A 56,387-nucleotide genomic window follows, 5' to 3' on the forward strand; every position below is an offset into this window, starting at 1 on the left:
GGCAGGTCGATGCCCTTGAGCATGGCCTGGCGGACGAAATCCCGGCGTTCCTGGCTGGCCATGCCACGGAAAGTGTCCGGGTAGGCCTGCTGGATGGTGGCCGAGTAGCGGCCGATATCTTCTTCCCGGGCTTGGGCGTACATCGCATCCTTGCTGGTGACCTGGCCCAACAACTGGTTGTAGTGCTGCTCGGCGGCCAGCAGTTGCTCGGGGCTCAGGCGTGCCTTGAGTGCTTCGCGCTCACCGCTGGCATTGCGGTCGTCGATGATCTTCGACCAGGCATAGGCGCTTGCCAGGTCACCTTGTTCCTCGTGGATCTGGACCAGGGCCTGTTGCGACACCGGATAGCCGTGCTGGGCCGAGCGTTCCAGCCAGCGCTGGGCCAGGGCCCGGTCCGCGGTCATGCCCTTGCGGCCGAAACGGTACACCTGGTACAGCCCGTATTCGGCGCACCAATCGTTCTGGCTGGCGGCGTAGGCCAGGTAGTCGAACGACTGGCGGTTGGGCGTGGCATCGCTGGCGTCGCTTTCCTGTTCGGCGATCATCGACAAATAGCAGAACGCCCGGTGCTGCTCGGGGGCGGCCAGTACCAGGCAGCTCTTGGCCGCCGGATAGTCGTTGTCGTTGAAGTGCGCCATGCCGATGCCGTAGAGCACATCGCTGTCCATCTGGCGGTTGCAGTCCTGGGTGTCGGGTACCTGCGGCAGCAGGGTCTGCAAGCTCAGCTTGGGCAGGCTGTCATTCAGGTCCGGGACCTTGGGCGCGGCAGGTTGCGGGGTTTCGGGAGAGCATGCGGCCAGTACGGCGAGCAAGATCAGTGGCAATGCCTTGAGCAATTTCAAAGGATGTTCCCTGGTCGGTGATGGAGAAAAGACAATGGCGCCGTGCAGCCTATGAGCCGCTTGGCGCAAGGATCGCCAGGGCCTGGGTCACGGTCGGTTCCAGGTCCAGGTCGGGGTTCTGCAACAGGGCCAGGACCTGGGGGTTTTGCAGGATGTCCAGTTGCGGGTCCCGCAGCTGCGCCTGGCGGGCGATGATCGCGTAGGTATAGAGCTGCAGCCGGTTGGTGAACGCAGGGAGCGCGCTGACCCGGCTCAGGGCCCGGTCCATGAAGGCATGGCGCTCGGCTGCCGGCATGCCCTCGAAGGCCGTGGGGCGCAGTTGATAGACGCCCGCTGTATACAGCGCGATGTTCTGTTCGCGGTTTTGCTGGCGCACGCTGTCCTGGCTGGTCAGCTGTGGGCTCAGCCGCTGGTACTCCTGCTCGCCTTCGCCCAGTTGCTGCGCGCTCATCTTCTGCTTCAGGGCCAGGATCTTCTGCTGGTCGTCCAGGGCCCTGGCCCAGCTGTAGGCCAGGGCCAGGTTGCCCTTGTTGGTATGCAGGCGCACCAGGGTCTGCTGGGCGTCGGTGTCGCCATGGCGCGCCGAGCGCTCCAGCCAGCGCAGGCCCAGGGCGGTGTCCGGGGTTTGCCCGCGCATCCCGAAGGTGAAGTTCTGGAACATGCCGAATTCGGCGCAGGAGTCGTTCTTGCGTGCCGAGTAGGCCATGTAGCCAAAGGCCTCGCGATCACGCTCGGCACTGTCCTTGGTGCTGTCTTGCTCCGCGATCTTCGCCAGGTAGCACAACGCCCGGTCGTAGCTGGGCGCGGCCATGATCAGGCAACTGCGCGCCAGCTCGGGTTGGTCGTGGTCGTACAGCTGGTAGCCGAGGCCGAACAGCAGCTCGCTGTCCAGCTGGGTGGTGCAGTACTGGTTGGGCGTGGCTTGGGGCAGCAACTGGTCGAGGCCGACCTTGGGCAGGGTCGCGTTCAGCGCTTCGTCCGGCGACGGTTCGCCACAGCCGATGAGCAAGGTGGCCAGGGCCAGTGGCAGCAAGTGTTGGGGCTTCAATGACGGATTCCTGGTCTGCTTTGGGCGAAGTAGCGCATGGGCGGGCAGGAAAGGGCGGGAGGGGCAGCTTCAGCAGTTCCGTGCTTGAGACGCCAGCGATTCCATGCGGCTTGATCGAGGCCCGGGGCCTTGAGTGCGCGCATTCTACTAAGATTGCGCCGGGCTACAACCTGGACCGTCGCACTCGGAGTTTGCGTGCGGCCTGAAGGGCATGGGGCATTTGCCTCGCCATGAGGCGGATCTATATATTCGCCACCCTTTGGTGCCGGTTCTTGAGTGGAAAGAGGGCCGGCAGATCGAACGAGCAAGGAGTGCGCGGGTGCGTTATGTCGGCAAGGTGTTGATCTTCCTGGTGATGCTGGCCTGTGGGGCGGGTGCCTATGATTCGGGCTGGGATTATTTTGCCCTCAGGGTGACCGGTGTCTATGCCCCTGCCCAGGTAGTCGGCGTCAGCCGGTCACGGATGGTCGGGGTGCAGAGCGGTCACAGCTATCACTCGACCCGAACGGTGTCCTATGTGGTCGCCGATGGTAGTGTGCTGACCCACACGTTCGGCAGTGAATTTTCCGACTCCCAGGTGGGCGATACGGTGGGGGTGTTCTATAACCCCGCCAACCCCGCCGAGGTCATCCCCGATACCTGGACCCAGCTGTACTTTGCCTCGTTGCTGAGCATTGGGACCCTGGTGGCGCTGGGCATGTTATTTGGCCTCTGAATGGCCTGCGGCCGCGGCGTTGTCGGGGTTGCGCTTGGCCAGGATGGCCAGGCCCCGGGCCACGGTGTCCTCCAGGCCGAGTTTTTCGTTGACCAGCAGGGTGTGCAGCGCCGGGTCTTGCCACAGGTTCACGGCGGGGCCCGTGAGGTTGGCTTGCCGGGCAATCAGTACGTAGGCGTAGAGCTGGCGGCGCTTCTGGAAGTCCGGATTGGGCTCCAGGGCATCCACCACGTTGGCCATGAACTGCCGACGCTGCAAGGGCGACAGGCCCTCGAATGCCTGGGGGTGGTTCATGTAGACGTCGGCCATGTGCAGGGCGATCAGCTCCTTGCGATCGGCCTTTTTGCGCAGCTCCAGTGGTGGCAACTGAGCGAGTAGCTGCTGGTAGTGCTGCTCGCCTTCGGCGATTTGTGCCGGGCTCATGGCCTGCTTCAGCGGCTCGAGGTTCTCGGCATCGCCCAGCACCCTGGCCCAGGCATAGGCCAACGCCAGCTTGTTCTGCTTCTTGCTCTGGCTGAGCATTTCCTCCTGCGCCTCGAGTGCGCCGTGCCGCGCCGAGCGTTCGAGCCAGGCCATGGCCAGGGCCTTGTCGGGTGGCTGCTTCAATTTGCCGATGCTGTAGATGTCGTACAGCGCCCACTGCGCGCAGCCTTCGTTTCTCTTGGCGGCATAGGCGATGTAGTTGAACGCCTCGCTTTTGGCATAGACGTTGGGGCGCTCGGCGGTGACCATGGCCAAGCTGCAAAGGCTGCGGGTGTAGCGGGGGGCGGCCATGGCCAGGCAGCTCCTGGCCATTTGCACTTCTTCGCTGGCGAACTGGGTGCGCAGCACGCCATGGCTTTCCTGGTCTTCATCGATCAGCAGGCGGCCGATGCCGAACAGCAATTCGCTGTCCATGTCCGCCGTGCAATACGCATTGGCCTCGGCCTTGGGCAGGATCTGCTCCAGGCCGAGATCGGGCAGGCTCTGGTCCAGTTTTTCGTCTGGCGAGGAGAGTTCGCAGCCGGTCAGCAAGGTGAACAGGGCCAGCGGCAGGGCACTACGACAGTTCAATGGCTAGTCTCTGGGGGATCGATCAAGGGCATGGCGTGTCCTGGCGCGTGGCTGGTACGCACAAGCGCCGGGTGAGTTGTTAAGACTCGGCAGCGTCAGAGCTTGGCGGCCAGGCCGAAGCGCTTCATCAGCCCCTTCTCCAGCAAGCCCTTGGGCAAAAGGTTGGCCAGTAGCGGCAGGGCGCGGCTGCCGTTGCCCAGGCGGACCAGGCGCGGCGGGTTGGGCTGTTGCACGGCCTTGAGCAGGCCGGCGGCGAACTCGCTGGCCGGGGTCGGCTTGTCCTGAGAGGCCTTGGCCCGGGAGCGGATGCCCTCGCGCAGCGGCCACCAGGGCGATTGTTCGTTGAGCAGTTGTTCGGCTTCATGCCCGGCGTTCTTGGCAAAGCTGGAGGCGATGGCCCCGGGCTGCACTTCCATGACCTTGATGCCGAACGGTGCCAGCTCCATGCGCAGGGCATCGCTCAAGGCGTGCACCGCGGCTTTCGAGGCGCAATAGGCGCCGGCAAATGGCGTGACCAGCACCCCGGACACACTGCCGATATTCACCACCAGGCCACGGCTGCGGCGCAGCACCGGGAACAGCGCGCGGGTCACCCCGACCACTGCGAACACGTTGGTTTCGAACTGGCGCTGCATGGCCTCCACGCCGCCATCGAGCAGCGGGCCCATGGCGCCGTAGCCGGCGTTGTTGATCAGCACATCGAGGCCGCCGTGCTGTTGGTTGATGTCCTCGGCCAGGGCGGCCAGGGCCGCGCCGTCATTCACGTCCAGCTGCACCGCGTGGAAGCCGGCGGCTTGCAGGGCGGCGACGTCCTCGGCCTTGCGGGCGCTGGGCAGGACGGTGTAGCCGGCCTGTTTGAAGGCATCTGCCAGGGCGCGGCCGATGCCGCTGGAACAACCGGTGATCAACGCTACGGGCATGGCGCGGTCCTTGTGCTGGGCGATGGGAAGGGGATCAGCGAGAGAAACTACCCTGTAAACGCTCGGCGCGAAACTCCAGGGTTTGCGGGCGATAGCCCGGGCGTAGCGGTGGCAGGGGCAGGCAGTCCTGCCAGCTAGCGCCGGCCTGCAATTCTCCGGGGCCGCGATAGCGTGGGGCGCTGTACTGGTTGTCGGCGAGGTTCACCGTGTCGCCCGGGGCGTAAGCGGCGACGCGCCAGCGCAGTTCGGTCAGGGGGACTTTGTTGCCGTTGTTGAGCTTGACCTGTAGCGGGCGGTCGGCGGGGCAGTGTTCGGGGGCGTAGGTCAGGCGCAGTTCCAGGCGCGCCAGCTGCTGGGCTTCGCGGTTGTCCAGCCAGACCACCCAGCCGGCCACCAGGGCCAGGCCGCAGGCGGCGGCCAGGGACACCGGGACGGCCTTGGCGGGGTAGCGCAGGAGCAGGACCAGCCAGGTGATGATCAGCAGAACGCCGATGAACATGACGCGAACCTCTGGGGAATGTGGGTGCATCCTACCTAAGCGTAGGTGGGGTTGGCGATGGTGGGGGTTGTGGGGCGGGGCGGCCTGATAGCCGGCCCGGGCTCTTTGGGTTTTGTGTACATATCCGTTGCTGCGGGTGTGGCGGCTGGCGGTTTCGCCCTTACGGCGAGTCCCTTTTGTCAGTCGCCCGGGGTGCCGGCCCAGACAAAAGGAACCAAAAGGTCTTGCCCCCACGTCCGGCCGCTCGCTGCGCTCGGGTTCCCTCGTTCCGGTACTTCTCAGGGGGCATCGCTTCCAGCGATGTCCTCGACTGCGTCGAGGGGCGCTGCGCGCCATTCCCCTGATAAGCACCTGCACTCGGCCTCCCCAGGGGGCGGGTGAATCAAGATCACAAGCGTACGGCGCGCCCTACCGGGCGGCGCATCGCGGGTGGGGTGTGCGTGTTTGGCATCGCTTCGTGTAGCCGCTGCCGAAGGCTGCGCATGGGCGCGCAGCGGCCGCTGGGTCTTGAATGCGCTGAAGGTCCTTCGGCCCTTGTCGCAGCCTCGCGGGCTCGGCAGCGGCTACACGAGGTGATGTGCTTTCCAGGTCAATGGCATGGACATAAACTGCGACGCCTTTGTCGTTGCTCCGTGTCGAACCCGGACTAGCCTTTGAGCGTCGCTGCCCATTCAGCGACTGGGCTTGGTAACCCATTTCGATACAGGCGCAACAGCGCCACATATCACTATTGCAGGCGCTTTTTTGTATCTGCACATTCGTGCAATGGCAGCTGTGCGTGGGAGGGCTCGCCCCTGCCGGGTTCCTGTATCTCCGGTTTACCAACCTGCGCGCAGCTGCCCCTCTTCGCTTGGCAGCCCGTTTTGATACAGCTGCCGCAGTGCCCCCTTTCGCTATTGCAAGCTCGTTGTGCGCCTGTGTATTCGTGCAATGGCAGCTGTGCGTGGAAGGGCTTCAGCCCTGCCGGGTTCTTGTATCTCCGGTCGACCAATCCACGCACGGTTGCCCCCCATAGCAGGGCTGTGCATTTTCTGGTGCAGAGGGGCACGGCAGTGATCAATGAGATGGGTTGGAGATGAAGGAGAGGGGATAGGCCTGCAGATCGTTCCCCCCGCATTTGAAGGAGAGAACGATCACGGGGCGTTTTAGTTCAGGTACTGACTATCACGAATCCGCCGACCCAACACATCCAGCAGATCACAACCATCGCGCAGCAGAATGGCGCTGGCGTGGGCGATCTGTGTCAGGTCGGTGGCATCGGCGTGGCGGCTGTCCATGTGCACGATGCTTTCCATCAGTTGAGTCACCGCGAGGATGCGGTAGGCGGCGCTGGCATGGAGTTCGTCCAAGGGCGCTCGGGTGTCGATAAACAGGGTGGGAGTGGAGGATTCGTTGCTAGTTAGCGCGATACGGTCGGTCATGCTGTGCTCCAAAGAAACAGTGCTGGAAAACTGCGTTCCTGAGAAAACAACCGAGCCGTCAACCTCGATCACGAATGAGTCGTGACAGGCGCGAGGATAGGGAGCGAGAAGAGGGCGGTCAACCCGATATGTGTAGCCTTGAACGACCTTTTGCATCCACAGGTGGCTGCTGATCTGGCTTGCCGCTTGAGGCTTGCCCCTTGGCACTGCTTCTGAAAAAAATCCCCCTGTCCAACCGCCTGCGGATAGGGGACGCAGGCGCCTGGAAAGGGGGAGCACAAAGGTCTTGCTAGCACGACTCCCTGCTTTTACTTGCAGCTTGCCGCTTGAAGCTCACGGCTGCGTCTCTTGCCGCTTGCCGCTTGAAACTTGCCGCTGCTCTTACTGAGCGATGGTCTTGACCGAGATGCCGCGCTCCAGCGGGGTCGAGCGGCCGTAGATGTCTTCGAAGCGTTCGATGTCGTCTTCGCCCAGGTAGCTGCCCGATTGCACTTCGATGATCTCCAGGGGAATCTTGCCGGGGTTGCGCAGGCGGTGTACCGAGGCGATGGGGATGTAGGTGGACTGGTTCTCGGTGAGCAGGAACACGTTCTCGTCACAGGTGACTTCGGCGGTGCCGCTGACCACGATCCAGTGTTCGGCGCGGTGGTGGTGCATCTGCAGGGACAGGCACGCGCCCGGCTTGACCGAGATGTGCTTGACCTGGAAGCGCCCGCCCATGTCCACCGAGTCGTAGGAGCCCCACGGACGGTAGACCTCGCAGTGGTTCTGGGTTTCGCTGCGGCCTTGTTCGTTGAGGGTGTTGACCATCTGCTTCACGCCTTGGACCTTGTCCTTGTGGGCGATCATCATGGCGTCCTTGGTCTCGACCACGACGATGTTCTCCAGGCCGATCACCGACACCAGCTTGCCGTTGCCGTGGATCATGCAGTTCTTGCTGTCCTGGATCACCACATCGCCCTTGCTGACGTTGCCGTCGGCGTCCTTTTCATGCACGTCCCACAGCGACGACCAGCAGCCCACGTCGCTCCAGCCGGCACTGAGCGGCACCACGCAGGCGCGCTGGGTCTTTTCCATCACTGCGTAGTCGATGGAGTTGTCCGGGCAGCAGGCGAAGGTGGCTTCGTCGATCATCACGTTGTCCGGGTCCTGCTGGCTGCGCTCCAGGGTCAGCAGGCAGGTGTCGTAGATGTCCGGATCATGTTTTTTCAGCTCTTCGAGGAAGCGGCTGGCGCGGAACAGGAACATGCCGCTGTTCCAGAAGTAGCCACCGGCCTGGACGAACTCGGTGGCGCGTTTTTCATCGGGCTTCTCGACAAAGTGCGAGACCCGGCTGACGCCCTCCGGCAGCAGCGCATCGTGGGTCGACTTGATGTAGCCGTAGCCGGTTTCCGGCTTGGTCGCCGGTACGCCGAACAGCACCATCTCGCCGCGCTCGGCGGCCACGGTGGCCAGGGCCAGGGCCCGCTGCAGGGCTTTCTGGTCGTCCATCACGTGGTCGGCCGGCAGCACCAGCATCAGTTCGTCGCGACCTTCGTTGACCAGCATCATCGCGGTCAGGGCCACGGCCGGCGCGGTGTTGCGGCCGAAGGGCTCCATCAGGATGCGCTGGGATTCGAGGCTGCGGTTGCTCAATTGCTCGTTGACGATGAAGCGGTGGTCCTTGTTGCAGACCACGATGGGGGTGTCCATGCCTTCGAACACCAGGCGCTCCAGGGTCTGCTGGAACAGCGTGTGTTCGCCGGTCAGGGCGAGGAATTGCTTGGGGAATTGCTTGCGCGAAAGCGGCCAAAGACGTGAGCCGCTACCACCTGACAAGATCACCGGAATCATGTTGTTACTCCTTCAAATATCGTATGGGTCAGAGCTACTGCGTTCTGTCGTTTCACTCTCTTGTTTTTGTCTCGTTGTAGGCGTTGCCGAGGTTCTGGTTAGCGAGTGGAGACCGGGCGTTTCACCCACACCGGCGACAGGTTGCTGCCGTTGCCGGTGACGTAGAGCACCGCCGCTTCGCCACGCTCCAGGGCCACGGGCTTGAGGTCGCTGACTTTCTTCTGGCCGTCGTACAGGGCGAAGCTGACCTTCACCGGGTTGATTTCGCGTTCGCCGCGGCCCTTGGCGGCCACGGCCTGGACCACGTCGGTCTTGCCGTCGGCGGTCTTGAGCGTCAGGGCCTGGTCGCTGAGGTTCTGCACTCGCACCAGGGATTTCTGCTTGTTCTTGAACGGCGGCTCCTCGATCAGTTGCGGTTGGCCGCTGGCGTTGTTGACCAGGGTGTAATAGTGGTCGGCGGCCAGTTTCACCGGCACGCTCTGGCTGCCCAGCTTGGCGGTGTAGTCGCCGCCGGGCATGAAGCTGAAGTCGCTGCTGGCCAGGGGCGCGACGTCGTTGACGTTGGTGCTGCCGATGGTGGCGCTGACTTCGCTGTTGCTGGCGTTGTAGATGCGTACGAAGGTCGAGCCCTTGGGCGCGGTGGGGCCGTACAGCGCGGCGTCGCCCCCGGCGAAGGCGGGCAGGGACAGGACGCTCATGCCGGCAGCCAGGGTGATGGCCTTGGCGAGACGACGCGGATTGATAGTGAAAGTCATGGGTGTCACCTCTCTTTTCAGTTTTGTGCCCGGTCGGGCGTCTCGGATTTGTTCAGTGCCACAGTTTGTTGGCGGGCACCGGTTTGCTTGAGCTCTGCGACCCACTGCGGGTCGGCGTCGCCAATTTCGTTGTTCACCGGCAGGTAGCGTTCAGGGAATTCCCAGATCAGCACCTGGGGCGGGTGGTTCTTGAAGTCGTCGCTTTTGAGGTAGCTGAGCATCGGCAGGATCGGGCCGTGGCCGTCCTCGGCGTAGCTCAGCACGTCGCTGTGCAGGGCCTGCTTGAGGGCGCCGACGAAGTTCCAGTTGGGGTTGGCGCTGTAGCTGGTGCCCACCAGGGTCACGGGCACTTCGTGGTCGGCGAACAGGTTGTCTGTGGCGCCGGCCTGTTCCCCTGCGGCGTGGGTCTCGCGTTTTTGCAGGGGCTCCTGGGCCGGCATCAGGTTCTCGAACAACGGGTCCAGGGGCAGGAAACGCCGCAGGTCGCCCTTGTGCTTGACGGTCTCCTGGGTCTGGGTGACGAAGCGTTGTGGCTGGCCACTGAGCGGGGTCTTGGCGGCGATGGCCTGGGCCAGTTGGCGGGCGACGACTTCGGCGCCCGCCGGCGTCCAGTGGGTGTCGGTGCGCAGGAACACTTGCTGGCCCTGTTGCTTGGCCTGTTGCAGGGGCCCCAGCAGGTCGGGGGCGAGGATCTTGTCGGCGGCCACCCGGGCATGGAAGTCCTGGTAGAGGTTGGCGTGGATGCGCGCCGGGCGCACGGTGTCCAGGTGTTCCGGATACAACCGCACCTTGGCCGGGACGATCGCCATCACCAGTTTCACCCCGTGCTGCTTCAAGGTCTGGCGCACACCCTCGACCAGGGCGTAGTTGCCCTGCAGGTTGAGTTCCTCGTTGACCACCGGATGGAATTCTTCATCGCTGTACAGCCACTGGTCGCGGCCGAGGATCACCCCCGGACGACCCTCGTTGAACAGCTTGAAGTCCAGCGCGGCCCAGAGGTTGGTACCCAGGCGCTTGATCGGGAACTGGTCGTCGTAGTGGGTTTCCACCGCCTTGGTCCAGCGCCCATTGAGCACGGTGGCGTCACTGTTGGTGCTGAAGCCGAAGAAGCTGCGCGCCGACCACAGACCCAGGACCAGCAGGGTCACCAGGAACAGTGCGACGTAGAACAGGCGTAATGAGCGGGTCATGAGCGGCCTCCTCAGAACTGGAAGTACAGGAACGGCGAAAAGCTTTGCGCCGAGAGTTTGAGAATCGAGGCGATGAACAGCAGCAGCACCAGGGCGCGCATGGCATAGCGCGACCAGTCGGCGCTCCAGTAGGCCGGCTGCACCTGGGCCTCGCGGCCGACGATGTAGCCCGGCTGGTGGATGCTGCCGGGGTTGTCGCCGGGTGCTGCCTTGATCAGGCCAGGTTGGGCGGTGGCCGGGCCATCGGCCTGGGTGTCCAGGACCGGGCCGGCTTCGGGCTTGCTTTTGGCCGGTGCTGGGTTGCGATACAGGTCGCGCAGGCCGAAGAACGCCAGGGTCAGGTAGGCCACGACCAGGGTCGCCACTTGCAGGCCGGTGAGGCTGGCGCGGTTGAGTTCCGACAGCGACCAGTCGCCGAAGCTGAACATGGCGCCGTACATGCGCCCGGCCACGTGCAGGTTCTCGGCGCGGAAGATCACCCAGCCCATCACCACCAGCAGGAAGGTCAGGGCCCAGCGGATCGGGTTGAGGCTGCGTGGGCTGGTGTTGATGCCCAGGGCCTTCTCGATGGCCAACCACATGCCGTGCCAGGCGCCCCAGACGATGTAGGTGAAGTTGGCACCGTGCCACAGGCCGCCCAGGAGCATGGTCAAGAACAGGTTGCGATAGGTGATCAGGGTGCCTTTGCGATTGCCGCCCAGGGTGATGTACAGGTAGTCGCGCAGCCAGGTGGACAGGCTGATGTGCCAGCGCCGCCAGAACTCGGTGATCGACTGGCTGATGTAGGGCTGCTTGAAGTTCTCCATGAAGCGAAAGCCCATCATCAACCCCAGGCCGATGGCCATGTCGCTGTAGCCGGAGAAGTCGAAGTACAGCTGCGCGGTGTAGGCCAGGGCGCCCAGCCAGGCGTCACCCGTGGTGGGGTGTTGCAGGGCGAAGCAATGGTCGGCGACCACCGCCAGGGTGTCGGCGATGAACACCTTCTTGATGAAGCCCTGCATGAAGCGCGTGCAGCCTTCGGAGAACTTGTCCAGGGTGTGGGTGCGATGGTTGAACTGGTCCGCCAGGTCGCGAAAGCGCAATACGGGGCCGGCGATCAGGTGCGGGAAGATCGCCACGAACGCCGCGAAGTCGATCAGGTTGCGGGTCGCCGGGGTGTCGCCGCGATAGACGTCGATGATGTAGCTGATGGACTCGAAGATGTAGAACGAGATACCGATCGGCAACAGCACGTGGGTCAGGATGAACGGCTCCAGGCCCATGGAGGTCATGATCGCGTTGAGGCTCTCGACGCCGAAGTTGGCGTACTTGAAGTAGCCGAGGATGCACAGGTCAACCGCCACTCCCAACAGCAGCCAGCGCTGGGCGGGCCTGGTCCTGACGCCGGCGGCGCCGACCTTCAGGCCGATCCAGTAGTTCCACAAGGTGACCGCGGCGAACAGCGCGAGGAAGTCCACCCGCCACCAGGCGTAGAACACGTAGCTGGCGATCAGCAGCAACAGGTTGCGATAGCGTTGCCCGCTCAAGTAGTACAAGCCGAGGAACACCGGCAAGAACAGGAACAGGAACACATTGGATGAGAAAACCATCCCGAGCTCTCCATGTTTAACCAATAGTCAGGGGCCGCAGCCCCCCCAAACCCCCCCGTGGAAAACCATGGGAGGCGTATTGCATTCATCTCGCCCTGTAGCCACTGCCGGGGCGCCGCTCTTGAGGGCCCTGGAAGGCTCTTCGAGCCTTGGCGCAGCCTCGCTGGAGTTCGGCAGCGGCTACAGGTATTGCGTCTTGAGGTCCAGGTATCACGAGCCCTTCTTGCCCTTCTCGAAGGCCGGGTCGTAGACCTTGGTCAGGTCACCGCCCAGCCGGAAGGTCTTGAACGGCTGCATCTGGTGCTTGCGTTCCAGCACATCCGGGGCGCAGGTGTAGAGGCTGCAGAAGGGCTCGAGCCAGGCGAATTTCGCGTCGACCTTGAGATCGGTCATGTCCTGCTGCTTGCCGTTCTTGCGCTCGAAGGTGTCCGGGTCCTTGACCCCGGCCAGCACCCGCTCGCCCAGGCGCTTGAGCGCGCCGTGGTTTTCCTGGCGCAGATCGACGCCGTTGACCTGGGCGAAGCTGGCGATCATCGCCAGCGGCGGCAGGGCGTAGTTGTGGTAGGCCAGGGCCCGTTGCTGGCGCTTGAGTTCGTTGGGCAGGTAGCCATCGGCGTCGACCTGGCCTGCGCCGACCTTGTACTCCTTGACGGCCCAGTCGAACAGGTCGCGGCGGTTGGTGGCCACGGCGGTGGCCATCACCGACCAGGCGGCCCAGTAGGAATGGTTGTTGGTCTTGTCCAGGGGCAGGTTGTCCCAGTCGCTGACCACCTGGTCGGCCATCTTGCCGAACCAGGCCTCGATCTTCTGCGCCTGCTCCTGGTGAGTGGCCAGGGGATGGGAATCGGAGAACTTCAGCCGCAGGTAGGCCGAGGCCATGCTGCCCAGGGCCCATTTGCGCATGGACTTGCCGGTGTGGTTGAAGTCCCTGGACATCAGCGCGTCGGCCTGGGCCCAGGCACTGAGCCAGTTCAGGGTGCAGTCCAGCTGTTGCGGACGACCGTCGCGCATGAACTGCATGACCTGCTTGCTGGTGCCGCGCTCGATCTTGGTGATGTCTGCGGTGCTGTCATGGAAGGCCTGCTGCGATTGCACGTTGAGGGTCGCGCGCGCCTTGTCCGAGCCTTCGTACTTGCTGCGAAACTGCAGGGCGCCGGTGTAGGGCGCCGGCATCGCATCGCAGCCGTCGCTGTTGTCGCTGGTCTTGAACTTGTCTACCGGGGCGTAGTAGCCCTGGGGCGGACGCAGCGGCGCGGCGGCCTGGGCACTGCCGGCGACCATCGCCAGGCCCAGCAGGCCCGGTATCAGTAGTTGTGTCACGCGTGTGCTTTGCATGGATAACCTCACTGCCCGATCTGCGCGGTACGTTGCTCGGCGCTCGGGAACACGTTGCGTTTGCAGATTTTCGCTTCGACCTTCTGCCCGGCGGTGCCGGCCTCGGGGCCCTGGATTTCCACCGCCAGCAGGTTTTGCGCGGCCCAGTCCTCGTCGGTACGCAGTTCGAAGGCGAAGCGCCCGTCGGTGTCGGATGTCTCCGGTTTTTCGATCTTGATGTCCTCGTGCCGGCCGTTCATGTACCAGAGGGTGGCCTGCAGGGTTTTCACCGAGGTGTCGGCGAAGCGGATGTCCACCTGGTGGGCGCTGTTGCGCAGGTCCTTGTTCTGGCTGTTGACCAGCAGTTCGTTCTTGCCGGGCTTCAAGGTGGTGCTGGCGCTCATCTGCGCCGGCTTGCCTTCGCAGCCGTTGTCCAACAGCGCCATCATCTGCCGGTAGATGGTCTCCTGGTCCAGGCGGTACAGCGGCGAGAACTCCCAGATCAGGATCTTCGGCGGGTTCTTCTGGAACTCCTCGCTGCCCAGGTATTGCAGCATCGAGCCTTCCAGGCCGCCGCCGGGGAAGGCGACGTTGAGGATGTCGGCACCGATGGCCTCTTCCAGGAAACCGGCGAAGTTGTAGTTCTTGCCGCTGTGGCTGGTGCCCACCAGGGTGATCTGCGGGTTGCCGGAGTCGCCGAACAGATCGCCATCGCTGGCCTCGCCCTTGGGTTCGGTGGTGAACTGGTCCATGTACTGGATCGCATAGCTGGTGCCGCACAGCTGCCCGGCCATGTTGTGCAGGGTGCCGGTCTTGCCCATGCGCCCGGACTTGTGGGTCTCGAACTCGCGCCGGGGAATGTCGGCGAACGCCGGCAGGTGCTTGACCTTGTCGGCGACGATCCGCGCCGTGCGTTGGGCGCCGTAGGGGGTCCAGTGCTGGTCCCCACGGAAGTAGAAGTCGTGGGCCGGCAGGGTCTCGGGCAATTGCTCGTCGGTCAGCGGCGACAGGTCCGGGACCACGTAGCCCATCTGCGCGAAACGCCCGAGCATGGCCTTGTAGTTGGCCAGGGCCTTGTCGTAGTCGAAGCGGGCCTTGTCCGCCGGGTTGAGCTTGTTGCGGTTCACCAGGCCGCGGGTCGGCTGGTAGACCACCACCAGCTCCACGCCCTTGCTCTTGAAGGCTTCGTGCAACTGCTTGAGACGGCGATAGCCTTCGGGTGTGGTGTTGAACTCGGTACGCAAATCTTCCTGGGTACGGAACAGCCAGTCGCCCTGGGCCTGTACCAGGGTGGTGAAGTTCTGCTGGTAGCGGGTCACGTAGTTCTTCGCATCGTGGGCGGCCGGGCACAGGTTGCAGCACGGCTCGGCCTTGAACGACGGCGCGGCGACCTCATCGGCCCGGGCCGTGGCGCTGGCGGCGAGGATGCCCGCGGCGAGGGCCGACAAGCCCAGGAATTTGATCAAGTGTGGGTGCATGCAAGTCATCCTCAATCGCGCATTTCGGTCTGGCGTTCGACGGGGTCGATCAATACGGCTTTGCGCTGGCGTACCAGCAGGTCGAGAATTTCGTCCTGGCGCTCGCCCAGCACGCCGGAGAAGCTGATGCCGCTGCTCTTGGTCGGTGCCAGCATCGACACCCGGTACAGCTCCACGCTCAGGGGCGAGTCGATGGACATCGGTCCGCTGCCGTTGGCCGCCAGCTCGCCGCCGACCACGATCAGCGAGACCTGGGCATCGAACGGGTCGAGCTTGATGTCGCGGTCGGTGTTGGTCAGGTCCTTGATGTGGCCGTAGACCCCGGTCAGGCCGTTGGCCATGGCGACGTTCTCGTAGAGGCGGATGTTGACGCTGTTGCGGATGCGGATGCCGTGGCGGCGGTTGCTGACTACCTTGTTGCCGTAGATCAGGTTGTCGGCACTCTCGTAGAGGGTGATGCCGTCGGTGTGGTTGCGGTAGATCTCGTTGTAGGCGATCAGGTTGTTGATGCTGTTGCGGTCGATCACCAGCCCCGAGAGGTGGTTGTCGTAGCTGCGGTTGTTGAAGATGAAGCTGTCGTTCACCTCCCGGGAAATGATGATGCCGTGCTTCTTCCGGGTGCCGTAGACGGTGTTCTCGGCAATGATCAGGCCATGGGAACGGTCGTGGGGGTCGATGCCGTAGACGATGTTGTCGCGGTAGGTATTGCCCTTGAGCACGAAGCCTTCGGTCTCGTAGCAATAGAAGCCGTACCACATGTCCGAGAACTCCGAACCGATGATCCAGCCGGTGGGCTCGGGGCGCTTGAGCACCTTGGCCATGTTCGGCGTGTACTGGGAAATGCTCACCCCGTAGGACTTGGAATTGGCGTAGCCGAAGCTCGCCATCTTGCTGTTGGCGATGTAGGTCTGGGTGCCGCCCCAGGCCAGCAAGAAGGGGCGAAATTCCTTGGCCGAGCGGAAGGTCGCCGGGCCGTTGTCCTTCTCGCGCCAGCCGGTGACCTGGGTGTCGCGCACGAACAGCTGGCCATCGTTGACCAGGAACGCGCCGGCTTCCTGGGACAGGCGCAGCTCGCGGGTCTGCTGGTCGATCTCCAGGATGCCGTGGCGCCCGACCACGATCGGCAGGCGGGCCAGGTAGACCCCAGGGGCGGTTTCGCTGATGTACTGCTTGGGCAGCTTGCCTGCCAGGTCCTTGAGGTTGACGTAGCCATCGTCGACGAAGATCGCCTGGGGAATGCCGTGCTGGCGCACCACCCATTCGGCCATCTTGTTGTCGCCGCCGATGAAGTCCTTCAGGGCGTCTTCCTGCATCATCCGCCGCACGCTGATCTTGCCCGGCTTGCTGCGCACGATCTTCGCCGCCACGGCTTCGGCGGTGTAGCCGGAGAGGTCGGGCAGGGTTGGCTTGGCCAGGGCCAGCGGTTCGGTGGGGGCGCTGCTGACGGTGTAGGTCTTGGCTTGTTGCAGCTCCTTGACGACGGTCGGCGCCTTGGCCGTCTCGACGTTGCCCAGGGCCGTGCCGCTGGCCAGCAGCAGGGCACCGGCCAGCAGGCCCAGGGAGCCTTTGTGCAGCGGGGTGTGGGGATGGCGATGCATCTGGGGGACTCCGTTCATGGTTGGCCTCAGAAGCGCCAGATCACGTCGATGAAGGCGCGGTGCATATAGGAGTCGACGTCCTTGCCATAGGCGTCGCCGGGCTTGAACACGCCCCCGCGAAAACGCACCAGGGCCGCGGGCTCGTCGATCGACTGGCTCAGGGCCGCCGGCAACAGGCCTTGCTTGAAGTACTTGGTGACCACCAGGTCCATCTCCTGGCCAAGGTCCTTCTTGCCGTCTTGCAGGGGGAGCGAGGTGCTGCCCAGCAGGGCGCCGGTGGTGTCGTCGTAGTCGTTGTGCACGGCATTGATGCCATTGCTGCCCACCGGCTTGTTGCCGTCCACGCGCCAGAACTTGTGGTAGACCAGGCTGGCGTCGTAGTCCTCGCGCAACTGCCAGGAGCCGAACAGGGTGGCGGTCTGGGTGTTGTTCAGCTCGCCACGAAAGGCTTCGCCGAAACGGTGCACCCGCGAGCGGGTGCCGGTGAAATTGGAGCGGTTGCTTTGCAGGCCGTTCTGCTCGTACTCGGCGCTGGCCCGGGCATAGGCCGCGCCCACTTGCCAGTTCGGGTCCAGGCGCAGGCGCACGCCCAGGTCGGTGGCCCAGCCGTCGAGGTTTTCACCACGCTTGGCCTGGGTCGGGCGGCTGCCGTCGGCGTTCAGCGGGTTGACCGTGTCGCGGTCGCCGCGCATGCCGGTGAGGCTGGCCCAGTAGTTGACAGTGTTGGTGTTGCGCCAGTTGTAGGCGTCGCTGTTGGCCTCCAGGCCGAGCCAGGTCAGGTCGCCGTTCTGCTTCTTGTCCAGCGGGTCGCTGGCGACTCCGGGCTCGGCATAGTCGAGCTTGCCGTCATCGTGGGTATGGTGGGCGCGAATGCCCACCCACTGGCCGGGCGTCCACTGGTAGGCGACGTCGGCGTAGGCGTGCAGGCGGTCCTTGTCCTTGGGCGCCAGTTCCTTGAGGTCGGTGCGGTATTCGCTGAAGCGCTCGGCCAGGCCCAGGTTGGCCCGCAGCAGGGTGGTGTCGAAGGTCCAGTTCAGCGCCTCGATGTTGGTGTCGCGCCATTGGCCATCGTCGTTGCGCAAACGCTGGCGGCCGAACTTCAGTTGCTCGCCGGGGTAGGCGGTGAAGCCGCTGTAGCCGACCCAGAATTCGCGCAGGGCCAGGTAGTTCTTCTTGGCCTTGCGGTCGTCGTTGGCCGACTGCTGGCTGGCATCGTCGCTGGATTGTTGCAGGGTGTCGGTCTCGATCACGTCGGTGGAGGTCACCGCCTGGCCCATGGCATAGGCGCTCCAGTTGCCGCTTTCGCCATAGACCCAGGGACGCAGGTCCAGGCCGATGCCGTTGACGTCGCCGCCACGCTGGGTACCCAGGTCGCGGTCGTCCTCGGATTGCGCGGTGATCTTCACTTCCAGGCCGAAGTTCTTGGTTTCGCTCAGTGCCGCGAAAGAGGGTGTCGACCAGGCCAGGGCGACGCCCAGGGCCATGCCCAGTTTCGACAGGCGCAAGGGGGCTTGGCGGTCGCAGCCTGCGGCAGCGGCTACAAGGTGAGTAGAGCGTTTCATAGGGATTCCTCGCCGTCTTCTTCCTGCAGGGCCTGCAGTTGCAGCGTGCTCTGGGCCAGGGTGCCGCGCACGGCCTGTTCCTGTTGCAGCAGGCGCTGGGCTTCGGCGCGTTGGCCGGGGGGCAGTTGTTCATCGAGTTGCTGGGCCAGTTCATTGGCCTGGGGGGTGTCCTGGACCTTGGCCAACTGGCTGAAGACGTAGGCATTGACCGGGTCGGGGCGGGTACCGCGGCCCTGGGAAAACAGCTGGGCAATGGCGAAGTCGGCGCTGTTCTGGCCGTTGCGGGCGGCGGTCAGCAGATGGTCCAGGGCCTTTTGCGGATACACCTGGCCCAGGTAGCCACGGCGGTAGATCTGGCCCAGGTAGTAGTCGGCGGCGACCTCGCGGCCCTGGGCTTGCTTGAAGTGTTGCTCGGCCACCTTGGCATCGGCCGGCACCCACTTGCCCTCGTAGTAGAGCTTGCCCAGCAGCAGTTCGGCGCGGGGCTGGTCGGCGGCGCGGCCGTTGTCCAGGTACTTCATCATCTGTTCGACGTCGCCCAGTTCGGGGAAGTCGTAGAGCAGTTGCGCCAGGCTGACCCAGGACGCCGGGTACACCGGGGCCACTTGCTCGAGCAGGGCCTGGGCGGTTTTCTCGTCGGGCTTGCCGAGGCTGGCGTCGCCCAGGACCCGGGCCACGCTGTCGACCCGCTGGGCGCTGACGGCGCCACGGCCATGGCTGGCTTGCAGTTGCTTGACCAGCTCGGCTTGCTGCTCGGCCTGGCCGCGTTTCTGGTAGACGGTGGCCAGCTCGACGTAGCAGATGTCGGTGCTGTTCAGGGACGCCTTGCAGATCTTCTCAACCTCGTCCAGGTGCTGGTCGTAGGTGCCCTGGGTCCGATACAGCAGGACCTGGGCCAGCCCGGCCTCGGGGTAGCCGGCGGCGCGCCATTGGCCGATCTGCCGCTGGGCGTCGACGTTGGGGAAGCTGTGGGGATATTGCAGGTAGAGCATCGCCAGGGGGATCAGGGTGTTGCCTTCGCCGTTGGCGAAGGCCTTCTTCAGCAGGCCCTCGGCTTCGTGCTGTTCGGCTTCGCTGGCCCCGGGCTTGGTCGCCAGCAACCGGCCCAGGCGCGCCTGGGCCCGTGGCGAGGTATCGGCGGCGGCGCGGTAGGTGGCCTCGGCCTGCTTGATCTGCGCCGGGTCGCGGCTCTCCACCTGGATATCCGCCAGGCCCACTTGCGCCTCGCTATAACCCAGGTCCGCCAGCTGGCGATAGTTCTGCTGGGCCAGGGCGGTGTCGCCGCGCTTGAGGGCTTCGTTGGCCAGGCGCTGGTCCGGCAGGCCGGCGCAACCGGCCAGGGCCAGGGCGGCCACCAAAGGCAACACCGCGAGTTGAGTAGGCGTGTTCATGGTTACAGACCCGCGGCCATGGCTTTGTCGATCAGCCAGTTCATCGAAGGCCCGCGGTCGCTGCTGACTTCCACCGGGCGGCCGGCGAACTCGCTGCCCAGGGGCGCGTCGGGCTTGATCTGCACGCGAATATCCGAAGACAGGTCGTTGCCGTTGAGGCTGGTGCTGCTGACGATGGTGCCGGTGCGCACCTGGTCCTCGCCGGCGATCTGCAGGTTGACCTTGGTGCCCGGGCGCACGTCGCCGAACTGACGGTAGGAGAAGCGCGCCTCGACGGTGGCCAGGCTGCCCCGTGGCACCAGTTGGTAGATCACGTCGCCCTTGCTGGCGTACTGACCGTCGGCTACCAGTTGCTGGGCCACGGTGCAGTCGCAGGGCGAGGTCAGGGTGCCGGTCATCTGCTTGCCGAACAGCTCCTCGACCTTGGCCGGCTGTAGCTGGTTCTCGTCCAGGTGGCCCTTGAGCACATCCAGCATGCTGGTGCTGAAGCTGGCCAGGGGCGCGCCCTTGGCCACGTTGCCGTTGGCCTGCACCAGGCTTTGCACGGTGCCGTCGCGTGGCATGGTCACGTTCATCCCCGGCACGTTCACCAGGCCGGCCTCGGCGTGGCTGACGAAGTACATGCCATACACCGACTTGAGGATGAAGCCGAAGGCGGCCAGGCCGACGATGAAGATCCCGGCACTGAAGGTCACGGCCCGCAGGCGGCCCAGGGGGCTCATGCCGCTGCCGTTGTCCTTGGTCTTGCGCGCCTTGGTGAAGTTGTCGCGCTGCAGGGTGGCGAGCACGTCGCCCATGCTGACGATGTCGCCGGCCAGGTGCGAGGTGATCAGGTGGCGCAGGGTGGCGATGTCCTGGGGTTCCAGGTTCTGGAACTGGCAGCCGACGCGGCCGCTCTGGCGGTCGAAGGAGCGCACTTGCAGCTCCACGTCCATGGCCAGGCCGAGGTTGTCGATGACGAATTGCAGGCGGCCCTTGTGCACGCTGCCCACGGCCAGCAGTTGTTGCCCGGCGTTGAAGCTCAGGCCACCGGCGGAGAGGTCGTGGATCCGCACTTCCAGGGGCTTGGCCTCGGTGCCGAAGAAGCGCAGCTTGGCCGGGATCCTGACCCGGGCGTGCTGGCGCTGGGCTTCGGATTCATGCACTACGTTGACGTTGACTGCGGTGTTCATAGGGTCGATTTCCTAGTTCATTCAGGCAGGGCGGTTCAGACCATCAGCAGCAGTACGGCGACGAATACGCTGCCGGCCGAGAAGGTCATGGTCCGGGACGACCAGGTGTTGAACCAACGTTGAAAACTGGCGAGGTCGCGGGTCAGCTTGGTGTCCTGGCGGGTCCAGGATTGCTGGTCGAGGCGGAAGAACACGTAGATCTTCACCAAGGCCCCGACGATCTGGTTGTAATAGAGGATCAGCGGATAGGCCGGGCCGATCCGGTGTCCCGAGCAGGACAGCAGCAGGGTCAGGATCAGCCGGGTGATGCCGATCCACAGCAGGTAGGCGAGGATGAACGCGGTGCCGTACTTGAAGCTGGCGATGATGGCCACCGTCAGGCCCAGCAGCGAGGTCCACATCGATACCCGCTGGTCGAACAGCACCACGCTGGTGAACAGGCCCAGGCGCTTGACCCCCAGGCCCAGGGCCCGGGAGTTCTGCCGCAGGTTGTTGCCGTACCAGCGGAACATCAGCTTGCGGCTGGCCTTGATGAAGCTCTTTTCCGGCGGGTGCTCCACGGTGTTGATCGCCGCGTCAGGCACGTAGAAAGTGTCGTAGCCCAGGCGCATCAGGCTGAACCAGCTGGACTTGTCGTCGCCGGTGAGGAACTTGAAGCGGCCCAGGCGCCAGTGCTGCAGGGAGTCGCTCTCGACGTCGGCGATGAAGTCCGGGTCGGTGACCACGGTGGCGCGAAATACCGACATGCGCCCGGTCATGGTCAGCACCCGCTTGGACAGGGCCATGGAGCACATGTTGATGTGCCGCTGGGCGAAGCGCAGCTTGTGCCACTCGCTCATGATGTAGCCGCCGCGCACTTCGCAGAATTCGTTGGTGGTCAGGCCGCCGACATTGCCGAACAGCTGGAACCAGGGCACGGTCTTGCGGACCACGCCTTCGGCCAGCACGGTGTCGCCGTCGATCACCGCGACCACGGCACGTTCGTCCGGCAGGTGGCGGGAGATGGCGCGGAAGCCGAAGGCCAGGCCGTCGCGCTTGCCGGTGCCGGGAATGCGCACGAAGTCCAGCTTGACCTGCTCGGGCGGGTTCATCCGTGCCCACAGGCTCTTGATCAACAGCTCGTCGGACATCTCCACGATCGAGCAGACCACGGTGGTGGGAAAACCACAGTCGATGGCCTCGCGGATCACCGAGCCGTAGACCTGGGCGGTGGTCAGCGCGTCGATGCGAAAGCTGGTGACCATCAGGTACACATGGGACGGATCGGCCGCCTTGCCGAGCTTGCGTACCTTGCGCCGCAGGTGTGGGTAGACCACGTAGAGGAACAGCATGCCGCGCACGAAATGCGTGGCGCCCATGGAGTAGCGCCAGATGCCCACGGCGCCGATCAGGAAGATGAAGTCCTTGGACTGCGAGTCGAAGGTCGAGGCGGGCAGCAGCAGGGCCATCCCCATCAACAGACTCAGGTAGAACAGCCAACCGGCGGCCTGGAGCAGGCAGTGTTTTAGCCTGTGCATAATCAACGTCCTAAAATCAGTTGCAGGCTCCAGGCTGCAAGCTGCAAGCGCGGTGCTCTCACTTGCAGCTTGAAGCTCGGAGCTTGCCGCTGCCGTTACCAGCAAATGCCTTCGGTACGGCCCTGGGCGCAGGTCGACTTGGACATGAAGCCCACCAGGTCGATGACCTGCTTGCCGTGGGGGACGTCCTCGACCAGGGTGCGGAACTTCTCGTCACGGTTGCCCAGGATGATCACGTCGGAATGGTCGATCACCGCGTCGAAGTCCGAGTTGAGCAGGGACGAGACATGGGGGATCTTCGATTCGATGTAGTCCTTGTTGGCGCCGTGAACCCTGGCGTATTCGACGTTGCTGTCGTAGATGCTCAGGTCGAAGCCCTTGCCGATGAGCATTTCCGCCAATTCCACCAGCGGGCTTTCCCGCAGGTCGTCGGTGCCGGCCTTGAAGCTCAAGCCGAGCAGGGCGACCTTGCGCTTGTCGTGGCTGGAAACGATGTCGAAGGCGTTCTGCACCTGGGATTCGTTGCTGCGCATCAGCGAGTTGAGCAGTGGCGCCTGCACGTCCAGGGCGCCGGCGCGGTAGGTCAGGGCGCGTACGTCCTTGGGCAGGCAGGAGCCGCCGAAGGCGAAGCCCGGGCGCATGTAGTACTGGGATAGGTTGAGAGTCTTGTCCTGGCAGACCACGTTCATCACCTCGCGGCCATCGACGCCCACCGCCTTGGCGATGTTGCCGATCTCGTTGGCGAAGGTGACCTTGGTCGCGTGCCAGACGTTGCAGGTGTACTTGATCATCTCGGCGACTTCGATGTCCTTGCGGATGATCGGCGCATCGAGTTCTTCGTAGAGCGCTTGCAGCACGTCGCCGGAGGCCTGGTCGAGTTGGCCGATGACGGTCATGGGCGGGAAGTCGTAGTCCTTGATCGCGGTGCTCTCGCGCAGGAACTCGGGGTTGACCGCGACGCCGAAGTCGACGCCGGCCTTCTTGCCCGAGCAGTCTTCGAGGATCGGGATCACCACGTTCTTCACCGTGCCCGGCAAGACGGTGCTGCGTACCACCACGGTATGGCGGGTGGTCTTGTCGCGCAGGACGAAACCGATTTCGCGGCATACCGATTCGATGTAGTCCAGTTCCAGGTCGCCGTTCTTCTTGCTCGGGGTACCGACGCAGATCATCGACAGCTCGGTATCGCGGATGGCTTCGGCGAAGTTGGTGGTGCCGCGCAGGCGGGCCGTGCGGATTCCCTGTTCCAGAAGTTCACCCAGACCCGGTTCGACGATCGGCGACTTGCCGGCGTTGATCAGGTCGATCTTGTCTTTGGAGATATCTACGCCAACCACTTCATGGCCCCGAGCGGACAGGCAACCGGCACAGACTGCACCGACGTAACCCAAACCAAATATGCTGATGCGCATCGCATTTACCTCTGTGTTATTCACGCCATTAGATGGCCGGAGTTAATGTTTGCCAGCTGTAGTTGTGCACTGGGAAGTACGGCGAAAAATGCCGTAATATCCTGTGCAGGCAGACTAAGTTCCGAGTGACTTAATAAATGCACTCAAGTTGTGCGCAACCGGTCCTTGTTGTTTCGATTTGCCCTTGAATGTTGCCGGCGGCTCCTGCTGCAGGACTCCCGAAAAACCACCCGCGTTCCGGTGGATGGCTGGATGCCACGTGATTCGTGCTCTCCAATTGCTTGCTGGGAGGCCTTGAAGGCCAGCTGTTCCTTGGCTTGTTAGGGGATAGTTGGGACTGTTATCTCCTGTTGTTATTCCGTTAGTTAAAATTTTCGTTACGCCGCTGTAAGCGGCTTCGTAACTTGCTTAGTTTTCAGGGTGTACGTGTAAGTCATCTCGTACAGAGTCGTTGAGAATCGTTACCGGTGGTATGAGCAGTCTCTGGAGGCATAGTTCCTGCCCGCTCATCCTGTTTTCTGAAATTTCCTGAAATATCGAGAAAGATGGCACTGCTCGCAATTTGATAGCACTAATGGTTTGGCCCTTTAGTTCTGGGGAGTTAAAGCGGTGGGATATTTTTGTGCCACTACCGAATAAAAAAAGTGGTGCCACTACTGAAAAAAATCACTCTTGTCGAGTGAAAGAAAAGTCATGGAAATAGATGAAAGTTTTATGACGCCAAAAAAATGACTTGGCGGAGTGGGAAGAATGTGCAGGTGATCACATTCTGGCGCGCTCGCCATGAAAACGAGCGCGGCAGGGGGAACGCTTTATTCCGGTGCGTGGTCGCGCAGGAATACCAGGTTGTCGGCCTTGGATTGTTCGGCGCTGAAACGATAGCCCTGGACGTCGAACTGCTTGAGCTGGGCCGGATCGTTGATGCGCTCCTGGATCACGAAGCGGCTCATCAGGCCCCGGGCCTTCTTGGCGTAGAAGCTGATGATCTTGTACTGGCCGTTCTTCAGGTCCTTGAACTCGGTGTTGATGATCCGCGCCTTGAGAGCCGTACGCTTGACCGCCGAGAAGTACTCATTGGATGCCAGGTTGAGCAGCAGGTCGTCGCCTTGCTCGGCCAGGGCCTCGTTGAGCCATTCGCTGATGCGAGTGCCCCAGAACGCATACAGGTCCTTGCCCCGGGCGTTGGCCAGCTTGGTGCCCATCTCCAGGCGATAGGGCTGCATCAGGTCCAGGGGGCGCAGCAGGCCATAGAGGCCGGAGAGCATGCGCAGGTGCTGCTGGGCGTAGTCGAAATCCGCCTCGCCAAGGGTCTGGGCATCGAGCCCGGTATAGACGTCGCCCTTGAACGCTAGCAAGGCCTGCTTGGCGTTGGCAGGGGTGAAGGCTGGAGTCCAGCTGCCGAAGCGCGCGGCGTTGAGGCCGCCGATCTTGTCGGATACGTGCATCAGCTCGCTGATCTGCGCCGGGGTCAGTTCCCGCAGTTGCTGGATCAGTTCCTGGGAGTGGTCGAGGTACTGCGGCTGGGTAAAGCGCTGGGTTACCGGCGGGGTCTCGTAGTCGAGGGTCTTGGCGGGTGAAATCACCATCAGCATGGGGCGTCTCCTTTAAGCGTCGGGGGATTCTAGGGGCTCGGGCCGCCGGACTCCACCTATCGAGGCAATAGCTGACGCATGGTGGCTTCGGGGGGGAGGGGCGATGGCGGCTGGATATGACGAGCGAGCTTGCTCGCGCTGGGTCGCGAGCTGGCACCGGTCGATATCTCCCGAAGGTCACTGGCAGTACCGCGAGGGCCTTGTCGGGAGCGCTGCGCACTCCAGCGGGAGCAAGCTCCCGCGCCACAGGGATGCCTTGGCAGCCCGGCAGATCGGCTATAGTGCCGCGCGGGTTCTGTTCTGGAGGTTTCCCCTTGCGTATCGCGTTGTTCTTCTCGGCCTGGTTGTTCAGCCTCGGTGCGCTGGCGGCGCCCAATGATGTGGCGACCCTGGACCGCAGCACCTGGCCGGAAAAACTCGACAGCCCGACCCTGTTCGATGTCGCCTCGCGGGCCGAGATCCTTGGCTTTGCCCGGACCCTGCTGATCAGCGAAGCCTGGGACGAAGCGTCCCTGAAGCAGCGCCTGGGTTTGCGGGTGATCAACATGGAAGCCATCGGCAGCCTGCGCGAGCAACTGTGGAAGCGCCTTCTGGAAAACTACGACTTCGCCCAGCAGAGCTGCGACCAGGATGCGTCCTTCTGTTTCCTGGTGGAGAACATGCAGCAGCTGCGCAAGCAGGCCGGCAAGTTCCAGCTGGGCGAGGACTCCTATTACGCCCGTTGGGCCGAGCCGAGCCGGATCTTCCATGAACAGTACCTGGACGAGTTGCTGCGCAAGGCCGCCCTGACCCCGCAGACCAGCAGCGAGGTCTTGCGCCTGGGCGACTACGAGCGCAATGGCGACGAACTCCACGACCGGATGTTCCTCCTGACCTTCGATAGCGCCGCCAACCTGGCACCGGACAACACCGCCTGGCTTACCGAATACCTGCGCAAGTCCAACCTCAACGGCACCTTCTTCGTCCTGGGTAACGATATCCAGGGCCGTCTCGACAAGGCTTCGGTCGCTAGCCTGCAAGCGCTGTACTCGCAGCAGTGCGTCGGGGTCCAGGGCTGGGAATTTCGCTCCCATAGCCATTGGCAGGATTGGCAGTACTCGATCCAGCGCAGTGCCGACCTGGTCAAGGGCAAGCTGCCGGAAAACTACGTGCCGCTGTTCCGTCCGCCCATGGGCCAGCGCCGGGCCGATGCCCAGGGCTTCTTCAATGCCCAGGGCATGCAGGTCGCGTTGTGGGACATCGATGCCCAGGACGGCCCGGGCAAGCTCAAGGCCGAAGATAGCCGCCAGCGGGTACTGACCCTGATGCTGTTGTGGCGCCGTGGGGTGATTGCCTTCAATGCCAAGCAGGATGGGGTCAAGGCCAGCCTGCCCTGGTTGCTGGAACAGACCGCGCAAAGCGGGATCGGCTGGGAAGACTGCCAGGATGCGTTTCGCTGAAAAACGCCAAATGCCCGTAAATACGGGAGCGGGGCAGGAAAACCAGGGAAAAAGGGCAAATCCGCAAGGGATTTGGAGGCAGGCGGACTTCCGACTTTAGCGGCGCCCGGGCCGCTCGCCAAGGGCTATTCGTCACTCTGAAAAATAAACATCAAAAAAGCTTCAAAGTGCTTTTTCCTGTCACGCTTTTTGGAGTATTACGAACTCAGACCGCCGAAACCTGCAACACAGGTGGCGTCTCCCAAGACTCCTTGTGTGCGGCTCACCTCCAACCCGGATGGGTGGATTTCGGTGGTCCTTCGAGGCGCGATACCCGATGGTATGGCGTCGACTGGCTCCCACATAAGGTGACCGAGTATGGATGACCGCGGACGCAGCCCTTCCTCCAACCAGCCAATCCTTTACGTACTCGATACCAATGTATTGATTCACGATCCCAACGCCCTGCTGAATTTCGAAGAACACCATGTCGTGATCCCGATGACCGTCCTGGAGGAGCTGGACAAGCTCAAGAGCGGGCATCACAGCGTGGCCGCCGAGTGCCGCCAGGCGATTCGGCTGATCGACAAGACCCTGGGCGAAGCCTCGCCCGAGGATGTCGAGCTGGGAGTGCCGATCCAGCGTGGCAAGGGCGACCCAAAGGGCTTGCTGTCGATCCTGATGAGCAAGCGCAACGAGCCCAACAGCCTGCTGCCGGACAACCTCAACGACAACATCATCATCAACCAGTTGGTCGACCTGCACGCGCGCAACAAGGACTTGTCCGTGGTGCTCGTGACCAAGGACATCAACATGCGCCTCAAGGCGCGGGCCTGCGGGATCGCCGCCGAGGACTACAGCACCGACCAGTTGGTGGACGACGTGGAGCTGTTGCCCAACGGCTTCCACAACATGAGCGGTTCGTTCTGGGACCGGGTGAGCAAGGTCGAGACCCGCCAGGATCACGGCCGGACCTGGCACCAGGTGCCGTTGAACGACGAGCTGCCGGTGGTGCACATCAATGAGTTCATCATCGACGAGCAGGGCTTCGTCGGCTGGGTCAAGGAAATCCGCGACGGTGTGATGCTGATCCTCGACCTGCACCAGGAGCCCCTGCTGCACCAGGAGGCCTGGGGCCTGAAGCCGCGTGATATCTACCAGGCCCTGGCCTTGTACGCGCTGCTCGATCCGGATATCCACTTGGTCAACTTGTCCGGCGCCGCCGGCTCCGGCAAGACCATCCTGGCCCTGGCCGCCGCGATCGAGCAGACCATGGTCAGCAAGCGCTACCGGCGGATCATCGCCACCCGCAGCGTGCAGGGTCTGGACCAGGAAATCGGCTTCTTGCCGGGCACCGAGGCGGAGAAGATGGAGCCCTGGCTCGGCGCGATCACCGACAACCTCGAGGCCCTGCACATGGATGACGAGAGCACCCATGGCAGCGTCGACTACATCCTCAGCAAGGTGCCGTTGCAGTTCAAATCCCTGAACTACATTCGCGGTCGCAGTTTCCAGCAGAGCCTGATCCTGATCGACGAATGCCAGAACCTCACCCCGCACCAGATGAAGACCATCATCACCCGTGCCGGTGCCGGTTCCAAAGTGGTGTGCCTGGGCAACCTGGCGCAGATCGATACCCCTTACCTGTCGGCCACCAGCTCCGGGCTGACCTACCTCACCGAACGCTTCAAGGACTTCCCCAACGGCGTGCACATCACCCTGCAAGGGGTGCCGCGCTCGATCCTGGCCGAATACGCCGAAAGCCATCTGTAGTTCCCTTCCACACCTGCCACGGGCGGCCTTCGGGCCGCCCGTTTTGCATTCGCCTGCGGGGCCTGGGGTATCCTGCGTTCCCGCCGTGAACCTGGAACGCCCGGATGGCCACTGTTTCCCTGCGCAATATCGACCTGAACCTGTTGGTGGTGCTCGATGCGCTGCTGACGGAGAAGCACGTGACTCGCACCGGCGAGCGCCTGCACTTGAGCCAGCCGGCCATCAGCCACTCCCTGGGCAAGTTGCGCTCGCTCCTGGACGACCCGCTGCTGATCCGCCAGGGCAACGATGTGTTGCTCAGCCCACTGGCCCGCAGCCTGCAAGCGCCGCTCAAGGAAATCCTCAGCCAGATCGAGACCCTGCTGGGCAAGTCCATCGACTTCGACCCGGCCGCTTCCCAGCGCATCTTCCACCTGGCGATGTCCGACTACGGCGCGGCGATCGTGCTGCCCCGGTTACTGGTGCGCCTGCGCCAGGAGGCCCCGCTGATGCGGGTGGTGGTGACCCAGGGCAGCCGCCACGAGATGTTCGAGCAAGTGGTGCAGGGCAAGCTGGACCTGGCCCTGGGGGTGTTTCCCGACCTGTCGGAGGAGGTGGTCAAGGAGGTGCTGTTCGAGGAGACCTTCAGCTGCCTGCTGGATCGCACGACCCTGGGCCCCGATGGCACCCTGGACCTGGCGCAGTACCTGGCCCGGCCGCATTTGCAGGTGTCGATGGATGGCTGTTTCAACGGCGAAGTCGATCATCGCCTGCGGGATAAGGGTTTGCAGCGCCAGATCGTGGTCAGCGTGCCCCATTGGGGCACGGCGCCGGGGATGATCCGTGGCACCGACCTGATCCTCACGGTGGCCAGTCGTACCCTGGATGAGCTGGCGCTGGAGGATGGCCTGGTGCGCCTGGCGCCGCCGATGCAGGTGCCGGCGTTCAATTTCGTCCAGGTCTGGCATGGGCGCTCCCGTGACGACCCGGCCCATGCCTGGCTGCGCGAGCAGATCCGCCTGGCCAGCGTGGCCGGCCCCTGAGAGGCGTCAGCCGCGGACGGTGATCACGAAACCGCCGATCACCACCAGCACGCCGAAGAGCTTCTGCAGGCTGATGTCCTTTTGCGGCAGGCCCACCAGGCCGAAGTAATCGATGATCAGCGAGATCAGTAGCTGGCCGATGATCACTGCCATGATGAAGTTGAGCGCTCCCAGGCGTGGCGCCATCAGCAGCGCCACGGTGATGTAGAGCACTCCGGCCAGGCCCCCGAGCCAGATCCACCAGGGCCCCTGGGCGGCGGCCAGCAGGTTGGGCCGAGGCACCTTGATGAACAGCAGCAGCACGCCCAGGGCCAGCAGGCTCACCAGCAGCGAGATGCCGGTGGCCCAGAGTGGATGCCCCAGCAGGCTGCCCAGCCGGGCGTTGGTTCCGGCCTGCAGGGGCACGGCGAAACCGGCGAGCAGGCTGAGCAGGATCGGGATGAGCAAGGCCATGAAGAAGTTCCTGTGTGTCGTTGCCTGACCTTGTACGCGGATGCCGGCAGCGGCTCCAATTCGCTGTTCTGATGCGGGCCATTCGTCGGGTCGATTCCGGGCCGCAGGGCCCTGGCGGCGGCAGATTGTCCCGTGCGGAAAACTGACCTGCGGGTTTACAATCGCCCCACCTGATCAGGAGTAACGCCGTGCTGACTCATCTCGATTCCCAAGGGCGCGCCAATATGGTCGACGTCACCGACAAGGCCGTGACGTTTCGTGAAGCGACGGCCGAAGCCCGGGTGCGCATGCTCCCGCAAACCTTGCAGATGATCGTCAGCGGCGGTCATCCCAAGGGCGATGTGTTCGCCGTGGCGCGGATCGCCGGGATCCAGGCGGCGAAAAAGACCAGCGACCTGATTCCCCTGTGCCATCCGTTGATGCTCACCAGCGTCAAGGTCGAACTGCGCGCCGAGGGCGAGGACAGCGTGCACATCGTGGCGCGCTGCAAGCTCTCGGGGCAGACCGGGGTGGAGATGGAAGCGCTGACCGCCGCCAGTGTCGCCGCGCTGACGATCTACGACATGTGCAAGGCGGTGGACCGGGGCATGAGCATCGAGGGCGTGCGAGTGCTGGAAAAACTCGGCGGCAAGAGCGGCCACTACCAGGCGGAGCCGGCATGAAGATCAAGGTGAAGTTTTTCGCCCGCTATCGCGAGGCCATCGGTCTGGACGAGACCCAGGTCGACGGCGAGTTCCGTACCGTCGAGGATGTGCGCCAGCACCTGCTACAGGGCGTAGGCGCCCCGGTGCTGGGGGAGCAGAACCTGATGTGCGCGCGCAACGAGGAGTTGTGCCAGTTGGCCGAACCCCTGGCCGACGGCGACGAAGTGGCGTTCTTCCCCACCGTGACCGGAGGCTGACATGGGCATTCGCGTACAGGGCGCGGCATTCGATCCCGGCGCCGAACTCAATGCCATGCACGCGGCCAATGTCGGCGTCGGCGCGGTGGTGGGGTTCGTCGGCTACGTGCGTGATTTCAACGATGGCCAGGATGTCCACGGGATGTTCCTCGAGCACTATCCGGGCATGACCGAGAAGGCCCTGGCCAAGATTGCCGAGGAGGCCGGGCAGCGCTGGCCGTTGCTCAAGCTGGAGATCCTGCACCGCATCGGCGCCCTGGCCCCGGGTGAGCCGATCGTCTTCGTCGCCGCCGCCAGCGCCCATCGCCAGGCGGCCTTCGACGCGTGTGCCTTCGTGATGGATTACCTCAAGACCCGGGCGCCGTTCTGGAAGAAGGAGCAGACCGCCGATGGCCCGCGCTGGGTCGAAGGCCGGCACAGTGACCAGGCCGCCGCCGAGCGCTGGGAAGACTGATCCACCACAGGCCTTGGCGCATTCCTGCGCCTTGTGCAAAACCTGCCAAGCCGCACGCCTGTTCCTGGTGATCACCAGGTGCAGGCGTTGCTGTGCCCCGTTGACGATATATACATTAAAGTCCAGTATGGATTTCAAAGTACAAAACAGCTGCGCCGTTCCACCTCTTCTTTCTGTCTTGCCAAACCAACAACAATTCGCGAGAGAACGAACATGAAAAAACTCCCCCTCATCAGTGGCCTGGTCCTGGGCCTGTTGGCGTGCACCCAGCTCTCGGCCGCCGAGAAGACCCTGCGCTTCGGGATCGAGGCCGCTTATCCACCCTTTGCCTTCAAGACCGCCGAAGGCAAGATCGCTGGCTTCGACTACGACATCGGCAATGCCCTGTGCGCGCAGATGCAGGTCAAGTGCGAGTGGACCGAGGTCGAGTTCGATGGGCTGATTCCATCGCTGAAGGTGAAGAAGATCGATGCCGCGCTGTCATCCATGACCATCACCGCCGAGCGCCGCAAGTCGGTGGATTTCACCCACAGGTACTACTTCACCTCGTCGCGCCTGGTGATGAAGAAAGGCGCCGTGGTGGACGACCAGTACCAGAGCCTCAAGGGCAAGACCATCGGTGTGCAGCGTTCCACCACCACCGACCGCTACGCCACCGAGGTCCTGGAACCCAAGGGCATCAAGGTGACGCGCTACAGCAATAACGAAGAGATCTACATGGACCTGGCGGCGGGGCGCCTGGATGCGATCTTCGCCGACACCATCCCGCTGGAGGATTTCCTGTCGATGCCCCGCGGCGCCGACTATGCCTTCGTCGGCCCGGAGCTCAAGGATCCGAAGTACGTCGGCGAGGGCGCCGGGATCGCCGTGCGCAAGGGGAACGAGCAACTGGTGGGCGAACTGGACAAGGCCATCTCCGGCATCCGCGCCAACGGCGAGTACCAGAAGATCCAGGCCAAGTACTTCAAGTCGGATATCTACGGCGACTGATGCCGCAGGCGTTTGCGAGCGATCGCTCCCAGGGGTGCTCGCTCGCCGAGGATCACTGCTCCTTGAGTTCCTTGAGGTGCTTGTACACCGTCGCCCGGCCCATGTTCAGCACGTTGGCCACATAGTTGGCGGCGCTCTTGCCCTTGAATGCGCCTTCGGCGTGCAGCGCCAGCACCAGTTCGCGCTTGTGGTCGCGGGTCAGCAGGTTCAGCCCCAGCTGCCGCTCGCGCAGCCAGTTGTGCAGGAAGGTGTTGATCCGCTCCTGCCAGTCATCGCGAAACAGTGAGTCTGGCTGTGGGATCAGCTTGCTGGGGGAGAGGAACAGGTCCAGCGCGGCCTTGGCATTCTCGAACAGCGAGATGTTCAGGTTGATGCACAGCACCGCCAACGGCTGGCCCTTGGCGTCGCGCAGCACGGTGCTCAGGCTGCGGATCTTCTGGCCGTCCCAGTTGAGCTTTTCGTAGGGGCCGATGTTCCGTTCATCGCTGTCGCCGCTGAGCATGTCTTCCAGGGCCGCATCGTCACCCACTTCACGCTTGGACAGATTGTTGGCGATGTAGTCGACCTTCTGCGTGCGCAAGTCGTGGAGCACCACTTCGGCGTGGGGGAAGAACAGGGTGGCAATGGCGTCGGCGATCGCCCGGAAATTGTCCAGGGCAGGGTCCTTTGCGGGTGTGGTCATGGGTGTACTCCTGGCGGCTTCAGCGCCCGCCGCTGGCGGGCGCTGGGAGTGTGCCGCAATCGTCCGGGCGCGTCATCCCGAGGTATCAGCCCAGGCGGGCGGGGGACAGCATGGCGGCGTCCAGGCCGAAGGCCGCCAGTGCCTCCGGCAGGGCGACGCCGCGTACCAGGGCGGCGCTGGCCTGGCCCATGGCCGGTGAGGTCTGGATGCCGTAGCCGCCTTGGCCGGCCACCCAGAACAGCCCGGGCACTTGCGGATCGAACCCGGCCAGCAGGTCGCCATCGCTGACGAAGCTGCGCAGGCCGGCCCAGGTCCGGGTCGGGCGGCGGATGCTCAAGGTCGTGGCTTCCTCGATCCGGTGGATGCCCAGGGCGATGTCCAGTTCTTCCGGCTGCACATCGTGGGGCGGCACTGGATCGGCGTTGGCCGGGGAGCCGAGGAACATGCCGGCATCGGGTTTCATGTAGAAGGATTCGTCGAGGCTGACCAGCATCGGCCAGTGCTGGCAGTCCGGGTCTTGCGGGCCGGCGAAGATGAACGCGGCGCGGCGCTTGGGTTGCAGGCCCAGGGGCCGGGCGCCGGCGAGGACGCCGACCTGGTCGGCCCAGGCGCCGGCGGCGTTGATCAGCACCGGGGCGCTGAAGGTCTGGCCGCTGGTGCGTACCAGCCAGTGGCCCTGGGCATCGCGCTCCAGCCCCAGGACTTCGCAATCGGTATGCAATTGGCCCTGGTTGCGGCGGATGCCGCGCAGGTAGCCCTGGTGCAGGGCATCGGTGTCGATGTCGCTGGCAGTCGGGTCGTAGAGGGCGCCGTGGACCTTGTCGCGGCGCAGGATCGGCAGGCGGGCGCAAGCTTCGTCGGCGTCGAGCAGTTGCATCTGCGGCACGCTGGCCTTGGCGCTCAGGTACTGGCGCTGCAACTCGTCGGGGTCGTTGTCGAAGTCCACGGTCATCTCGCCTCGCGGGCTCAGCAACGGATGCTCGCAGAAGCCTTCGGGCGGCTGGTCGAAGAACGCCCGGCTGGCCAGGGTCAGCGCGCGGACCTGGGGCGTGCCGTAGGCGGCGGTGTAGAGGGCGGCGGAGCGGCCGGTGGAGTGGTAGCCCGGATGGGATTCGCGTTCCAGCACCAGCACCCGGCCATGGCGCGACAGCCAGTAACCGGTGGAAGCCCCGGCAATACCGCCGCCAATGATGATGAAGTCTGCCTCGGTCATTCGAAACTCCGCAAAGGATTCAGGTAACTGGTGCTCATTGCTGGCGGCGCAAGTGGTACAGGGCGTTGGCCAGGGCGATATCTTCCAGGCCCAGGCCGATGGAGCGGAAGAACACGTGGCGTTCGCCGCTGGGCAGCCGGGCCTGGTCGCTGAGCAACTCCGGCAGGTCGCCGAGAATTGCCCCGCTGTCCCAGCCGTGCTGTTGGCTGGCGATCAGCATGTCACCGGCCGCGCCGGGGGTGGTGCGCCGGTAGTCACAGTACACCTGCATGTCCTGCAGGGCAGCGGGCGGCACCTCATGGGCTTGTGGCGCATTGGTGCTGATGGAGGTGATCAGCGCGGGCCGCTTTAGCTGGCGCGGATCGATCACCGGCCCGGCGGACGAGGTGCAGAGCAGGATCACCTCGGCTTGCTCCAGGGCCGCCTCGCGCTGGTCGACGAGCACCAGGCGCGGGTCGAGGGCTTGCAGGCGCGCGCGCTCCGCTGCGGACCGCCGGGCCAGACTCGGGGAGTACAGGCGGATGTCCTGCCAGGGGCGCAGCTCCTTGATGTAGTGCAGGTGGGCCTGGGCCACCGGGCCACTGCCGATGATCGTCAGGCGCTGGACGCCAGGGCCGGCCAGGGCATCGACGGCGACGGCGGTGGTGGCGGCGGTGCGAGCGGTGGTCAGTTCCCCGGCATCGCACAGCAACAGCGGTTGGCCGTGGTCCATGGACATCAGCAGCGTCCAGGCGGTGACCAGCGGGCCTTGGGTACGCACGATGTAGGGGGAAGTCTTGACCCCGTAGACCCGATCTTCGGCCAGCACGCCCTGGAAGTTGATGAAGTCCCCGGCACCCTGGGGGAATTCCACCAGCTGTTGCGGTGGTTGCACGGCCAGCCCGGCGGCCAGGTCACGGAACAGCTTGCGCAGGATCCGGGGCACGTCGAGTTGCTCGAGCAACTGGCGGGCCTGGGGCTGGGCAATCACGAATGGCGTGCTGGACATGGAAGTACTCCGTTTTTATAAACTTATTTGTCCATTATGGACTTTTAGTTTATTCTGGCAATATCCAGGCGAAAAAAAACGCAGCCCCAGGGCTGCGTCTTTGCTTGGCCGGGTCCGTTTGGACTCAGGCTTGCGGGCGCTTGCGCTCCACGGCGCGCAGCAACTCGGTGGGCGGCATTTCGCAGCTGATCTTGCGTCCCAGCAGTTCCTCGATCGCCGGCAACTGGTAGGAGTCGTCCTCGCCGGCGAAGCTGATGGATACGCCGTCGGCGCCGGCCCGGCCGGTCCGGCCGATGCGGTGCACGTAGTCGTCGGGGACTTCCGGCAGGGTGAAGTTGATCACGTGGCTGATGCCGTCGATGTGGATGCCGCGGCCGGCGACGTCGGTGGCCACCAGGACCCGGATCTTGCCTTCGCGGAAGCCTTCCAGGGTCTTGATCCTTTTGTGCTGCGGCACGTCGCCGGAGAGCTGGGCGGCGTTGACGCCGTCACGCACCAGGCGTTCCTCGATGCGCCGCACTTCATCCTTGCGGTTGGCGAAGACCATCACCCGCTCCCAGCCGTTGTCGTTGACCAGGTTGTACAGCAGCTTGTACTTGTCGGCACCGGCCACGGCGTAGATGTGCTGCTCGACGTTGGCGTTGGCGACGTTCTCGGCTTCGATCTCGACGATCGCCGGATCGGTGGTCCATTGCTTGGCCAGGTTCATCACGTCTTCGGTGAAGGTGGCCGAGAACAGCAGGGTCTGGCGTTCGCTCTTGGGCGGAGTCTGGCGGATGATCTGCCGCACCTGGGGGATGAAGCCCATGTCGAGCATGCGGTCGGCTTCGTCCAGCACCATCACCTCGACCATGTCCAGGTGCACGTCGCCGCGCTGGTTGAAGTCCAGCAGGCGGCCGGGGGTAGCCACCAGGATGTCGCAGTGGCGGGCTTCGAGCTGCTTGAGCTGCTTGTCGAAGTCCATACCGCCGACGAAGGTCATCACGTTCAGGCCGGTGTACTTGGTCAGCGCCGCGGCGTCCTTGGCGATCTGCACCACCAGTTCCCGGGTCGGGGCGATGACCAGCGCCCGCGGCTCGCCCATGTAGCGTTCCTTGGGCGGCGGGGTCTGCAGCAGCTGGGTGATGATCGAGATCAGGAACGCGGCGGTCTTGCCGGTGCCGGTCTGGGCGCGGCCGATGGCGTCCTTGCCCGCGAGGGTGAAGCCCAGTACCTGGGCCTGGATCGGCGTGCAGTAGGGGAAACCCAGGTCGTGGATGGCATGCATCAGTTCCGGGGCGAGCTTGAAATCATGGAAACGGGTCTTGCCTTCCTGGGGCTCGACCACGAAGTCCTCGAGCTTCCAGGTACTGACCGGCGGTTTCGGGGCGCGTGGGCGACGCTGCTCGGCCTTGGGTTTTTCCGCGCGCGGCGCCTTGGGAGTGGAAGGGGCGGCCGGTGTGGTCACCGGTTCTTTTTTAGTGGCGGTAGCGGGCGCGCTCCGTTCCGGCTGGTGGCCGTCATTGCGGCTGCTGGAAGGGGGGATGGGAGCGCTGGGGCTTGGCGCTATCGGCTCTGCCTCGCTTTTACCGAAGATTTTCTTGAGTGCTTTGAGCACGGTCATCTCATCAATTGGTTAAGGAATGTACGCCGGCCAGTGTAATGCAAGAAACGGGCGCGGCGTAGTCTGTTGCTCGCCCTGTGTTCCCTGGGCGGACGGTTAGCGCAGGCGCGCGGCCAGCCAGGTGCCGATATCGCGAATTTCCTCGGGCAGTACCTCGTGTTCCATCGGGTATTCCTGCCAGCTCACGTCGACCCCGCGTTGCTTGAGGTGTTCGTAGGCGGTGCGGCCCATGGCGTTCTGCACCACTTCATCGTACTGACCGTGCAGCGCCAGCACCGGGATCCGCTGCTGGCTGGCCGACAGTTGCAGTTCGTCGCTGAAAGTCGGGGCATAGGTGGACAGCGCCAGCACGCCGCCCAAGGGGCCCTGCCACCTGAGAAAGGCGGTGTGCAGCACCACCGCGCCGCCCTGGGAGAAGCCGGCGAGGAAGATCCGCGAAGCGTCGATGCCGCTGGCCCGTTGCTCCTCGATCAGGCGGATGACCTCGTCGGCCGATTCCTCCAGTTGCTCGCGGCTGATGGCCCGGGCCGGGTTCATGGCCAGGATGTCGTACCAGCTGGGCATGGCGTAGCCGCCATTGATAGTCACCGCGCGGGTCGGCGCCTGGGGCAAGACGAAGCGGGTACTCAGCAGCGTCTCTTGCAGCGCCTCGGCCACCGGCAGGAAGTCGTAGCGATCCGCGCCCAGGCCGTGAAGCCAGATCACGCAGGCATCGGCAGGCTTGCTGGGCTGAAGGGTCAGGGGCTGGGTCATGGTTGCTCCAATTGTGTGCGTGCGCGCCGGCCCGGGCATGGCCCAGGGGCGCGGCAAATTGATCGGTGAGGATGGCGCCAGGGCCAGCGGTTGCTGGCGTAACACTAACAGGCTGGTGCCCGCCTGGGGATAGTCAGCTATGTCCTTCAACTTGCAGGATGAGGTACGGGAGGAATTGCAAGACGGAACATTGAACTCCGCGAAAAGCCTGAATACCATGTCGGAAAATTCATCCAATGATTGGATGATATGAGTAAATGCCATGAGTGAAATGTCTCCTTTGATCAAGCGCTCCCTGGTCGACCAGGCCCTGGAGCAGCTGCGCCTGCGGATCACCCAAGGCGCCTGGGTCGTTGGCCAGCGCCTGCCTACCGAGCCGGAACTGGCGGCCGAGCTGGGCATCAGCCGCAACACGGTGCGCGAAGCGATGCGGGTCCTGGCGTTTTCCGGGTTGATCGAGATCCGCCAGGGCGACGGTAGTTACCTGCGGGCGGTGGCCGATCCCCTGGACATGCTCCAGGCCCTGTCCCAATGCTCCGTGGAGCAGGCCCGGGAAACCCGGCAGATCCTCGAAGTGGAAGCCGTGGGCCTGGCGGCCTTGCGTCGCACCGAGCAGGACCTGCACGAGCTGCAGGTGGCCCTGCATGACAGCAGTGGGCACTTCCATGGTGACCTGGAGCGCTACATCGCCTGCGACCTGGTGTTCCACCAACGGCTGGTGGACGCTGCGCACAACCCGACCCTCAGCCAGCTGTACCGCTACTTCTCCAGCGTTGTGGGGGCCCAGTTGCGCCAGAGCCTGACCATCACTCCGCGCCGCCAGGACGTCTTCGACCTGCACCAACACTTGCTCGATGCCATCGAGCAAGGCGACCCCGAGCGCGCCAAGGGCATTTCCCGCCAACTGATCAACGAATCCTGAAGCCGAGACCGACCATGTCCAACCACCAGGCATCCCCCCATACCCCACCGCCGGAACTGCTGATCGACGCCGAGGCCGACGACGAAGAAGTGCAGCAGGCTCCCCCGGTGCTGCGTCGCCCCTGGCTGTTGCTGCTGGGGTTGATCCTGGTGGCGCTGAACCTGCGGCCGGCGCTGTCGAGCATGGCGCCGCTGCTCAGTGATGTATCGCAGCACCTGGGGCTGTCGGCAGCCAAGGCCGGTTTGCTGACCACTTTGCCGGTGTTGTGCCTGGGCCTGTTCGCGCCGCTGGCGCCGGTGCTGGCCCGGCGTTTCGGCGCCGAGCGGGTGGTGTTGGGGATCTTGCTGACCCTGGCCCTGGGCATCGTCGTGCGCAGCTCGTTCGGTGAGGTCGGGGTGTTCGCCGGGAGCATCCTGGCGGGCGCCAGCATCGGGGTGATCGGCGTGTTGCTGCCGGGTATCGTCAAGCGTGATTTCGCGCGCCATGCCGGGACCATGACCGGGGTCTACACCATGGCCCTGTGCTTGGGCGCCGCCATGGCGGCCGGAGCCAGCGTGCCCTTGAGCCATGCCTTTGGCGACAGCTGGGCCATGGGCCTGGGCTTCTGGGTGGTGCCGGCGCTGGTGGCGGGGCTGTTCTGGCTGCCCCAGGTCGGGCAGAAGCACGGCGCCCATCATGTGGCCTATCGCGTGCGGGGGCTGTTGCGTGACCGCCTGGCCTGGCAGGTGACCCTGTACATGGGCCTGCAATCTTCCCTGGCCTACATCGTGTTCGGCTGGTTGCCGTCGATCCTCATCGGTCGTGGCCTGAGCCCGACCCAGGCCGGGCTGGTGCTGTCGGGCTCGGTGATCGTGCAGTTGATCAGCTCCCTGGCCGCTCCCTGGCTGGCGACCCGGGGCAAGGACCAGCGCCTGGCCATCGTGATCGTCATGCTGATGACCCTGGGCGGCCTATTCGGTTGCCTGTACGCGCCGCTCGATGGCCTGTGGGGCTGGGCGATCCTCCTGGGCCTGGGCCAGGGCGGCACCTTCAGCCTGGCCCTGACCCTGATCGTGCTGCGCTCGCGCGATACCCACGTGGCGGCCAACCTGTCGAGCATGGCCCAGGGCATCGGCTATACGCTGGCATCCATGGGCCCGTTCGCGGTGGGCCTGGTGCACGACTGGACCGGTGGCTGGAATGCCCTGGGCTGGATCTTCGCGGTGCTGGGCGGTGGCGCCATCATCGCCGGGCTGGGCGCCGGCCGTGCGCTTTATGTGCAGGTGCAAAGCGAAAGGATCTGAGCGGCCTCACCGACGGTATTTACCCGGCAAATGTCGGTAGTGTTCCGCCGGTTTGCGGATTATCGTGCAGGCATTCCACGTCCCTTCGGAGTCTGTCCATGAGCGATGCCCATCGTGCGCTGATCAGCGAGTTCTACCAGGCTTTCCAACGCCTGGATGCCGAGGCCATGAGTGCCTGCTACACCGAGGATGTGCTCTTCAGCGACCCGGCGTTCGGTGAGCTGCGCGGGCGTGACGCCGGCGACATGTGGCGCATGCTGGCCTCGCGGGCCAAGGATTTCTCGTTGACCTTCGACAGTGTGCGCGCCGATGAGCGCAGCGGTGGCGCGCACTGGGTGGCGACCTACCTGTTCAGCCAGACCGGGCGCACCGTGGTCAACGATATCCAGGCGCGTTTCGTGTTCCGCGACGGCAAGATCTGCGAGCACCACGATCATTTCGACATGTGGCGCTGGGCTCGCCAGGCCCTGGGAGCCAAGGGCTTGCTGCTGGGCTGGACGCCACTGCTGAAGAATGCCGTGCGTGCCCAGGCGCGCAAGGGTCTGAAGGCCTTCCAGGGCGGTCGCTGAGTCCATCCTCTGTTAAGATCGCGGCTTGTTATCCACAAGCCCGATGCCTTTCGTGACCAACCCCGATCTGTCCCCCGTCGCATGCGCCGTGCCACCGGCAGCGGCCAGCAAACCCTGGTTCGTCTACCTGGTGCGGGCGGCCAATGGCGCCTTGTACTGCGGTATCAGCGACGATCCGCAGCGGCGTTTCGCCAAGCACCAAAGCGGCAAGGGCGCGCGTTTCTTTCTCTCCAGTCCGGCGGTCGCGCTGGTCTATACCGAGGCTTGTCGCGACAAGAGCGAAGCCCTGCGCCAGGAGCGGCTGATCAAGAAACTCAAGAAGAGTGCCAAGGAGTGCCTGGTGGCGGGGGCGGCCGCATCATCAATCTGACTGATGGTTTCCCATCAGTCGAATTCGTAGGTCATCCGTCGATTGCGCGCTAAGCTCAAGCCTCTTTTTCTCATGGCGGAGCCTGGTATGTCTGAGTTGATCCTTCATCATTACTCGACCTCACCCTTTGCGGAGAAAGCCCGCTTGCTGCTGGGTTTCAAGGGGCTTTCCTGGCGTTCGGTGAAGATCGCCCCGGTGATGCCCAAGCCCGACCTGACCGCGCTGACCGGTGGTTATCGCAAGACTCCGGTGTTGCAGGTCGGGGCCGACGTCTATTGCGATACGGCCATGATCGCCCGGTGCCTGGAGCAGGAAAAAGCCAGCCCGGCGCTGTTTCCCGAAGGCCAGGAGCTGACCAGCGCGACCTTCGCCGCCTGGGCCGACTCGACGGTGTTCCAGCATGCGGTGACCCTGGTGTTCCAGCCTGAGTCGGCTGCGGTGCGCTTTGGCAAGCTGCCGCCGGAGGCACGCAAGGCGTTCATGGCCGACCGGGCCGGGCTGTTCAGTGGCGGCAGTGCCAGCCGGGTACCCCTGGAGCAGGCCAAGCACCAATGGCCGACTTTCATGGCGCGCCTGGAGCAGCAGTTGCAACGTGAGCCGGGGGACTTCCTGTTTGGCCAGCCGTCGATCGCCGACATCGCCATGGCCCATCCCCTGTGGTTCCTCAAGGGCACCCCGGTGACCGCGCCGCTGGTGGATGAATACCCGGCGGTCGCCGCCTGGCTGGCCCGGGTGCTGGATTTCGGCCACGGCGCCTCCAGCGAGATGAGCGCCGAAGAGGCCCTGGCGGTGGCGCACGCCGCCACGCCGGCCCCGCTGCCCCAGGAAGCTTTCGCCGATCCCAATGGTTTCAAGGCCGGCCAGCAGGTGGTGATTGCCGCGACCGACTATGGGGTCGATCCGGTGGCCGGGGAGTTGCTGTTCGCCGGGAGCGAAGAGCTGATCCTGCGCCGCGAGGACCCGCGCGCCGGTGTGGTGCATGTGCACTTCCCGCGCCTGGGGTTTGGCATCCAGGCCCAGTGAACTGCTGCCATGGCCGCTACTTGGGCAGGGCGGCCATGATGGCGTCGGGATCGTAGGTGCGGATCAGGGTGCCGTTCACGTCCAGGATCGGAATCCCGGCGCCACCCAGGTCGATGTAGGCCTGGCGCGCGCTGGGGTCTTTCTCGATATCGAACTCCCGATAGGGAATGCCCTTCTGGTCGAGAAAGCGCCGGGTGGCCTTGCAGTAGCCGCACCAGTCGGTGGCGTACAGCACTACCTTGGCCTGGCTACGGGTGGTCTCGGAAACCGCCGCGCCGGGATCGAACAATCGCTCGATCTTGCCCCAGTGCTGGTAGAGCACCACTACCAGCAGGATCAGCAGGAACTTCTTCAAGACCCCCTGGAGCATCAGTTGCGACGCTTGAGCTGGTCGGTCAGCTGGGTCGGCAGGCCCTTGATGATCAAGGTCCCGGCTTCTTCGTCGTACTCGATCTTCGAGCCCAGCAGGTGGGCCTCGAAGCTGATGGACAGGCCCTCGGCGCGGCCGGTGAAGCGGCGGAACTGGTTGAGGGTGCGCTTGTCTGCCGGAATTTCCGGCGACAGGCCGTAGTCCTTGTTGCGGATATGGTCGTAGAACGCCTTCGGCCGGTCTTCGTCGATCAACTCCGAGAGCTCTTCCAGGCCTACGGGCTCGCCGAGCTTGGCCTGGCTGCTGGCGTAGTCCACCAGGGCCTTGGTCTTCTCCCGCGCCGAGTCCTCGGGCAGGTCTTCGCTTTCGACGAAGTCGCTGAATGCCTTGAGCAGGGTACGGGTCTCACCCGGGCCGTCGACACCTTCCTGGCAACCGATGAAGTCGCGGAAGTATTCCGAGACCTTCTTGCCGTTCTTGCCCTTGATGAATGAAATGTACTGCTTGGACTGCTTGTTGTTCTGCCACTCGGAGACGTTGATCCGCGCCGCCAGGTGCAGTTGGCCCAGATCCAGGTGACGGGAGGGCGTCACGTCCAGCTGGTCGGTCACCGCCACGCCTTCGCTGTGGTGCAGCAGGGCGATGGCCAGGTAGTCGGTCATGCCCTGTTGGTAGTGAGCGAACAGCACGTGACCGCCCACCGACAGGTTGGATTCTTCCATCAGCTTCTGCAGGTGTTCCACCGCCACTCGGCTGAAGGCGGTGAAGTCCTGGCCACCGTCGAGGTATTCCTTCAGCCAGCCGCTGAAGGGAAAGGCGCCGGACTCCGGATGGAACAGGCCCCAGGCCTTGCCCTGCTTGGCGTTATAGCTTTCGTTGAGGTCGGCGAGCATGTTCTCGATGGCCGCGGACTCTGCCAGCTCCGAGTCGCGGGCGTGCAGCATGGCAGGGCTGCCGTCGGGTTTCTTGTCGATCAGGTGGACGATGCAATGACGGATCGGCATGGGCTTCTCGGCTGGTTGAAGGGGGGAGGGCGGGCTCCCCTGAAAAAGTGCCCAGTGTACCGCACCCGCTGGTTTTGGCGGGGTTGGCCGGGCGATGAACGGCTCGTAGGTGCAGCTTATGCAGTTTTTTACCGATTTAGAGCAATAAAGCTGACCAAATGGCTAGGTAGAGGCGGATATTTCGCCGTCTGTGTGCTAGTTTTGCCCCGTCTTACGCGGTGTCTCTGCGTTAAGCGTGCAGTCAGCATTTGTCGGGTCGAACCAAACCCAGAATTCGGTATCTATAACCCCGATCCGTCGTGGTTGTAACCGGGGTGCCAGATCCACAAGATCTGGCTCGATGGCTGACACTGCACTCTGCAATCCAAATGAATTTGATAGGGAAGGAACACCATAATGGCTATTACTAAAGACCAACTGATCGCCGATATCGCTGAAGCTATCGACGCGCCGAAAACCACCGCGCGTAACGCCCTGGATCAACTGGCCCAGATCGTTGCTGATCAATTGGAAAATGGCGGCGAAATCACTCTGCCAGGCATCGGCAAACTGAAAGTGACCGAGCGTCCTGCCCGTACTGGCCGTAACCCATCGACTGGCGCTGCCATCGAAATCGCTGCCAAGAAAGTGATCAAGCTGGTTGTGGCCAAAGGCCTGACCGACGCTATCAACAAGTAATACCTGCAGTGAAACCGTGCTCAGAGTCTTCCGGGCACGGTTTGTGTGATAACGGTTCACGCAAGGTGAATCGTCGCTGAATCCCCCGCCTACTCAGTTCTTCCCTGCCCAGCGCTCCTGACTCCAGGTCTGTTGCTGTGCCTTGTCCTTGAAGGTCCAGGCCACGAAGCGGCTCTGTTTCTGCCCCTGGGACATTTCCACTACCCGGCTTTCCAGGACCCCGGCCTTGCGCAGCGCGCTGTCGATCGCCGGCAGGTTCGATGCCTTCGACACCAGGGTGCTGAACCACAGCACTTGCTGGCCGAGCGCGGCGCTTTCGCTGATCAGCTGGCTGACGAAACCGATCTCGCCACCTTCGCACCACAGCTCCCGGGCCTGGCCGCCAAAGTTCAGCACGGGCAGCTTGCGCTTGGGGTCGGCCTTGCCCAGGGCGCGCCATTTACGCTGGCTACCCCGAGTGGCCTCTTCGAGGGAGGAGTGGAAGGGCGGATTGCACAGGGTCAGGTCGAAGCGCTCGTTGCTGTCGAGCAAGCCGTCGAGGATCCGCTTCGGGTTGCCTTGCTGGCGCAGGCTGATGGCCTTGCTCAAGCCATTGGCCTGGACGATGGTCTTGGCCGCCGCCAGGGCGGTGCTGTCGATGTCCGAGCCGAGGAAGTGCCAGCGGTAGTCGCTGTAGCCGATCAGTGGATAGATGCAGTTGGCGCCGACGCCGATATCCAGCGCCCGTACGGCTGCGCCCCGGGGAATCTCGCCCTGGTTGTGGCTGGCCAGCAGGTCGGCGAGAAAGTGCACGTAGTCGGCGCGGCCGGGCACCGGCGGGCAGAGGAAATCCGCGGGAATGTCCCAATGGGCGATGCCATAGAAGGCCTTGAGCAGGGCGCGGTTGAACACGCGCACGGCGGCGGGGTCGGCGAAGTCGATGCTTTCCTTGCCGTAGGGGTTGAGGATCACGAACTGGCCCAGTTCCGGGGTGCCCTTGATCAGTTGCGGGAAGTCGTAGCGCCCCTGGTGGCGGTTGCGCGGGTGCAGGCTGGCTTTTTCCCGGGGGGCGGCGACCTTGGCTGCAGTGGCGGGCTTGGGCTTCTTGCGCGGCGGCTTGGGGGTGTTGGGGGCGGTCATGGCGGAATGAATTCGGGGCTGGCTCAAATTGGCGGGCATTGTCCCACAACAGCAGCGGCAAGTTTCAAGCGGTGAGCGACAAGATAGGAGCGGACAAGCGCCATAAAAAAGGGAGGCCCTGTGGGCCTCCCTGTTTGTCTTGCGCTGGTCGCCGTTACAGGCTGGAGATCCGCGCGTGCTGCTCGGCCAGCTTGCCCAGGGCCTGCTCGGCCTCGGCCAGCTTGGCGCGTTCCTTCTCGATCACCTCGGCAGGGGCCTTGTCGACGAAGGAGGCGTTGGACAGCTTGCCGCCCACACGCTGCACTTCGCCTTGCAGGCGCTGGATTTCCTTGTCCAGGCGAGCCAGTTCCGCACCTTTGTCGATCAGGCCGGCCATCGGCACCAGCACTTCCATCTCGCCGACCAGGGCGGTGGCCGACAGCGGTGCTTCGTCGCCGGCGCCCAGCACGGTGATGGACTCGAGCTTGGCCAGCTTCTTCAGCAGGGCTTCGTTTTCGGTCAGGCGGCGCTGGTCTTCGGCGCTGGCGTTCTTCAGGAACAGTGCCAGGGGCTTGCCCGGGCCGATGTTCATCTCGGCACGGATGTTACGGGTGCCGAGCATCAGGCCCTTGAGCCATTCGATGTCGTCCTCGGCCGCCTGGTCGATGCGCGCCTCGACGGCCACCGGCCATGGTTGCAGCATGATGGTCTTGCCAGTGCTGCCAGCCAGCGGCGCCAGGCGCTGCCAGATTTCCTCGGTGATGAACGGCATGAACGGATGGGCCAGGCGCAGGGCCACTTCCAGCACGCGCACCAGGGTCCGACGGGTGCCGCGCTGGCGCTCGACCGGAGCGTTCTCGTCCCACAGTACAGGCTTGGACAGTTCCAGGTACCAGTCGCAGTACTGGTTCCAGATGAACTCGTACAGCGCCTGGGCGGCCAGGTCGAAGCGGAACTGGTCGAGTTGGCGGGTGACTTCGGCTTCGGTGCGCTGCAGCTGCGAGATGATCCAGCGATCGGCCAGGGACAGCTCGTAAGCCTCGCCGTTCTGGCCGCAGTCTTCGCCTTTGTCCAGCACGTAGCGCGCGGCGTTCCAGATCTTGTTGCAGAAGTTGCGGTAACCCTCGACGCGACCCATGTCGAACTTGATGTCGCGGCCGGTGGTGGCCAGGGAGCAGAAGGTGAAGCGCAGGGCGTCGGTGCCGTAGCTGGCGATGCCATCGGCGAACTCGGCGCGGGTCTGCTTCTCGATGGCTTTCTGCAGCTTGGGCTGCATCAGGCCGGTGGTGCGTTTTTGCACCAGGGTCTCGAGGTCTATGCCGTCGATGATATCCAGCGGGTCAAGGACGTTGCCCTTGGACTTGGACATCTTCTGGCCCTGGCCGTCGCGGACCAGGCCGTGTACGTAGACGGTCTTGAACGGAACCTGCGGCGTGCCGTCCTCGTTCTTCACCAGGTGCATGGTGAGCATGATCATCCGGGCGACCCAGAAGAAAATGATGTCGAAACCGGTCACCAGCACATCGGTGGGGTGGAAGGTCTTGAGGAATTCGGTCTGCTCCGGCCAGCCCAGGGTGGAGAAGGTCCACAGGCCCGAACTGAACCAGGTGTCGAGGACGTCGTTGTCCTGCTGCAGGGCGATGTCCGCGCCGAGGTTGTGCTTGGCCCGTACTTCGGCCTCGCTGCGGCCGACGTAGACCTTGCCCGACTCGTCGTACCAGGCCGGGATGCGATGGCCCCACCACAGCTGGCGGCTGATGCACCAGTCCTGGATATCGCGCATCCAGGAGAAGTACATGTTTTCGTACTGCTTGGGCACGAACTGGATGCGGCCATCTTCCACGGCAGCGATGGCAGGTTCTGCCAGCGGCTTGGTGGAGACGTACCACTGGTCGGTCAGCCAGGGCTCGATGACGGTGCCGGAGCGGTCGCCCTTCGGCACTTTCAGGGCGTGGTCGTCGACGCTGACCAGCAGGCCGGCGGCGTCGAAGGCGGCGACGATCTGCTTGCGCGCCTCGAAGCGGTCCAGACCCACGTATTCGGCCGGGATCTTGCCGTCGATGCTGTCGTTCAGGCTGCCGTCCAGGTTGAATACCTGGCAGGCCGGCAGGACGCTGGCGTTCTTGTCGAAGATGTTCAGCAGCGGCAGGTTGTGGCGCTTGCCGACTTCGTAGTCGTTGAAGTCGTGGGCCGGGGTGATCTTCACGCACCCGGTGCCGAATTCAGGGTCGCAGTAATCGTCGGCGATGATCGGGATGCGCCGGCCAACCAGCGGCAGCTCGACGAACTTGCCGATCAGGGCCTGGTAGCGCTCGTCGGTCGGGTTCACCGCGACGGCGGCGTCGCCCAGCATGGTTTCCGGGCGGGTGGTGGCGACGATCAGGTAGTCGGCGCCTTCGGCGGTCTTGGCGCCGTCGGCCAGCGGGTACTTCAGGTTCCACAGGAAACCTTTCTCGTCGTGGTTTTCCACTTCGAGGTCGGAGATCGCGGTGTGCAGCTTGGTATCCCAGTTGACCAGGCGCTTGCCGCGGTAGATCAGGCCGTCTTCATGCAGGCGCACGAAGGCTTCCTTCACGGCTTCCGAGAGGCCGTCGTCCATGGTGAAGCGTTCGCGGCTCCAGTCCACGGAAGAACCCAGGCGGCGGATCTGGCGGCTGATGTTGCCACCGGATTGATCCTTCCATTCCCAGACCTTCTCCAGGAATTTCTCCCGGCCCAGGTCGTGGCGATTCTGGCCCTGGGCTTCGATCTGGCGCTCCACCAGCATCTGGGTGGCGATACCGGCGTGGTCGGTACCGGGCTGCCACAGGGTATTGCGACCCTGCATGCGGCGGAAACGGATCAGGGCGTCCATGATCGCGTTGTTGAAGCCGTGGCCCATGTGCAGGCTGCCGGTGACGTTCGGCGGCGGGATCATGATGGTGTAGGAGTCGCCCGCGCCTTGCGGGGCGAAGTAGTTCTCGGACTCCCAGGTCTGGTACCAGGAAGTTTCAATGGCGTGCGGCTGGTAGGTCTTATCCATGCGCGGCGGGACCCTATTGGCATTTATTCAGGAAAAGCCGGGAAGTATAGCGGAGGGGGGCAGCTGCAAGCCACAAGCGGCAAGCGACAAGATGGCCAGGCCCGGCTTTGATTCGTGGCTTACGGCTTGCCGCTGGTGGCTGCTGCGAGCAGGCGCTCCAGGCGGGCATCGAGGCGGCGCTTGATCTCGGTCTCGATGTGCGGGGCGAAGTCGTCGATCACGTCTTGCATGATCAGCTGGGCGGCAGCGCGCAGTTCGCTGTCCAGGTGCAGCAGGGCGTCGGCATTGCTGCCGGCGGGGGCTGGCTTGGTGCTGGCGGCCGGTTTTGGGGCCGGGGCTGGAGCCGGTTCGGTGCTGGCGGCCGGTGCCTGGGGCTTGGCTGGTGCTGCGGGTTCCACTGGCGTCGCTGCGGGCTGCTGGTTGCCCACCATATCGAACAGCAGTGGGATCTGGCCTTCGCCGGTGACGGTTTCGGTCAGCAGCGGCGGTTGCAGGTTCTCGTCACCGAGCAGTTGGCGGATCGACTCGAGGTCGTCCAGCAGGTGTGCGGACTTGGGGCGTGGGTTGGGAGTGTCCATCGGATGCTCAGAGTCGTTGTAAGCGGTGATCTTGCAGAGAATAGCCCTGTTCGCGATAGAAACGGAAACTCTCGCGGGCGGCCTGACGAATAGTGGGTTCTTCCACCACTACCTCGGCTATCCGGGCAAAACGCGGGGCGAAGGTCGGGACCTTGAGGTCCAGGTTCACCAGCAGGTCGGCATGCTCGCCGGGGTCCAGGCCCAGGCCCAGGACGATCCGGCCTTCGGGCTCGCTCTCCGCGGGGCCGTGGGGGACGAAGGTCTCGCCCTTGAAGCGCCATAGCCGGGCATCGAGTTCGTCGCGCTGGGCAGCATCGCTGCAATGCAGGTAGATGCGGTGGCCCATGCGCCAGGCCTTGTCGGTGAGCTTGCAGGCGAAATCCAGGCGGGCCGCCGGGTCCGCGCTGGGGAGAATATAGAAGTCGACTTTGGTCATCGGGGTTCCTGAGCCGAGGAGGGCGCGGCGCTCATGCCTGGCCCCCCACGGTCATGGTTTTTCAGGCCTTGGCGCGGTCCAGCAGGTATTGGGTCAGCAGCGGCACCGGGCGACCGGTGGCGCCTTTGTCCTTGCCGCCGCTGGTCCAGGCGGTACCGGCGATGTCCAGGTGGGCCCAGTTCATGTTCTTGGTGAAGCGCGACAGGAAGCAGGCCGCAGTGATGGTGCCGGCCTTCGGACCGCCGATGTTGGCGATGTCGGCGAACGGGCTGTCCAGTTGCTCCTGGTACTCGTCGAACAGCGGCAGTTGCCAGGCACGGTCGTCGGCTTGCTGGCCGGCGCTGAGCAGCTGGCCGATCAGTTCGTCGTTGTTGCCCAGCAGGCCCGAGGTGTGGGCGCCCAGGGCCACCACGCAAGCACCGGTCAGGGTGGCGATGTCGATCACTGCCTGGGGCTTGAAGCGTTCGGCGTAGGTCAGGGCATCGCACAGCACCAGGCGGCCTTCGGCGTCGGTGTTGAGGATTTCCACGGTCTGGCCGCTCATGGTGGTGACGATGTCGCCAGGACGCGAGGCGCCGCCGCTAGGCATGTTCTCGGCGCAGGCCAGGATGCACACCAGGTTGATCGGCAGCTTGAGTTCGAGCACTGCACGCAGGGTGCCGAAGACGCTGGCGGCTCCGCCCATGTCGTACTTCATCTCGTCCATGCCGGCACCCGGCTTGAGGCTGATGCCGCCGGTATCGAAAGTGATGCCCTTGCCCACCAGGGCGAACGGCTTGTCGGACTTCTTGCCGCCGTTGTACTGCATGACGATCAGCCGTGGCGGCTGCTCGCTGCCCTGGCCCACGGCATAGAACGAGCCCATGCCCAGTTCCTTGATCTTCTTCTCGTCAAGGACCTCGACCTTCAGCCCCTTGAACTCCTTACCCAGGGCCTTGGCTTGTTCGCCGAGGAAGCTTGGGTGGCAGATGTTCGGCGGCAGGTTGCCCAGGTCGCGGGTGAATGCCATGCCGCTGGCGATGGCCTGGGCGTGGGTCGCAGCGCGTTCCACTTCAGCCTGGGCGGCCTTGATGGTCAGCAGGGTGATCTTCTTCAGTGGACGGGCTTCGGCCTTCTGGCTCTTGTAGCGATCGAAGACGTAGCCGCCGTCCAGCAGGGTCTCGGCCAGCAGGCGGGTCTTGCCGTAGCTGTCGCGGCCCTTGACCGCTACTTCGTCCAGGGCCAGCACCGCATCGGCGCCGCCCAGGCCCTTGAGGGTGCCCAGCACGCCGCTGATGATCTTGCGGAACGGACGGTCGCCCAGTTCGTCATCCTTGCCGATGCCCACCAGCAGCAGGCGCTCGGCCTTGAGCTTGGCCACACCGTGCAGCAGCAGGCTCTGGCCGACCTTGCCAGCCAGGTCGCCGCGCTTGAGTACGGCGCTGATGGCGCCGCCGCTGAGTTCGTCGAGTTGCTTGGCGACGTTGCCGAGTTTGCGGCCTTCGCCGACGGCGACCACCAGGGTGGCGGTCTTCAACGTTTCCGGGCTAACGCTTTTTACAACCAGTTCCATGTCCGGGTCCCTGAATGAATGGTCAAAGCGCGCGGGAAAGACTCCAGCGCGGGGCTTAGCTATATAGAAGAAGGCGTCGCGTGCTGCCGACGACAAAGCCGCCAGTTTGAACCTCGGTGCTTGCGGCTGACAACCCTCGTTTGGCCCAAGTTCGCCGCTTTGCCGCGTCGGGTGAGCATCCACCGTGACAGGCGCATGCATTCACAGGATAATGCGCCATCCTTTTTCGGCGGCCCTGCATCCTGGGGCCGGCTCGATCGTTTGCTTGTTCGGCCGCCTTAGCCTGACAACCCTGGAGTGTCTGGTTTGATCGTCTTTCGTTATCTTTCCCGCGAAGTCCTGCTGACCCTCAGTGCCGTGAGCGCGGTGCTGCTGGTCATCATCATGAGCGGGCGCTTCGTCAAGTTCCTCGCACAGGCTGCCTCGGGCGCCCTGGATCCGGGCTCGCTGTTCCTGATCATGGGCTTTCGCCTGCCGGGTTTCCTGCAACTGATCCTGCCCCTGGGATTGTTCCTGGGCATTCTCCTGGCCTATGGCCGGCTCTATCTCGAAAGCGAGATGACCGTGCTCTCGGCCACCGGCATGAGCCAGCAGCGTCTGCTAGGCCTGACCATGATCCCGGCGGCCCTGGTGGCATTGCTGGTGGCCTGGTTGAGCCTGAGCCTGGCTCCGCAGGGGGCCAACCAGTTCCAGCTGCTGCTGAACAAGCAGGATGCCCTGACCGAGTTCGACACCCTGGTGGCCGGGCGCTTCCAGGCCCTCAACGACGGTAGCCGGGTGACCTATACCGAGCAGTTGTCGGACGACCGCACCCAGCTGGGCGGCGTGTTCATTTCCGAGAAGCGCCTGAACCAGGAAAAGAAGGACCAGGGCATTTCCGTGCTGGTGGCCGAGAAGGGGCACCAGGACATCCGGCCCGATGGCAACCGCTACCTGATCCTGGAGAACGGCTATCGCTATGACGGCAACCCGGGCGAGGCCAACTACCGGGTGATCAAGTACGACACCTATGGCGTACTGCTGCAGCGTCCGGATATCAGCGAGGAGGTCACTGATCGTGACGCCATGCCGACTTCCGAGTTGATCGGCAAGGACGACCTGCGGGCCCGTGCCGAGCTGCAGTGGCGCCTGTCCCTGCCGCTGCTGGTGTTCATCGTGACCCTGATGGCGGTGCCGCTGTCCCGGGTCAACCCGCGCCAGGGCCGCTTCCTCAAGCTGATCCCGGCGATCCTCTTGTACATGGCCTACCTGACCATCCTGATTTCCGTGCGCGGCGCCCTGGAGAAAGGCAAGATCTCGCCGGCCCTGGGCTTGTGGTGGGTTCATGTACTGTTCCTGGTGATCGGCCTGGGACTGATGTATTGGGAACCGTTGCGTTTGAAAATGGCGAGTCGTCGCAGCATGAAGGAGATGGCTCGTGGTTAAGCTCGATCGCTACATCGGTAGCAGTGTGTTCATGGCGATTCTCGCGGTCCTGGGGATCATCCTCGGGCTGGCCTCGCTGTTCGCCTTCATCGATGAGATGGGCAGCATCAGCGATACCTACACCGTGATGGACGTGATGAGCTACGTGGTGCTCACCGCCCCGCGCCGGGTCTATGAAATGCTGCCGATGGCCGCGCTGATCGGCTGTCTGATCGGTCTCGGCGCCCTGGCCAGCAACAGTGAGCTGACCATCATGCGTGCCGCGGGCGTATCCGTCGGTCGGATCGTCTGGGCAGTGATGAAGCCGATGCTGGTACTGATGCTGGCTGGCCTGCTGGTGGGCGAGTACGTGGCGCCTGCCACCGAAACCCAGGCCCAGGCCGCCCGCGCCCTGGCCCAGGGTTCCGGCGACGCCCAGAGCTCCAAGCATGGCCTGTGGCACCGCCAGGGCGACGAATTCATCCATATCAACGCTGTGCAACCCAACGGCCTGTTGTATGGGGTGACTCGCTATCATTTCGACGACCAGCGCCACATGCTGTCCTCGAGCTTCGCTCGCCAGGCCCGTTTCCACGAGAACTACTGGCAGCTGACCGAGGTCACCACCACCTATTTCCGTGAGGGGCATACCGAGGTCATCAGTGTTCCCGAGGAGCGCTGGGATGTGGCCTTGAGCCCGCAGCTGCTGAGCACCGTGGTGATGGCGCCGGAATCCCTGTCCATCAGCGGCCTGTGGGGCTACATCCACTACCTGGCTGACCAGGGGCTGAACAATGGTCGCTACTGGCTGGCGTTCTGGGTCAAGATCCTGCAGCCGCTGGTGACTGCGGCCCTGGTGCTGATGGCGATTTCCTTCATCTTCGGCCCGCTGCGCTCGGTGACCCTGGGGCAGCGCGTGTTCACTGGCGTGCTGGTGGGCTTCGTGTTTCGCATCGCCCAGGACCTGCTGGGACCTTCGAGCCTGGTGTTCGGGTTCTCGCCGCTGTTCGCGGTGCTGGTTCCGGCCGGGATCTGCGCGGTCGCCGGGTTCTGGATGCTGCGCCGGGCCGGTTGACGCGGCTTTTTGCCTCGTTTTGGTGCGACGCCCCGGCCTGCAAGCCGGGGCGTTTTTGCATTTGCCGGACGCTGACCGGTGAGCGTGACGCTTGTGCCGAGTATCAGGTACAATTCCCGGCTATTTTTCGGCGGGCCCTGCCTGCAGCCTTTTTGAGTGTTCATCCGTGAGTGATTTGAGTCATATCCGCAATTTCTCCATCATCGCCCACATTGACCATGGCAAGTCGACCCTGGCCGATCGCTTCATCCAGATGTGCGGCGGCCTGGCCGATCGCGAAATGGAAGCCCAGGTCCTGGACTCCATGGACCTCGAGCGTGAGCGCGGGATCACCATCAAGGCCCACAGCGTCACCCTCTACTACAAGGCACGCGATGGCGTGACCTACCAGCTGAACTTCATCGACACCCCGGGTCACGTGGACTTCACCTATGAAGTCAGCCGTTCCCTGGCGGCCTGCGAAGGCGCGCTGCTGGTGGTGGATGCCGGCCAGGGCGTCGAGGCCCAGTCGGTCGCCAACTGCTACACCGCCATCGAGCAGGGCCTGGAGGTCATGCCGGTACTGAACAAGATCGATCTGCCCCAGGCCGAGCCGGAGCGGGTCAAGGAAGAAATCGAGAAGATCATCGGCATCGATGCCGCCGACGCCGTGACCTGCAGCGCCAAGACCGGCCTGGGCGTGGACGAAGTGCTCGAGCGCCTGGTGACCACCATCCCGGCACCGACCGGCAATATCGAAGACCCGCTGCAAGCGCTGATCATCGACTCCTGGTTCGACAACTACCTGGGCGTCGTGTCCCTGGTGCGCGTGCGCCATGGCCGGGTGAAGAAGGGCGACAAGATCCTGGTCAAGTCCACCGGCAAGATCCACCTGGTGGACAGCGTCGGTGTCTTCAACCCGAAACACACCGCTACCGCGGACCTCAAGGCCGGTGAGGTGGGTTTCATCATCGCCGGCATCAAGGACATCCATGGTGCGCCAGTGGGCGATACCCTGACCCTGAGCTCCACGCCCGACGTGGAAGTGCTGCCAGGTTTCAAGCGTATCCAGCCGCAGGTCTATGCCGGCCTGTTCCCGGTCAGTTCCGACGACTTCGAGGACTTCCGCGAAGCCCTGCAGAAGCTCACCCTGAACGACTCCTCGCTGCAGTACACCCCGGAAAGCTCCGACGCCCTGGGCTTCGGCTTCCGTTGCGGGTTCCTCGGCATGCTGCACATGGAGATCATCCAGGAGCGCCTGGAGCGCGAATACGACCTGGACCTGATCACCACCGCGCCGACGGTAATCTTCGAGCTGCTGCTCAAGACCGGTGAAACCATCTACGTCGATAACCCGTCCAAGCTTCCGGACCTGTCCTCCATCGAGGACATGCGTGAGCCGATCGTACGGGCCAATATCCTTGTGCCCCAGGAGCACCTGGGCAACGTCATAACCCTGTGCATCGAGAAGCGCGGCGTACAGCGCGACATGCTGTTCCTCGGTTCGCAGGTCCAGGTGACCTACGACCTGCCGATGAACGAGGTGGTACTGGACTTCTTCGACCGCTTGAAGTCCACCAGCCGTGGCTACGCCTCGCTGGATTACCACTTCGACCGCTACCAGTCGGCTAATCTGGTGAAGCTGGACGTGCTGATCAACGGTGACCGGGTCGATGCCCTGGCCCTGATCGTGCACCGCGACAATGCCCACTACAAAGGGCGTGCGTTGACCGAGAAGATGAAAGAACTGATTCCTCGGCAGATGTTCGACGTGGCAATCCAGGCCGCCATCGGCGGTCAGATCATCGCGCGGACAACCGTCAAGGCCCTCAGAAAGAACGTACTGGCCAAATGCTACGGCGGTGACGTCAGCCGTAAGCGCAAGCTGTTGGAAAAGCAGAAAGCCGGTAAGAAACGCATGAAGCAAGTGGGTAACGTGGAGATTCCACAGGATGCCTTCCTTGCTGTGCTCAGGTTGGATAGTTAGGTCCTATGTCACTAAATTTCCCGCTGTTGCTGGTCATCGCTGTCTTCGTATGCGGTTTCCTGGCGTTGCTCGACCTGGTGTTCCTGGCTCCGCGTCGCCGCGCAGCCATCGCCAACTATCAGGGCAGCGTCAGCCAGCCGGATGGTCTGGTGGTCGAGAAGCTGAACAAGGAACCGCTGCTGGTTGAATACGGCAAGTCGTTCTTCCCGGTGCTCTTCATCGTCCTGGTGCTGCGTTCGTTCCTGGTGGAACCGTTCCAGATTCCATCGGGCTCGATGAAGCCGACCCTGGATGTGGGCGACTTCATCCTGGTGAACAAGTTCTCCTACGGCATTCGCCTGCCGGTGATCGACAAGAAGGTCATCGAGGTCGGTGACCCGCAGCGCGGCGATGTGATGGTGTTCCGCTACCCGAGCGATCCGAACGTCAACTACATCAAGCGAGTGGTCGGCCTGCCGGGCGACGAGGTGCGCTACACCAGCGACAAGCACCTGTTCGTCAACGGCCAGCCGGTGGCGGAGCAACTGGTAGGGGCCGAGCCAGGAACCCTGGGCAGCGCGGAACTGTACAAGGAAAAACTCGGCGCTGCCGAGCACCTGATCCGCAAGGAAATGAGTCGTTACCGGGCTACCCCGGACGGTCGTTGGGTAGTTCCCGCCGGGCACTACTTCATGATGGGCGACAACCGCGACAACTCCAACGACAGTCGCTACTGGGATGACCCGAGCATTCCCAAGGACCTGCTGGGCATGGTTCCCGACAAGAATATCGTCGGCAAGGCCTTTGCAGTCTGGATGAGCTGGCCCGAACCGAAACTCAGCCACCTGCCGAATTTCTCGCGGGTTGGCCTGATCAAGTAATCACCCACGGCGCTGTTGAATACAGCGCCGAATGCTTTTCTGGCTCTTGTGTAAAACCACCCGTCCCCCGGGTGGTGCGTGGCCAGGGGCATGCAATCAACGATATTCAGGATGTGGATTTGAACACAGCGTTAATTGCCACCCGCACCTCGTGCGCGGCCCATAGGATGGCGAGTTTCGGTGACGAAACCAGTGTGGGTAGATCGTGAGCGTTTCTTTGAGTCGTCTCGAGCGCCAGCTCGGTTATTCCTTCAAGGACCAGGAGCTGATGCTCCTGGCCCTCACTCACCGCAGCTTTGCCGGACGCAACAACGAGCGCCTGGAATTCCTGGGTGATGCGATCCTCAACTTCGTGGCTGGCGAGGCGCTGTTCGAGCGTTTTCCCCAGGCTCGCGAAGGCCAGCTGTCGCGTCTGCGCGCACGCCTGGTCAAAGGCGAGACCCTGGCGGTGCTGGCCCGCGGCTTCGACCTGGGTGAGTACCTGCGCCTGGGCTCCGGCGAGCTGAAGAGCGGTGGTTTCCGTCGCGAGTCGATCCTCGCCGACGCCCTGGAAGCCCTGATCGGCGCGATCTACCTGGACGCCGGCATGGAGACCGCCCGTGACCGCGTGCTGTCCTGGCTGGCCTCGGAATTCGACAGCCTGACCCTGGTGGACACCAACAAGGACCCCAAGACAAGGTTGCAGGAGTTCCTCCAGTCCCGAGCCTGTGAACTGCCACGCTACGAAGTGGTGGATATCCAGGGCGAACCCCATTGCCGGACCTTCTTCGTGGAATGCGAAGTCACCCTCTTGAATGAAAAAAGCCGGGGCCAGGGCGTGAGCCGTCGCATTGCCGAACAGGTAGCGGCTGCCGCAGCACTGATTGCCCTGGGCGTGGAGAATGGCCATGACTGATTCAACTGCAACACGCTGTGGCTATGTCGCCATCGTCGGCCGCCCCAACGTGGGCAAGTCGACGCTGCTCAACCACATCCTCGGCCAGAAGCTGGCGATCACCTCGCGCAAGCCGCAGACCACTCGCCACA

52 protein-coding genes (2 of these 52 running past the window's edge) are annotated in these 56,387 nt (G+C 63.8%); 20 read left to right on the forward strand and 32 right to left on the reverse strand.

The features are described 5' to 3' along the window. Both GDH07_RS03435 and GDH07_RS03440 read right to left on the reverse strand, forming a co-directional pair. Window positions 1–842 carry the 5' portion of an SEL1-like repeat protein gene (locus GDH07_RS03435; protein ID WP_085596255.1) on the reverse strand. The gene continues 184 nt to the left of window position 1, outside the view, so 842 of the gene's 1,026 nt are visible here — the first part of the coding sequence; its start codon is at window positions 840–842; its stop codon lies off the left edge, out of view. Window positions 843–891: 49 nt separating this feature from the next. Next, entirely contained in the window at window positions 892–1,890 is a 999-nt protein-coding gene (locus GDH07_RS03440; protein ID WP_152896686.1) for a hypothetical protein, read from the reverse strand. Window positions 1,891–2,209: 319 nt separating this feature from the next. On the opposite strand from GDH07_RS03440, the gene GDH07_RS03445 reads away from it, so the two are divergent. Then, a complete protein-coding gene (locus GDH07_RS03445; RefSeq protein ID WP_022642423.1) occupies window positions 2,210–2,605 on the forward strand; it encodes a DUF3592 domain-containing protein in 396 nt (131 codons plus the stop codon). On the opposite strand, the gene GDH07_RS03450 is transcribed toward GDH07_RS03445, so the two are convergent. The 17 genes from GDH07_RS03450 to yaaA all read right to left on the reverse strand — a co-directional run bounded on the left by GDH07_RS03450 (window position 2,591) and on the right by yaaA (window position 24,901). After that, on the reverse strand, window positions 2,591–3,658 hold the full coding sequence (locus GDH07_RS03450; RefSeq protein WP_152896688.1) for a sel1 repeat family protein: 1,068 nt from the start codon (window positions 3,656–3,658) through the stop codon (window positions 2,591–2,593). The genes GDH07_RS03445 and GDH07_RS03450 overlap by 15 nt on opposite strands. A gap of 95 nt (window positions 3,659–3,753) precedes the next feature. Next, window positions 3,754–4,578 carry an SDR family oxidoreductase gene (locus GDH07_RS03455; RefSeq protein ID WP_022642425.1) on the reverse strand — a complete coding sequence of 275 codons (825 nt, stop codon included), beginning with the start codon at window positions 4,576–4,578 and terminating at the stop codon, window positions 3,754–3,756. Window positions 4,579–4,612: 34 nt separating this feature from the next. Further along, entirely contained in the window at window positions 4,613–5,077 is a 465-nt protein-coding gene (locus GDH07_RS03460; RefSeq protein WP_152896689.1) for a multidrug transporter, read from the reverse strand. Between the two features lie 1,145 nt (window positions 5,078–6,222). Then, complete coding sequence (locus GDH07_RS03465; RefSeq protein ID WP_152896690.1) at window positions 6,223–6,498, reverse strand: short-chain dehydrogenase; 276 nt, start codon at window positions 6,496–6,498, stop codon at window positions 6,223–6,225. Between the two features lie 381 nt (window positions 6,499–6,879). After that, complete coding sequence (locus GDH07_RS03470) at window positions 6,880–8,331, reverse strand: mannose-1-phosphate guanylyltransferase/mannose-6-phosphate isomerase (RefSeq protein ID WP_152896691.1); 1,452 nt, start codon at window positions 8,329–8,331, stop codon at window positions 6,880–6,882. 98 nt (window positions 8,332–8,429) lie between these two features. Next, window positions 8,430–9,086, reverse strand: a complete 657-nt coding sequence (locus GDH07_RS03475; RefSeq protein WP_053134255.1) for an alginate O-acetyltransferase AlgF — start codon at window positions 9,084–9,086, stop codon at window positions 8,430–8,432. Between the two features lie 17 nt (window positions 9,087–9,103). Beyond that, the gene (locus GDH07_RS03480) at window positions 9,104–10,276 is read right to left on the reverse strand and encodes an alginate O-acetyltransferase (protein WP_152896692.1); all 1,173 of its coding nucleotides are present in this window, start codon (window positions 10,274–10,276) and stop codon (window positions 9,104–9,106) included. Between the two features lie 11 nt (window positions 10,277–10,287). Next, the gene (locus tag GDH07_RS03485; RefSeq protein WP_152896693.1) at window positions 10,288–11,865 is read right to left on the reverse strand and encodes an MBOAT family O-acyltransferase; all 1,578 of its coding nucleotides are present in this window, start codon (window positions 11,863–11,865) and stop codon (window positions 10,288–10,290) included. Window positions 11,866–12,075: 210 nt separating this feature from the next. Beyond that, window positions 12,076–13,200: a mannuronate-specific alginate lyase gene (locus GDH07_RS03490; RefSeq protein ID WP_152896694.1), complete on the reverse strand. Its 1,125-nt coding sequence runs from the start codon at window positions 13,198–13,200 to the stop codon at window positions 12,076–12,078. Window positions 13,201–13,208: 8 nt separating this feature from the next. Then, the gene (locus GDH07_RS03495) at window positions 13,209–14,657 is read right to left on the reverse strand and encodes an alginate O-acetyltransferase (protein WP_152896695.1); all 1,449 of its coding nucleotides are present in this window, start codon (window positions 14,655–14,657) and stop codon (window positions 13,209–13,211) included. Window positions 14,658–14,668: 11 nt separating this feature from the next. Beyond that, on the reverse strand, window positions 14,669–16,255 hold the full coding sequence (gene algG, locus GDH07_RS03500; RefSeq protein WP_022642435.1) for a mannuronan 5-epimerase AlgG: 1,587 nt from the start codon (window positions 16,253–16,255) through the stop codon (window positions 14,669–14,671). A 26-nt stretch (window positions 16,256–16,281) separates the two neighbouring features. Continuing rightward, entirely contained in the window at window positions 16,282–17,739 is a 1,458-nt protein-coding gene (locus GDH07_RS03505; protein WP_246195926.1) for an alginate export family protein, read from the reverse strand. Between the two features lie 74 nt (window positions 17,740–17,813). After that, complete coding sequence (gene algK / locus GDH07_RS03510) at window positions 17,814–19,208, reverse strand: alginate biosynthesis TPR repeat lipoprotein AlgK (protein WP_103326462.1); 1,395 nt, start codon at window positions 19,206–19,208, stop codon at window positions 17,814–17,816. 2 nt (window positions 19,209–19,210) lie between these two features. After that, entirely contained in the window at window positions 19,211–20,380 is a 1,170-nt protein-coding gene (locus GDH07_RS03515) for an alginate biosynthesis protein Alg44 (protein ID WP_022642438.1), read from the reverse strand. 35 nt (window positions 20,381–20,415) lie between these two features. Continuing rightward, entirely contained in the window at window positions 20,416–21,897 is a 1,482-nt protein-coding gene (gene alg8, locus GDH07_RS03520) for a mannuronan synthase (protein ID WP_022642439.1), read from the reverse strand. 95 nt (window positions 21,898–21,992) lie between these two features. Continuing rightward, the gene (locus tag GDH07_RS03525) at window positions 21,993–23,309 is read right to left on the reverse strand and encodes a nucleotide sugar dehydrogenase (RefSeq protein WP_152896696.1); all 1,317 of its coding nucleotides are present in this window, start codon (window positions 23,307–23,309) and stop codon (window positions 21,993–21,995) included. Window positions 23,310–24,121: 812 nt separating this feature from the next. Then, window positions 24,122–24,901, reverse strand: coding sequence for a peroxide stress protein YaaA (gene yaaA / locus GDH07_RS03530; RefSeq protein WP_152896697.1), 780 nt, complete (start codon window positions 24,899–24,901; stop codon window positions 24,122–24,124). A 314-nt stretch (window positions 24,902–25,215) separates the two neighbouring features. Between yaaA and GDH07_RS03535 the strand changes: the two genes are divergently transcribed. From GDH07_RS03535 to GDH07_RS03545, 3 genes are all read left to right on the forward strand, one after another. Next, window positions 25,216–26,340, forward strand: coding sequence for a polysaccharide deacetylase family protein (locus tag GDH07_RS03535; RefSeq protein WP_152896698.1), 1,125 nt, complete (start codon window positions 25,216–25,218; stop codon window positions 26,338–26,340). Window positions 26,341–26,697: 357 nt separating this feature from the next. After that, entirely contained in the window at window positions 26,698–28,092 is a 1,395-nt protein-coding gene (locus GDH07_RS03540; protein WP_022642443.1) for a PhoH family protein, read from the forward strand. A gap of 104 nt (window positions 28,093–28,196) precedes the next feature. Next, a complete protein-coding gene (locus GDH07_RS03545) occupies window positions 28,197–29,114 on the forward strand; it encodes a LysR family transcriptional regulator (RefSeq protein ID WP_022642444.1) in 918 nt (305 codons plus the stop codon). A 6-nt stretch (window positions 29,115–29,120) separates the two neighbouring features. Here GDH07_RS03545 and GDH07_RS03550 read toward each other — a convergent pair whose 3' ends face one another. After that, window positions 29,121–29,567 (reverse strand): DMT family transporter, encoded by a 447-nt coding sequence (locus GDH07_RS03550; protein ID WP_022642445.1) that lies wholly within the window; start codon window positions 29,565–29,567, stop codon window positions 29,121–29,123. A gap of 188 nt (window positions 29,568–29,755) precedes the next feature. Here GDH07_RS03550 and moaC point away from each other — a divergent pair, with 188 nt between their 5' ends. From moaC to GDH07_RS03570, 4 genes are all read left to right on the forward strand, one after another. Then, window positions 29,756–30,229: a cyclic pyranopterin monophosphate synthase MoaC gene (gene moaC / locus GDH07_RS03555; RefSeq protein WP_343038137.1), complete on the forward strand. Its 474-nt coding sequence runs from the start codon at window positions 29,756–29,758 to the stop codon at window positions 30,227–30,229. Then, window positions 30,226–30,468, forward strand: coding sequence for a MoaD/ThiS family protein (locus GDH07_RS03560; protein ID WP_152896699.1), 243 nt, complete (start codon window positions 30,226–30,228; stop codon window positions 30,466–30,468). The genes moaC and GDH07_RS03560 overlap by 4 nt, the downstream gene beginning before the upstream one ends. A 1-nt stretch (window position 30,469) precedes the next feature. Next, complete coding sequence (moaE, locus tag GDH07_RS03565; protein ID WP_152896700.1) at window positions 30,470–30,922, forward strand: molybdopterin synthase catalytic subunit MoaE; 453 nt, start codon at window positions 30,470–30,472, stop codon at window positions 30,920–30,922. Between the two features lie 213 nt (window positions 30,923–31,135). Next, window positions 31,136–31,912: an ABC transporter substrate-binding protein gene (locus GDH07_RS03570; RefSeq protein ID WP_152896701.1), complete on the forward strand. Its 777-nt coding sequence runs from the start codon at window positions 31,136–31,138 to the stop codon at window positions 31,910–31,912. Between the two features lie 52 nt (window positions 31,913–31,964). On the opposite strand, the gene GDH07_RS03575 is transcribed toward GDH07_RS03570, so the two are convergent. From GDH07_RS03575 to GDH07_RS03595, 5 genes are all read right to left on the reverse strand, one after another. Next, entirely contained in the window at window positions 31,965–32,594 is a 630-nt protein-coding gene (locus GDH07_RS03575; protein WP_022642450.1) for a helix-turn-helix transcriptional regulator, read from the reverse strand. Window positions 32,595–32,679: 85 nt separating this feature from the next. Further along, window positions 32,680–33,807 (reverse strand): NAD(P)/FAD-dependent oxidoreductase, encoded by a 1,128-nt coding sequence (locus GDH07_RS03580; protein WP_152896702.1) that lies wholly within the window; start codon window positions 33,805–33,807, stop codon window positions 32,680–32,682. Window positions 33,808–33,841: 34 nt separating this feature from the next. Continuing rightward, window positions 33,842–34,795: an ornithine cyclodeaminase family protein gene (locus GDH07_RS03585; RefSeq protein ID WP_152896703.1), complete on the reverse strand. Its 954-nt coding sequence runs from the start codon at window positions 34,793–34,795 to the stop codon at window positions 33,842–33,844. A gap of 124 nt (window positions 34,796–34,919) precedes the next feature. After that, window positions 34,920–36,398 carry an ATP-dependent RNA helicase RhlB gene (gene rhlB, locus GDH07_RS03590; RefSeq protein WP_085596232.1) on the reverse strand — a complete coding sequence of 493 codons (1,479 nt, stop codon included), beginning with the start codon at window positions 36,396–36,398 and terminating at the stop codon, window positions 34,920–34,922. A 96-nt stretch (window positions 36,399–36,494) separates the two neighbouring features. Further along, window positions 36,495–37,151, reverse strand: coding sequence for an alpha/beta hydrolase (locus GDH07_RS03595; protein ID WP_053134291.1), 657 nt, complete (start codon window positions 37,149–37,151; stop codon window positions 36,495–36,497). A gap of 262 nt (window positions 37,152–37,413) precedes the next feature. On the opposite strand from GDH07_RS03595, the gene GDH07_RS03600 reads away from it, so the two are divergent. The 5 genes from GDH07_RS03600 (at window position 37,414) to GDH07_RS03620 (ending at window position 41,318) form a co-directional block, all read left to right on the forward strand. Next, window positions 37,414–38,073, forward strand: a complete 660-nt coding sequence (locus GDH07_RS03600) for a FadR/GntR family transcriptional regulator (protein ID WP_152896704.1) — start codon at window positions 37,414–37,416, stop codon at window positions 38,071–38,073. A 14-nt stretch (window positions 38,074–38,087) separates the two neighbouring features. After that, window positions 38,088–39,356, forward strand: a complete 1,269-nt coding sequence (locus tag GDH07_RS03605) for a CynX/NimT family MFS transporter (protein ID WP_152896705.1) — start codon at window positions 38,088–38,090, stop codon at window positions 39,354–39,356. 98 nt (window positions 39,357–39,454) lie between these two features. Further along, window positions 39,455–39,925 carry a nuclear transport factor 2 family protein gene (locus GDH07_RS03610; RefSeq protein WP_022642457.1) on the forward strand — a complete coding sequence of 157 codons (471 nt, stop codon included), beginning with the start codon at window positions 39,455–39,457 and terminating at the stop codon, window positions 39,923–39,925. A gap of 43 nt (window positions 39,926–39,968) precedes the next feature. After that, on the forward strand, window positions 39,969–40,295 hold the full coding sequence (locus tag GDH07_RS03615; protein ID WP_425502105.1) for a GIY-YIG nuclease family protein: 327 nt from the start codon (window positions 39,969–39,971) through the stop codon (window positions 40,293–40,295). An 87-nt stretch (window positions 40,296–40,382) separates the two neighbouring features. Then, window positions 40,383–41,318: a glutathione S-transferase family protein gene (locus GDH07_RS03620; protein WP_152896706.1), complete on the forward strand. Its 936-nt coding sequence runs from the start codon at window positions 40,383–40,385 to the stop codon at window positions 41,316–41,318. Window positions 41,319–41,334: 16 nt separating this feature from the next. Here the strand turns inward: GDH07_RS03620 and GDH07_RS03625 are convergent, their stop codons facing one another. Together GDH07_RS03625 and yejK are read right to left on the reverse strand one after the other, a co-directional pair. Continuing rightward, window positions 41,335–41,688 (reverse strand): glutaredoxin family protein, encoded by a 354-nt coding sequence (locus GDH07_RS03625; protein WP_022642460.1) that lies wholly within the window; start codon window positions 41,686–41,688, stop codon window positions 41,335–41,337. Next, complete coding sequence (yejK, locus tag GDH07_RS03630; protein WP_152896707.1) at window positions 41,688–42,692, reverse strand: nucleoid-associated protein YejK; 1,005 nt, start codon at window positions 42,690–42,692, stop codon at window positions 41,688–41,690. Before yejK ends, GDH07_RS03625 begins: the two co-directional genes overlap by 1 nt. 396 nt (window positions 42,693–43,088) lie before the next feature. Between yejK and GDH07_RS03635 the strand changes: the two genes are divergently transcribed. Beyond that, window positions 43,089–43,370 carry an HU family DNA-binding protein gene (locus GDH07_RS03635; protein ID WP_022642462.1) on the forward strand — a complete coding sequence of 94 codons (282 nt, stop codon included), beginning with the start codon at window positions 43,089–43,091 and terminating at the stop codon, window positions 43,368–43,370. A gap of 93 nt (window positions 43,371–43,463) precedes the next feature. Here GDH07_RS03635 and rlmF read toward each other — a convergent pair whose 3' ends face one another. The 5 genes from rlmF to GDH07_RS03660 all read right to left on the reverse strand — a co-directional run bounded on the left by rlmF (window position 43,464) and on the right by GDH07_RS03660 (window position 50,056). Next, complete coding sequence (rlmF, locus tag GDH07_RS03640; protein ID WP_152896708.1) at window positions 43,464–44,489, reverse strand: 23S rRNA (adenine(1618)-N(6))-methyltransferase RlmF; 1,026 nt, start codon at window positions 44,487–44,489, stop codon at window positions 43,464–43,466. A gap of 154 nt (window positions 44,490–44,643) precedes the next feature. Beyond that, window positions 44,644–47,490, reverse strand: coding sequence for a valine--tRNA ligase (locus GDH07_RS03645; RefSeq protein WP_152896709.1), 2,847 nt, complete (start codon window positions 47,488–47,490; stop codon window positions 44,644–44,646). A 119-nt stretch (window positions 47,491–47,609) separates the two neighbouring features. Then, the gene (locus GDH07_RS03650) at window positions 47,610–48,068 is read right to left on the reverse strand and encodes a DNA polymerase III subunit chi (protein WP_152896710.1); all 459 of its coding nucleotides are present in this window, start codon (window positions 48,066–48,068) and stop codon (window positions 47,610–47,612) included. 7 nt (window positions 48,069–48,075) lie between these two features. After that, window positions 48,076–48,504, reverse strand: coding sequence for a DNA polymerase III subunit chi (locus tag GDH07_RS03655; RefSeq protein WP_022642466.1), 429 nt, complete (start codon window positions 48,502–48,504; stop codon window positions 48,076–48,078). A gap of 61 nt (window positions 48,505–48,565) precedes the next feature. Further along, window positions 48,566–50,056, reverse strand: coding sequence for a leucyl aminopeptidase (locus GDH07_RS03660; protein ID WP_152896711.1), 1,491 nt, complete (start codon window positions 50,054–50,056; stop codon window positions 48,566–48,568). A gap of 306 nt (window positions 50,057–50,362) precedes the next feature. Here GDH07_RS03660 and lptF point away from each other — a divergent pair, with 306 nt between their 5' ends. The 6 genes from lptF to era form a co-directional block, all read left to right on the forward strand. Further along, window positions 50,363–51,481 carry an LPS export ABC transporter permease LptF gene (lptF, locus tag GDH07_RS03665; protein ID WP_085596221.1) on the forward strand — a complete coding sequence of 373 codons (1,119 nt, stop codon included), beginning with the start codon at window positions 50,363–50,365 and terminating at the stop codon, window positions 51,479–51,481. Beyond that, window positions 51,474–52,535, forward strand: a complete 1,062-nt coding sequence (lptG, locus tag GDH07_RS03670; protein WP_022642468.1) for an LPS export ABC transporter permease LptG — start codon at window positions 51,474–51,476, stop codon at window positions 52,533–52,535. The genes lptF and lptG overlap by 8 nt, the downstream gene beginning before the upstream one ends. A 166-nt stretch (window positions 52,536–52,701) precedes the next feature. Then, window positions 52,702–54,501: a translation elongation factor 4 gene (gene lepA / locus GDH07_RS03675; RefSeq protein ID WP_053134309.1), complete on the forward strand. Its 1,800-nt coding sequence runs from the start codon at window positions 52,702–52,704 to the stop codon at window positions 54,499–54,501. Between the two features lie 5 nt (window positions 54,502–54,506). Continuing rightward, the gene (gene lepB, locus GDH07_RS03680) at window positions 54,507–55,361 is read left to right on the forward strand and encodes a signal peptidase I (protein ID WP_016967828.1); all 855 of its coding nucleotides are present in this window, start codon (window positions 54,507–54,509) and stop codon (window positions 55,359–55,361) included. Between the two features lie 205 nt (window positions 55,362–55,566). Beyond that, a complete protein-coding gene (gene rnc / locus GDH07_RS03685) occupies window positions 55,567–56,256 on the forward strand; it encodes a ribonuclease III (protein ID WP_031320944.1) in 690 nt (229 codons plus the stop codon). Continuing rightward, window positions 56,249–56,387: the 5' end (the start) of a GTPase Era gene (gene era / locus GDH07_RS03690; RefSeq protein ID WP_022642471.1), read on the forward strand. It continues 764 nt past the right edge of the window; 139 of the gene's 903 nt are visible here — the first part of the coding sequence; the start codon lies at window positions 56,249–56,251; its stop codon lies beyond the right edge, outside the window. The genes rnc and era overlap by 8 nt, the downstream gene beginning before the upstream one ends.

The sequence above is a fragment of the Pseudomonas piscis genome (assembly GCF_009380155.1).
In the GTDB taxonomy this organism is placed as follows: Bacteria; Pseudomonadota; Gammaproteobacteria; order Pseudomonadales; family Pseudomonadaceae; genus Aquipseudomonas; species Aquipseudomonas piscis.

Bases quoted from the DNA above. Each gene is read 5' to 3' on its own strand.
- GDH07_RS03610 (WP_022642457.1), top strand. From the start codon at position 39,455: ATGAGCGATGCCCATCGTGCGCTGATCAGCGAGTTCTACCAGGCTTTC.
- GDH07_RS03460 (WP_152896689.1), bottom strand. From the start codon at position 5,077: ATGTTCATCGGCGTTCTGCTGATCATCACCTGGCTGGTCCTGCTCCTG.
- GDH07_RS03490 (WP_152896694.1), bottom strand. From the start codon at position 13,200: ATGCAAAGCACACGCGTGACACAACTACTGATACCGGGCCTGCTGGGC.
- GDH07_RS03645 (WP_152896709.1), bottom strand. From the start codon at position 47,490: ATGGATAAGACCTACCAGCCGCACGCCATTGAAACTTCCTGGTACCAG.
- GDH07_RS03625 (WP_022642460.1), bottom strand. From the start codon at position 41,688: ATGCTCCAGGGGGTCTTGAAGAAGTTCCTGCTGATCCTGCTGGTAGTG.
- GDH07_RS03595 (WP_053134291.1), bottom strand. From the start codon at position 37,151: ATGACCCAGCCCCTGACCCTTCAGCCCAGCAAGCCTGCCGATGCCTGC.
- GDH07_RS03605 (WP_152896705.1), top strand. From the start codon at position 38,088: ATGTCCAACCACCAGGCATCCCCCCATACCCCACCGCCGGAACTGCTG.
- GDH07_RS03480 (WP_152896692.1), bottom strand. From the start codon at position 10,276: ATGACCCGCTCATTACGCCTGTTCTACGTCGCACTGTTCCTGGTGACC.
- GDH07_RS03655 (WP_022642466.1), bottom strand. From the start codon at position 48,504: ATGACCAAAGTCGACTTCTATATTCTCCCCAGCGCGGACCCGGCGGCC.
- GDH07_RS03515 (WP_022642438.1), bottom strand. From the start codon at position 20,380: ATGAACACCGCAGTCAACGTCAACGTAGTGCATGAATCCGAAGCCCAG.
- GDH07_RS03525 (WP_152896696.1), bottom strand. From the start codon at position 23,309: ATGCGCATCAGCATATTTGGTTTGGGTTACGTCGGTGCAGTCTGTGCC.
- GDH07_RS03505 (WP_246195926.1), bottom strand. From the start codon at position 17,739: ATGGCCCTGGGCGTCGCCCTGGCCTGGTCGACACCCTCTTTCGCGGCA.
- GDH07_RS03470 (WP_152896691.1), bottom strand. From the start codon at position 8,331: ATGATTCCGGTGATCTTGTCAGGTGGTAGCGGCTCACGTCTTTGGCCG.
- alg8 (WP_022642439.1), bottom strand. From the start codon at position 21,897: ATGCACAGGCTAAAACACTGCCTGCTCCAGGCCGCCGGTTGGCTGTTC.
- GDH07_RS03620 (WP_152896706.1), top strand. From the start codon at position 40,383: ATGTCTGAGTTGATCCTTCATCATTACTCGACCTCACCCTTTGCGGAG.
- GDH07_RS03495 (WP_152896695.1), bottom strand. From the start codon at position 14,657: ATGCACCCACACTTGATCAAATTCCTGGGCTTGTCGGCCCTCGCCGCG.
- GDH07_RS03550 (WP_022642445.1), bottom strand. From the start codon at position 29,567: ATGGCCTTGCTCATCCCGATCCTGCTCAGCCTGCTCGCCGGTTTCGCC.
- lepB (WP_016967828.1), top strand. From the start codon at position 54,507: ATGTCACTAAATTTCCCGCTGTTGCTGGTCATCGCTGTCTTCGTATGC.
- GDH07_RS03650 (WP_152896710.1), bottom strand. From the start codon at position 48,068: ATGGACACTCCCAACCCACGCCCCAAGTCCGCACACCTGCTGGACGAC.
- GDH07_RS03575 (WP_022642450.1), bottom strand. From the start codon at position 32,594: ATGACCACACCCGCAAAGGACCCTGCCCTGGACAATTTCCGGGCGATC.
- GDH07_RS03570 (WP_152896701.1), top strand. From the start codon at position 31,136: ATGAAAAAACTCCCCCTCATCAGTGGCCTGGTCCTGGGCCTGTTGGCG.
- GDH07_RS03545 (WP_022642444.1), top strand. From the start codon at position 28,197: ATGGCCACTGTTTCCCTGCGCAATATCGACCTGAACCTGTTGGTGGTG.
- moaE (WP_152896700.1), top strand. From the start codon at position 30,470: ATGGGCATTCGCGTACAGGGCGCGGCATTCGATCCCGGCGCCGAACTC.
- GDH07_RS03475 (WP_053134255.1), bottom strand. From the start codon at position 9,086: ATGACTTTCACTATCAATCCGCGTCGTCTCGCCAAGGCCATCACCCTG.
- GDH07_RS03560 (WP_152896699.1), top strand. From the start codon at position 30,226: ATGAAGATCAAGGTGAAGTTTTTCGCCCGCTATCGCGAGGCCATCGGT.
- GDH07_RS03540 (WP_022642443.1), top strand. From the start codon at position 26,698: ATGGATGACCGCGGACGCAGCCCTTCCTCCAACCAGCCAATCCTTTAC.
- GDH07_RS03600 (WP_152896704.1), top strand. From the start codon at position 37,414: ATGAGTGAAATGTCTCCTTTGATCAAGCGCTCCCTGGTCGACCAGGCC.
- yejK (WP_152896707.1), bottom strand. From the start codon at position 42,692: ATGCCGATCCGTCATTGCATCGTCCACCTGATCGACAAGAAACCCGAC.
- GDH07_RS03580 (WP_152896702.1), bottom strand. From the start codon at position 33,807: ATGACCGAGGCAGACTTCATCATCATTGGCGGCGGTATTGCCGGGGCT.
- rlmF (WP_152896708.1), bottom strand. From the start codon at position 44,489: ATGACCGCCCCCAACACCCCCAAGCCGCCGCGCAAGAAGCCCAAGCCC.
- rhlB (WP_085596232.1), bottom strand. From the start codon at position 36,398: ATGACCGTGCTCAAAGCACTCAAGAAAATCTTCGGTAAAAGCGAGGCA.
- GDH07_RS03485 (WP_152896693.1), bottom strand. From the start codon at position 11,865: ATGGTTTTCTCATCCAATGTGTTCCTGTTCCTGTTCTTGCCGGTGTTC.
- GDH07_RS03465 (WP_152896690.1), bottom strand. From the start codon at position 6,498: ATGACCGACCGTATCGCGCTAACTAGCAACGAATCCTCCACTCCCACC.
- GDH07_RS03585 (WP_152896703.1), bottom strand. From the start codon at position 34,795: ATGTCCAGCACGCCATTCGTGATTGCCCAGCCCCAGGCCCGCCAGTTG.
- algG (WP_022642435.1), bottom strand. From the start codon at position 16,255: ATGCATCGCCATCCCCACACCCCGCTGCACAAAGGCTCCCTGGGCCTG.
- algK (WP_103326462.1), bottom strand. From the start codon at position 19,208: ATGAACACGCCTACTCAACTCGCGGTGTTGCCTTTGGTGGCCGCCCTG.
- GDH07_RS03615 (WP_425502105.1), top strand. From the start codon at position 39,969: ATGCCTTTCGTGACCAACCCCGATCTGTCCCCCGTCGCATGCGCCGTG.
- yaaA (WP_152896697.1), bottom strand. From the start codon at position 24,901: ATGCTGATGGTGATTTCACCCGCCAAGACCCTCGACTACGAGACCCCG.
- GDH07_RS03635 (WP_022642462.1), top strand. From the start codon at position 43,089: ATGGCTATTACTAAAGACCAACTGATCGCCGATATCGCTGAAGCTATC.
- GDH07_RS03660 (WP_152896711.1), bottom strand. From the start codon at position 50,056: ATGGAACTGGTTGTAAAAAGCGTTAGCCCGGAAACGTTGAAGACCGCC.
- GDH07_RS03455 (WP_022642425.1), bottom strand. From the start codon at position 4,578: ATGCCCGTAGCGTTGATCACCGGTTGTTCCAGCGGCATCGGCCGCGCC.